Annotated in this window: 52 protein-coding genes and 1 riboswitch (1 of these 53 cut by a window edge); of the genes, 28 read left to right on the forward strand and 24 right to left on the reverse strand. The window is 67.1% G+C overall.

Annotation, left to right across the window (positions count from 1 at the left end):
* On the reverse strand, window positions 1-1,017 hold a 1,017-nt coding region (locus KBY86_RS08645), incomplete at its 3' end, for an MFS transporter (protein WP_255140854.1).
* A complete protein-coding gene (locus KBY86_RS08650) occupies window positions 1,014-1,832 on the reverse strand; it encodes a Coq4 family protein (protein ID WP_255140855.1) in 819 nt (272 codons plus the stop codon). The genes KBY86_RS08650 and KBY86_RS08645, both read right to left, overlap by 4 nt.
* A 133-nt stretch (window positions 1,833-1,965) precedes the next feature.
* Between KBY86_RS08650 and KBY86_RS08655 the strand changes: the two genes are divergently transcribed.
* Window positions 1,966-2,655 carry a TetR/AcrR family transcriptional regulator gene (locus KBY86_RS08655; protein ID WP_255140856.1) on the forward strand — a complete coding sequence of 230 codons (690 nt, stop codon included), beginning with the start codon at window positions 1,966-1,968 and terminating at the stop codon, window positions 2,653-2,655.
* Here the strand turns inward: KBY86_RS08655 and KBY86_RS08660 are convergent.
* Complete coding sequence (locus KBY86_RS08660; RefSeq protein WP_255140857.1) at window positions 2,647-3,090, reverse strand: PPC domain-containing DNA-binding protein; 444 nt, start codon at window positions 3,088-3,090, stop codon at window positions 2,647-2,649. The two genes, KBY86_RS08655 and KBY86_RS08660, sit on opposite strands and share 9 nt — an antisense overlap.
* Window positions 3,091-3,114: 24 nt before the next feature.
* Complete coding sequence (locus KBY86_RS08665) at window positions 3,115-3,864, reverse strand: GGDEF domain-containing protein (protein WP_255140858.1); 750 nt, start codon at window positions 3,862-3,864, stop codon at window positions 3,115-3,117.
* Between the two features lie 591 nt (window positions 3,865-4,455).
* Between KBY86_RS08665 and KBY86_RS08670 the strand changes: the two genes are divergently transcribed.
* The 5 genes from KBY86_RS08670 (at window position 4,456) to KBY86_RS08690 (ending at window position 7,589) form a co-directional block, all read left to right on the forward strand.
* A complete protein-coding gene (locus tag KBY86_RS08670; RefSeq protein ID WP_255140859.1) occupies window positions 4,456-4,884 on the forward strand; it encodes a hypothetical protein in 429 nt (142 codons plus the stop codon).
* Window positions 4,885-4,938: 54 nt separating this feature from the next.
* Window positions 4,939-5,448, forward strand: a complete 510-nt coding sequence (locus KBY86_RS08675) for a DUF1993 family protein (protein ID WP_255140860.1) — start codon at window positions 4,939-4,941, stop codon at window positions 5,446-5,448.
* 30 nt (window positions 5,449-5,478) lie between these two features.
* Entirely contained in the window at window positions 5,479-6,348 is an 870-nt protein-coding gene (locus KBY86_RS08680) for an SWIM zinc finger family protein (RefSeq protein WP_094511330.1), read from the forward strand.
* On the forward strand, window positions 6,326-6,877 hold the full coding sequence (locus KBY86_RS08685; protein WP_255140861.1) for an MEKHLA domain-containing protein: 552 nt from the start codon (window positions 6,326-6,328) through the stop codon (window positions 6,875-6,877). The genes KBY86_RS08680 and KBY86_RS08685 overlap by 23 nt, the downstream gene beginning before the upstream one ends.
* A gap of 229 nt (window positions 6,878-7,106) precedes the next feature.
* Window positions 7,107-7,589, forward strand: coding sequence for an Hsp20/alpha crystallin family protein (locus KBY86_RS08690; protein ID WP_255140862.1), 483 nt, complete (start codon window positions 7,107-7,109; stop codon window positions 7,587-7,589).
* Between the two features lie 95 nt (window positions 7,590-7,684).
* Here the strand turns inward: KBY86_RS08690 and KBY86_RS08695 are convergent, their stop codons facing one another.
* From KBY86_RS08695 to KBY86_RS08715, 5 genes are all read right to left on the reverse strand, one after another.
* Window positions 7,685-8,524: a nitrate ABC transporter ATP-binding protein gene (locus KBY86_RS08695; protein WP_255100374.1), complete on the reverse strand. Its 840-nt coding sequence runs from the start codon at window positions 8,522-8,524 to the stop codon at window positions 7,685-7,687.
* Window positions 8,525-8,684: 160 nt separating this feature from the next.
* The gene (locus KBY86_RS08700) at window positions 8,685-10,700 is read right to left on the reverse strand and encodes a nitrate ABC transporter ATP-binding protein (RefSeq protein WP_255140863.1); all 2,016 of its coding nucleotides are present in this window, start codon (window positions 10,698-10,700) and stop codon (window positions 8,685-8,687) included.
* 103 nt (window positions 10,701-10,803) lie between these two features.
* Window positions 10,804-11,637, reverse strand: coding sequence for a nitrate ABC transporter permease (gene ntrB, locus KBY86_RS08705; RefSeq protein WP_255140864.1), 834 nt, complete (start codon window positions 11,635-11,637; stop codon window positions 10,804-10,806).
* A gap of 260 nt (window positions 11,638-11,897) precedes the next feature.
* A complete protein-coding gene (locus KBY86_RS08710; protein WP_255140865.1) occupies window positions 11,898-13,229 on the reverse strand; it encodes a CmpA/NrtA family ABC transporter substrate-binding protein in 1,332 nt (443 codons plus the stop codon).
* Window positions 13,230-13,806: 577 nt separating this feature from the next.
* Window positions 13,807-14,145 (reverse strand): helix-turn-helix domain-containing protein, encoded by a 339-nt coding sequence (locus KBY86_RS08715; protein ID WP_255140866.1) that lies wholly within the window; start codon window positions 14,143-14,145, stop codon window positions 13,807-13,809.
* 871 nt (window positions 14,146-15,016) lie between these two features.
* Between KBY86_RS08715 and KBY86_RS08720 the strand changes: the two genes are divergently transcribed.
* From KBY86_RS08720 to KBY86_RS08730, 3 genes are all read left to right on the forward strand, one after another.
* The gene (locus tag KBY86_RS08720; protein ID WP_255140867.1) at window positions 15,017-15,904 is read left to right on the forward strand and encodes a DUF6671 family protein; all 888 of its coding nucleotides are present in this window, start codon (window positions 15,017-15,019) and stop codon (window positions 15,902-15,904) included.
* A gap of 135 nt (window positions 15,905-16,039) precedes the next feature.
* Entirely contained in the window at window positions 16,040-17,794 is a 1,755-nt protein-coding gene (locus KBY86_RS08725) for a diflavin flavoprotein (protein ID WP_094511346.1), read from the forward strand.
* Window positions 17,794-19,644: a diflavin flavoprotein gene (locus KBY86_RS08730; RefSeq protein ID WP_255140868.1), complete on the forward strand. Its 1,851-nt coding sequence runs from the start codon at window positions 17,794-17,796 to the stop codon at window positions 19,642-19,644. Before KBY86_RS08725 ends, KBY86_RS08730 begins: the two co-directional genes overlap by 1 nt.
* Here KBY86_RS08730 and KBY86_RS08735 read toward each other — a convergent pair.
* Window positions 19,638-20,231, reverse strand: a complete 594-nt coding sequence (locus KBY86_RS08735) for a histidine phosphatase family protein (protein ID WP_255140869.1) — start codon at window positions 20,229-20,231, stop codon at window positions 19,638-19,640. The genes KBY86_RS08730 and KBY86_RS08735 overlap by 7 nt on opposite strands.
* A gap of 307 nt (window positions 20,232-20,538) precedes the next feature.
* Between KBY86_RS08735 and KBY86_RS08740 the strand changes: the two genes are divergently transcribed.
* The gene (locus KBY86_RS08740) at window positions 20,539-21,249 is read left to right on the forward strand and encodes a rubrerythrin family protein (protein ID WP_094511352.1); all 711 of its coding nucleotides are present in this window, start codon (window positions 20,539-20,541) and stop codon (window positions 21,247-21,249) included.
* Window positions 21,250-21,284: 35 nt separating this feature from the next.
* On the opposite strand, the gene KBY86_RS08745 is transcribed toward KBY86_RS08740, so the two are convergent.
* Window positions 21,285-21,623: a helix-turn-helix domain-containing protein gene (locus KBY86_RS08745; RefSeq protein WP_255140870.1), complete on the reverse strand. Its 339-nt coding sequence runs from the start codon at window positions 21,621-21,623 to the stop codon at window positions 21,285-21,287.
* A gap of 242 nt (window positions 21,624-21,865) precedes the next feature.
* Between KBY86_RS08745 and KBY86_RS08750 the strand changes: the two genes are divergently transcribed.
* The 3 genes from KBY86_RS08750 (at window position 21,866) to KBY86_RS08760 (ending at window position 24,243) form a co-directional block, all read left to right on the forward strand.
* The gene (locus tag KBY86_RS08750; RefSeq protein ID WP_255140871.1) at window positions 21,866-22,939 is read left to right on the forward strand and encodes an alkene reductase; all 1,074 of its coding nucleotides are present in this window, start codon (window positions 21,866-21,868) and stop codon (window positions 22,937-22,939) included.
* A gap of 115 nt (window positions 22,940-23,054) precedes the next feature.
* The gene (locus tag KBY86_RS08755) at window positions 23,055-23,852 is read left to right on the forward strand and encodes a pirin-like bicupin family protein (RefSeq protein WP_255140872.1); all 798 of its coding nucleotides are present in this window, start codon (window positions 23,055-23,057) and stop codon (window positions 23,850-23,852) included.
* Between the two features lie 151 nt (window positions 23,853-24,003).
* The gene (locus KBY86_RS08760) at window positions 24,004-24,243 is read left to right on the forward strand and encodes a hypothetical protein (RefSeq protein ID WP_255100362.1); all 240 of its coding nucleotides are present in this window, start codon (window positions 24,004-24,006) and stop codon (window positions 24,241-24,243) included.
* A 9-nt stretch (window positions 24,244-24,252) separates the two neighbouring features.
* On the opposite strand, the gene KBY86_RS08765 is transcribed toward KBY86_RS08760, so the two are convergent.
* From KBY86_RS08765 to KBY86_RS08780, 4 genes are all read right to left on the reverse strand, one after another.
* Window positions 24,253-24,465 carry a hypothetical protein gene (locus KBY86_RS08765; RefSeq protein ID WP_233132877.1) on the reverse strand — a complete coding sequence of 71 codons (213 nt, stop codon included), beginning with the start codon at window positions 24,463-24,465 and terminating at the stop codon, window positions 24,253-24,255.
* 379 nt (window positions 24,466-24,844) lie between these two features.
* Window positions 24,845-27,790, reverse strand: a complete 2,946-nt coding sequence (gene gcvP, locus KBY86_RS08770; RefSeq protein WP_399221344.1) for an aminomethyl-transferring glycine dehydrogenase — start codon at window positions 27,788-27,790, stop codon at window positions 24,845-24,847.
* 222 nt (window positions 27,791-28,012) lie between these two features.
* Window positions 28,013-28,402: a glycine cleavage system protein GcvH gene (gene gcvH / locus KBY86_RS08775; RefSeq protein ID WP_094511364.1), complete on the reverse strand. Its 390-nt coding sequence runs from the start codon at window positions 28,400-28,402 to the stop codon at window positions 28,013-28,015.
* A 52-nt stretch (window positions 28,403-28,454) separates the two neighbouring features.
* Complete coding sequence (locus KBY86_RS08780; RefSeq protein WP_255140874.1) at window positions 28,455-29,726, reverse strand: methionine gamma-lyase family protein; 1,272 nt, start codon at window positions 29,724-29,726, stop codon at window positions 28,455-28,457.
* 313 nt (window positions 29,727-30,039) lie between these two features.
* Between KBY86_RS08780 and KBY86_RS08785 the strand changes: the two genes are divergently transcribed.
* Window positions 30,040-30,927: a fatty acid desaturase gene (locus KBY86_RS08785; RefSeq protein WP_233132887.1), complete on the forward strand. Its 888-nt coding sequence runs from the start codon at window positions 30,040-30,042 to the stop codon at window positions 30,925-30,927.
* Here KBY86_RS08785 and KBY86_RS08790 read toward each other — a convergent pair.
* A complete protein-coding gene (locus KBY86_RS08790; protein ID WP_255140875.1) occupies window positions 30,909-31,679 on the reverse strand; it encodes a hypothetical protein in 771 nt (256 codons plus the stop codon). The two genes, KBY86_RS08785 and KBY86_RS08790, sit on opposite strands and share 19 nt — an antisense overlap.
* Before the next feature lie 106 nt (window positions 31,680-31,785).
* On the opposite strand from KBY86_RS08790, the gene KBY86_RS08795 reads away from it, so the two are divergent.
* From KBY86_RS08795 to dnaB, 3 genes are all read left to right on the forward strand, one after another.
* A complete protein-coding gene (locus KBY86_RS08795) occupies window positions 31,786-32,727 on the forward strand; it encodes a fatty acid desaturase (RefSeq protein ID WP_255140934.1) in 942 nt (313 codons plus the stop codon).
* Window positions 32,728-32,841: 114 nt separating this feature from the next.
* Window positions 32,842-33,300, forward strand: coding sequence for a 50S ribosomal protein L9 (gene rplI / locus KBY86_RS08800; protein WP_094511377.1), 459 nt, complete (start codon window positions 32,842-32,844; stop codon window positions 33,298-33,300).
* 169 nt (window positions 33,301-33,469) lie between these two features.
* Window positions 33,470-34,930: a replicative DNA helicase gene (dnaB, locus tag KBY86_RS08805; RefSeq protein WP_255140876.1), complete on the forward strand. Its 1,461-nt coding sequence runs from the start codon at window positions 33,470-33,472 to the stop codon at window positions 34,928-34,930.
* On the opposite strand, the gene KBY86_RS08810 is transcribed toward dnaB, so the two are convergent.
* Complete coding sequence (locus KBY86_RS08810; RefSeq protein WP_255140877.1) at window positions 34,890-36,272, reverse strand: APC family permease; 1,383 nt, start codon at window positions 36,270-36,272, stop codon at window positions 34,890-34,892. The genes dnaB and KBY86_RS08810 overlap by 41 nt on opposite strands.
* Window positions 36,273-36,413: 141 nt before the next feature.
* A riboswitch (guanidine-I (ykkC/yxkD leader) is annotated at window positions 36,414-36,535 on the forward strand.
* Between the two features lie 26 nt (window positions 36,536-36,561).
* On the opposite strand from KBY86_RS08810, the gene speB reads away from it, so the two are divergent.
* The 7 genes from speB to KBY86_RS08845 all read left to right on the forward strand — a co-directional run bounded on the left by speB (window position 36,562) and on the right by KBY86_RS08845 (window position 42,971).
* Window positions 36,562-37,782 carry an agmatinase gene (speB, locus tag KBY86_RS08815; RefSeq protein ID WP_255140878.1) on the forward strand — a complete coding sequence of 407 codons (1,221 nt, stop codon included), beginning with the start codon at window positions 36,562-36,564 and terminating at the stop codon, window positions 37,780-37,782.
* A gap of 3 nt (window positions 37,783-37,785) precedes the next feature.
* Window positions 37,786-38,178, forward strand: coding sequence for a hydrogenase maturation nickel metallochaperone HypA (locus tag KBY86_RS08820; protein WP_094511388.1), 393 nt, complete (start codon window positions 37,786-37,788; stop codon window positions 38,176-38,178).
* A gap of 5 nt (window positions 38,179-38,183) precedes the next feature.
* The gene (gene hypB / locus KBY86_RS08825; protein WP_255140879.1) at window positions 38,184-38,891 is read left to right on the forward strand and encodes a hydrogenase nickel incorporation protein HypB; all 708 of its coding nucleotides are present in this window, start codon (window positions 38,184-38,186) and stop codon (window positions 38,889-38,891) included.
* A complete protein-coding gene (gene glnT, locus KBY86_RS08830) occupies window positions 38,891-40,297 on the forward strand; it encodes a type III glutamate--ammonia ligase (protein ID WP_255140880.1) in 1,407 nt (468 codons plus the stop codon). The genes hypB and glnT overlap by 1 nt, the downstream gene beginning before the upstream one ends.
* 85 nt (window positions 40,298-40,382) lie before the next feature.
* Window positions 40,383-41,411 (forward strand): ABC transporter substrate-binding protein, encoded by a 1,029-nt coding sequence (locus KBY86_RS08835; protein WP_255140881.1) that lies wholly within the window; start codon window positions 40,383-40,385, stop codon window positions 41,409-41,411.
* Window positions 41,408-42,184: an ABC transporter permease gene (locus tag KBY86_RS08840; RefSeq protein ID WP_094511399.1), complete on the forward strand. Its 777-nt coding sequence runs from the start codon at window positions 41,408-41,410 to the stop codon at window positions 42,182-42,184. The genes KBY86_RS08835 and KBY86_RS08840 overlap by 4 nt, the downstream gene beginning before the upstream one ends.
* A gap of 1 nt (window position 42,185) precedes the next feature.
* On the forward strand, window positions 42,186-42,971 hold the full coding sequence (locus tag KBY86_RS08845; protein WP_094511402.1) for an ABC transporter ATP-binding protein: 786 nt from the start codon (window positions 42,186-42,188) through the stop codon (window positions 42,969-42,971).
* On the opposite strand, the gene KBY86_RS08850 is transcribed toward KBY86_RS08845, so the two are convergent.
* Together KBY86_RS08850 and KBY86_RS08855 are read right to left on the reverse strand one after the other, a co-directional pair.
* Window positions 42,938-43,135, reverse strand: a complete 198-nt coding sequence (locus KBY86_RS08850; RefSeq protein ID WP_094511406.1) for a hypothetical protein — start codon at window positions 43,133-43,135, stop codon at window positions 42,938-42,940. The two genes, KBY86_RS08845 and KBY86_RS08850, sit on opposite strands and share 34 nt — an antisense overlap.
* An 82-nt stretch (window positions 43,136-43,217) precedes the next feature.
* Entirely contained in the window at window positions 43,218-45,323 is a 2,106-nt protein-coding gene (locus tag KBY86_RS08855) for a class I SAM-dependent methyltransferase (RefSeq protein WP_255140882.1), read from the reverse strand.
* A 91-nt stretch (window positions 45,324-45,414) separates the two neighbouring features.
* On the opposite strand from KBY86_RS08855, the gene KBY86_RS08860 reads away from it, so the two are divergent.
* Entirely contained in the window at window positions 45,415-46,389 is a 975-nt protein-coding gene (locus KBY86_RS08860) for an SDR family NAD(P)-dependent oxidoreductase (protein ID WP_255140883.1), read from the forward strand.
* Between the two features lie 111 nt (window positions 46,390-46,500).
* On the forward strand, window positions 46,501-47,322 hold the full coding sequence (locus tag KBY86_RS08865) for an HAD-IC family P-type ATPase (RefSeq protein ID WP_255140884.1): 822 nt from the start codon (window positions 46,501-46,503) through the stop codon (window positions 47,320-47,322).
* 747 nt (window positions 47,323-48,069) lie between these two features.
* Here the strand turns inward: KBY86_RS08865 and dsr1 are convergent.
* The 5 genes from dsr1 to KBY86_RS08890 form a co-directional block, all read right to left on the reverse strand.
* Complete coding sequence (dsr1, locus tag KBY86_RS08870; RefSeq protein WP_255140885.1) at window positions 48,070-51,900, reverse strand: anti-phage defense-associated sirtuin Dsr1; 3,831 nt, start codon at window positions 51,898-51,900, stop codon at window positions 48,070-48,072.
* Window positions 51,901-52,293: 393 nt separating this feature from the next.
* The gene (locus KBY86_RS08875; RefSeq protein WP_255140886.1) at window positions 52,294-52,872 is read right to left on the reverse strand and encodes a gamma-glutamylcyclotransferase; all 579 of its coding nucleotides are present in this window, start codon (window positions 52,870-52,872) and stop codon (window positions 52,294-52,296) included.
* A complete protein-coding gene (locus tag KBY86_RS08880) occupies window positions 52,869-53,810 on the reverse strand; it encodes an ion channel (RefSeq protein ID WP_255140887.1) in 942 nt (313 codons plus the stop codon). Before KBY86_RS08880 ends, KBY86_RS08875 begins: the two co-directional genes overlap by 4 nt.
* A 67-nt stretch (window positions 53,811-53,877) precedes the next feature.
* The gene (locus KBY86_RS08885; RefSeq protein ID WP_255140888.1) at window positions 53,878-54,354 is read right to left on the reverse strand and encodes a hypothetical protein; all 477 of its coding nucleotides are present in this window, start codon (window positions 54,352-54,354) and stop codon (window positions 53,878-53,880) included.
* Window positions 54,355-54,392: 38 nt separating this feature from the next.
* Complete coding sequence (locus tag KBY86_RS08890) at window positions 54,393-54,785, reverse strand: DCC1-like thiol-disulfide oxidoreductase family protein (protein ID WP_255100344.1); 393 nt, start codon at window positions 54,783-54,785, stop codon at window positions 54,393-54,395.
* A 129-nt stretch (window positions 54,786-54,914) separates the two neighbouring features.
* Between KBY86_RS08890 and KBY86_RS08895 the strand changes: the two genes are divergently transcribed.
* On the forward strand, window positions 54,915-55,283 hold the full coding sequence (locus KBY86_RS08895; protein WP_094511449.1) for an AbrB family transcriptional regulator: 369 nt from the start codon (window positions 54,915-54,917) through the stop codon (window positions 55,281-55,283).
* 285 nt (window positions 55,284-55,568) lie between these two features.
* Window positions 55,569-55,639, forward strand: the 5' portion of a protein-coding gene (locus KBY86_RS08900) for a peptidoglycan recognition family protein (protein WP_255140889.1). It continues 754 nt past the right edge of the window; only the first 71 of its 825 coding nucleotides appear in the window; its start codon is at window positions 55,569-55,571; its stop codon lies beyond the right edge, outside the window.

Below are 55,639 nucleotides of genomic sequence, written 5' to 3' on the forward strand. Positions count from 1 at the left end.
GGTTTCCCGCTGCAGCCACCCCGTGGCCATCACCCCCACCAGGCCCCCGCCCCCCCCCATCGCCGCCAGCACGGCAGCGGCCACCCAGGCGTCGCCGGCGGCGGCCAGCCCCAGCAGGCCCAGCCCCAGGGCGGCGGAGAGCCAGCCCAGCGCCGACGAGGGCTGATCCAGCCGGAAGCGGTCGAGCCGGCCGGCCAGCGCCACCCCCACCAGGGCACCCACGCCGTAGGCGGCCTGCAGCGCGCCGAAGGTGGCGGCTCCTCCCCCGTAACGCAGGCTCACCAGCTCCACCACGCCGATCACCACCGGGCCGAGCACGGCCAGGTTGATCATCGCGATCAGCCCCAGACCGGTGCGGATCGCCCCGTGGCGCCAGGCGAACACACAGCCTTCGCGCAGTCCCCGCAGCAGCCCGCCCGCGCCGTCCCGGTGCCAGGCGACCGGTCGGGGTCGCAGCTGGACGAAGCAGCAGGCGGCCAGCAGCAGCACGCCGGCATCGAGGGCGAGCGCGGCTGTGGCGCCGCCGATGGCCAGCGCCACCCCCGCCAGGGCCGGACCCACCACATTGCTGATCTGCTCGCTGCCCTGCAGCCAGGCGTGCGCCCGGTTTAGCAGCCGTGGCTGCACCAGCAGGGGCAGCAGGGCCATCGCGGCGGGGTAGACGCAGGCCTCGGCGGCGCCGAACAGGGCCGCCAGCGTCATCACCGGCCCCAGTGCCAGTGCCCCGTGGGCGGCCAGCAGGGTGAGCACGGCGGTACAGAGCACCAGCACCGCGCTGGCCCGCACCGCCAGGGCACGGGGCGGATGGTGATCGCTGAGGGCACCCCCCACCAGCATCAGCAGCCCCCGCGGCAGCGCTGCCGCCATCAGCACCAGCGCCACGGCGCTGCCCGAGCCGGTGCGCTGCAGCATCAGCCAGGTGATGGCCACGAACCAGAACTGCACGCCGCAGAACAGCACCGTCTGGCCCAGCCAGAGCCAGCCGAAACGCTGATGCCGCAGCAGGAGGGAGGTCATGGCTGCCCGGCCCCCAGCGGCAGGGGGGCGGTGGTGCTGCCGGCGCTGGGCGCCGCGGCGGCGGCCCACTCCTGCACGGGCGTGAGGTTCAGCTCCTGGCGCCACTGCTGCAGGGGCTTCGCCCAGCCCTCCTCCCAGCGCTGGGCGAACAGGGGCCGGGCCTGCTGGCCCATCTGCAGCCCGGTGTGGATGGCCAGCACCAGTGCCGGCAGCTGTTCGGGGTCGAACAGCGTGATCGACTGCAGCGCCTGGGCCGTGAGCATGGCGCCCAGGGGATAGGGGAACTGGCCGAGGTGAAAGGCCTGCAGGCCGATCTCGCCAAGCAGCGAGGTGTCGAAGCCGGTGAGCACATGCCAGAGGTCGTGGGTCTGGCTGAGCCGTACCTCAACGTAGGCCGCCTCGCTGCCGGCCTCCATGCCGGCGTGCAGGTCGGGGTCGTAGCCGAGCCGGCTGAGGCTGGCGGCGTAGGCATGGCCGAGTGAGCCCACCGGCAGGGCCGCCAGCCGATCGAGGTCATGCGGACCCGGCACCCAGCGGGCGTCGATGAGGGCGGCGCAGCCTGGATCGTGGCGCAGGTGCTGCGCCGCCAGTGCGTAGGAGGGGGTGTCGAGCAGCCCGTCGGTGAGCACGCCCACCAGCTCCAGGCTGGTGTCACCCCCGCTCATCGCGAGCATGGTGCCGAGGATGCGGAAGAGGGGGTCGGGGGCGACCGGGGCCGGGACGGCGGGGCCGTCCGCGAGTGTTGCGGCGCTGGTGGCGCCCGTGTCCGGGGCAGCAGCGGCGTGAGCGGTGGACTGCCAGAGGGTGGTGGCCATGGAAGGGCGAGCGGAGGGTCAGTGCGGGCAGTGAGCTCTGAACATGAGGAGTGCTCACATCAGTGAAAATATGAGTGTCCCTCGCCTTTGTCAAGGAGAATGCGAGGATTGCTCGTCTTGCCTGCCTGCGGCCATGACGCAGCGCTCCACCCCCGCGCCGGTCTCCACCACCGGCCTGCGCCGCCAGCCCCGCCAGGCCCGCAGCCAGGAGCGGGTGCGGCGGATCCTGGAGGCGGCCGAGGCCTTGTTCGTGGCCGAGGGCGTGGCCAGCACCACCACCAACGCGATCGCGGCGCATGCCGGCGTGCCGATCGGCTCCCTCTATCAGTTCTTCCCCGACAAGGCGGCGATCCTGCGCAGCCTGGCCCGCGGCTACGGCGAGCAGCTGCACAGGGAGCTGGCCGCCTTTGAGGAGAGCGAAGCCTCTGCGCTGCCGCTCGACGCCTACATCGAAGCGATGGTGTCGCTCACCGATCGCTTCTTCACCAGCCATCCCGGCTATCAGGCGATCTTCAATGAGGCGCAGAGCGCCACCGCCGATCTGCTGGCGATCGAGGAGGAGGCTGATGTGCGCCTGGTGGCGGATTGGTCGGCGGCCCTGATCGCCCGCGTGGGCGCTGAAGGCTGTGTGCTCAGCGAGGACGACGCACGCACGATGGCCTACGTGCTGGTGAAGACGGTGGGCAATCTGCTGTGGCTGTCACTGGCGAAGGCGCCGCCGTTCCGCGCGCAGTTGCTGCAGGAAACGGTGCAATTGGCGGTGGCTTACCTGCGCCGCCGCATGACCACCGGCCGCGGCCCAGGTGAGGCGGCCTCAGGCTGAACCCGCAGCGGCGGGTTGCGCGCCGGTGGGCCCCATGTCGCCAGGCAGCGCCTGCACCTGGAGTTCCAGGTAGCCGGTGGTGGCGTCGTGAAGGCGGCGCAGCTGCCAGCCTTCGGGGCGGACCGTCAGGATTTCGGCTGTGGTGCGCACGCGGCTGCCGTAGCAGAGGTGGCCGCCGATCACCTGCCCCTTGCCATCGGCCACGGCGATGTGCAGATGGGCGCCTTCTGCGGTGATCGACCCCGACAGCGTCAGGATTTCGAACGGCCCTTCGAGCTGGGTTTCCGCTTCAGCGGCGGCGAAGCGGAGCCTGGGATGCCAGAGGCTGCCGATGCCGGAAACAACGAATGAACCGCTGCCTGGTGCCGTGGCTGTGGCTTCCAGGGCATGGCGAAGATCCTCACCGGGAGGCAGCCGCAGCGGCAGGTAGGACACGGTTGATTGGGGGATGGGTCGGATTCAGCCTGGTTTTCCATCGTTGTAGGAAACGGTGCAATCTCTGCCTTGCCGTTTGGCCAGGTAAAGAAGATCATCGGCTCGCTTGAGAATCTCCTCAAGGCTGATCTCGGCAGAGGGCACCATGGAAACCAGGCCGATGCTCGCTGAATAGCGAATGGAGGATTGTTCATAGGCCACCAGAGACTCCCGGATCGCCTGATGCAGCCGCTCTGAGAGTGCGAGCGCAGCCTCCTCTGAGGTATTGGGAAGAAAGATGATGAATTCTTCGCCGCCGATGCGGCCGAGATAGTCGCTCTTGCGCAGAACCGCTTTCACCGTGATCGCAAAGCTCTTGAGCACTTCATCGCCGCCAGCATGGCCGTGGGTGTCGTTGATGTCCTTGAAACGATCGAGATCCAACGCAAGCAAGGAAACATGGCGCTGCTCGCGCTCGGCCAGGTGCATCACTTGCTGGATCTGATCAAAGATGGCCTGTCGCGTCAGCAATCCCGTCAGCTGGTCGAAGGTGGCCATCGCGCGCATTTCCTTCTCGAGGCTATCGATCTGCATCACCAGGTCCACCAGCGGCCAGCTAGCCAGCGGCGCGACCATCGCAGGAATGGCGATGGCAGTGGCAACGGCGATTCGCGGGGCCTCACATTGCTCGAAGAAGCAGAGAGTTGAGGTGAGCGCTACGGAGCAAACAACCGAAAAGGTGGTGACGATCAGCACCGTGGGAAAGGTGCCGAGGCTCTGGATCAGCTGCCTCATGGACACCTTCATGCCCCAACGCCCGTGGCGGAAGAAGGCCCAGCCTTTTGCTGTGTGGGGCCATGCCATTGCGTGCCCGGGAGGCCGCTCACGCAACGTGTGACTTGGAAAGGGCCAACGACGTTGGCGTGGACAGGGCCACTTGCGGGAAAATCAACGGCACGTATGGGTCTCCCCTTTTGCATCCGTTGAACAACGACGGGGGAAACGCAAGAGTCAGTGCGCTGCATTTTGTATTGGCTGTCACTGTTTTCGCGCTCGGAGGGCGGTGGCTCCATTCGCCACCTCCAGCTAGCTCGCCGCCATCGTAAGACTCTGCTCTCCATCATCGAGTGGATGAACCTGAGGCCACAGCCATGACAAGTCCGTATGGAAAGCAATACCTTCATTTAAGGATAGCAATTGCGGGCGTCAATCAACGGGAGCGCGTTTACATCTGTACAAGACAGCACCACTGCTGTTCCCTCTGGTGCTCGGTGGCCACCCGCAGGCGCACCGCTGCTCCCGGCCCAGGCCTCCGGCACGGGTTGACGCGTTTCTTCCCTGTGGTCATGGTGAAGGCATCGCCCCTGCTGCCATGACACTGCTGCCATGACATTGCTCTCATTCACGGCCCGCCGGGTGAAAACGGCCCTGCTGGCACCCTTGGCCGTGTCTGCCCTGATCGCCGCCAGCTCCTCCGCCTCCCTGGCCCAGTGGCGCGTGCCGGTTGAGGAGGTGCGGGCCATCAACTTCGCCCGCACCTATGCGGTGGCACTCAACGGCGGCCTGCAGGCCTACCGGCCGGCGCCGTGCATGTTCGTCACCGCCTCCACCGACAACCCCTGCCTGGTGAAGCGCAGCCCCGATGGCTTTCTGTTCCGCTTCCTCGGCGGCCCCCCCGCCTGGGTGGAACGCCAGCAGCCCGCCACCCTCGAAACCGAGGTGTTGATCTCGCCGGACGGCCGCAACCTGGTGAAGCTGATTTTTAATGGCGCGCCCCGCCGACCTGCGTCACAGGCGCCTGCTCCAGCCAGCTGAGGCGGCGCCTGCAGCCCATAGCCTTGGCGGGCAGCTGAGGCTTTCGGTGCATCCATGGACCTGACCCTTTACCAGGCGTCCGTGCCGCCGCTGCGGCGCGCCCTCACCAACCTGATCCACCTGCTGGAGAAGGCCCTGGCGCATGCCCAGGTGCAGGGGTTCGACTCCGCCGTGCTGCTCACCAGCCGTCTCTACCCCGACATGTTCCCCCTGGCGCGCCAGGTGCAGATCGCCAGCGACGTGGCCCGCCGCGGCGTGGCCCGGCTGGCCGGCCTGGAGGCGCCGCCGATGGCGGACAATGAGGAGAGCCTGGAGGCGCTGATCGAACGCCTGCGGGAATCGATCGCCTATCTCGACGGCTTCAGCGCCGAGCAGATCGATGGGGGCGAAGAGCGCCCGATCACCGTGCCGATCGGCAAGGGTGAAACGATCACGATGGCGGGCTGGCCGTTCCTTTCAGCCTTTGTTCTGCCCAACGTCTACTTCCACACCACCACCACGTACGCGATCCTGCGCCACAACGGCGTGGTGATCGGCAAGCGCGATTTCCTCGGGGCCCCCTGAGCGCCGGCCGCCCCCTTCCATCCTTCCGCCATGACGAGCACCTCGCCCACCATCGTCAGCACCCACTTCGGCCAGCAGCCCTGGTGGGTGGAGCAGTGGATGGAACTGATCAACTCCTACCGCTACAAGAAACGGCTGGAGCGTGCCTGGGCCTACGCCCGCTCCGGCAACGTGCTGTCGATCCTGTTTGAAGGGAAGCGGGTGAAAGCCCTGGTGCAGGGCACCGAAGCCGAGCCGTACAAGGTGAAGCTCTGGCTCGACACCCTCTCCGATGAAGACTGGGGCTATGTGCTGGAGGCGCTCGGTCAGAAGGCGCGCTGGTCGGCGCAGCTGCTGGCTGGGGTGATGCCGCAGGACATCGAGCGGGCCTTCGCCGCCAGCGGCAAACGGCTGTTCCCCTTCAAGCTGCAGGAGGTGCGCTGCGATTGCAGCTGCCCCGACAAGGCTGCCCCCTGCAAACACGTCAGCGCTGTCTATTACCTGATGGGGGATCGCTTCAGCGAAGACCCCTTCGTGCTGTTCCAGATGCGCGGCCGCAGCCGCAGCCAGCTGCTTGCTGATCTGGCCACCCAACGCCGCCGGCAGCTGGCGGCGTCTGCCACTGAAGCGGCGCCTGCCGCCGCACCCCACCCGGTCCATCCGGCCGTGATCGATCCCACCCGCTGGTGGAGCTACACCGCCGCCCTCGACCCCGATCTGGTGGTGATCACCCCGGCGATGGAGGGGGACATGGGCCTCGATGAGGCAGGTGAACTGCCGCTGGCCGCCGAGCCCCGCTTCCCCGACTCCAACCGCCTGTTCACCGAGCGGCTGCGCAGCCAGGGCATCGCCATCGGCCAGCAGGCCATGGCCCGCGCCATGAGTGCCGGGGCCGGCGATGGCGCCAGCAACGGTGCCTGAGGCCGAACGGCCCGCGGAGGCCCCCTGGCTGACGCCGGCGTGCCAGGCCCGCGCCGCCCTGCTGCTCGCCTCCCATCAGCTGGCCTTCGGTCGTCCGCTGCTGGCGCTGGAGGCCGGCCCCACCCAGCTGGCGGCGGCCGGTGATGCACGCCATCAGGCGCAGGAGCTGTTCGCTGCCCCCCTGGTGGTGCTCGCCCACGACGATGGCCTGGCCGGTGGCACCACGGCGCCGGCCGATCCCCGCCTGATCTACGCCAATGCCGCCGCGTTGCGGCTGTGGCGCCGGCCCTGGGCGGCGATGGTGGGTCTGCCGTCGCGGCTCACTGCCGAACCGTCCGAGCGTGAGGGGCGGGAGCGGTTGCTGGCGCTGGCGCGGCACCGCCAGGCGATCAGCGGCTACCGCGGCGTGCGCATCGACAGCCGCGGCCGCCGCTTCGTGATCGATGGCGCCCGCCTCTGGACCCTGCGGGATGCCGATGGCCGCGACCACGGCCAGGCGGCGGCCTTCAGCCACTGGTGGTGGCTCTGAGCAGCCCTGTTGGTGCCTTGATCGGTTCTCACCACCGCGCGGTGGGGCCCACCGAATCAGGGGAGGAGCGCCGTACCAAAAGGGCCGGTTCTTTCGTCTCACCGTTTCATTCGAGTTGGCGAAAGTAGCTGCACGGGCGAAGCGATTCCCCGTTCTTCACCATCACAGGTGCCTGCGAATCGCAGAACCTGAATGCCATCACCTCAGCCAACCTGTGGAGGACATCCCCATGCTGACCCTGCGCCAATCCCCCTTTGATCTGTTCGAGCGGCTGGAGCAGCAAGTGCTTCAGGCTGAGCGCGTGCCTGCCGCCGAAGTGCACGAGAACGATCAGGCTTACACCATCGTTCTTGAGCTGCCCGGTGTCGACAAAGGCTCGATCGATGTCAAAGCCACCGACCGCACCCTGCTGGTCAGCGCCGAACGCCGCAGCGATCGCCACGCCCCCGCGCGGGCTCAGGCCGATGCCAACAGCCCTGCCTCGGACACGGCGGCCGCCCCTGCAGCAGCCACGCCCCCAGCCGCCAAGGCGTCCGCCCGCCTGGCTCCGCTGCACAGCGAGTTCCGCTACGGCACCTGGAGCCGCAGCTTCACCTTCCCCGGCGGCCTCCAACGGGAAGGCCTCGAAGCCCACTACCGCGATGGTCTGCTCACGATCACCGCGCCGAAGGCCCAGACGGTCACCACGGTGAACGTCAAGGTGGAAGGCTGATCCCGCCCCTGCTGATGCCGCATTGTGTCCCTGCGCCCCGGCCTTGGCCGGGGCTTTTTCATGGCGGCGCCGTGACCAATCGGGCCCTGAGCTGTTCACTCCGTGTCGTCGTGGGCGAAGCGGCTGTAGAGGAAATCGAGCGCCTGATTGCGCAGGTCGTAATAGAGAGGATCCTCCATGATTTCCTCACGGTTGCGGGGCCTTGGAAAGTTGATCTCCATGATTTCGCCAATCTTGGCGGCCGGGCCGTTGGTCATCATCACGAGGCGATCGGCGAGGAACAGGGCTTCGTCGATGTCGTGGGTGATCATCAGCACCGTGCACTTCTGGGTGTTCCAGATCGTGAGCAGCTCCTCCTGCAACTCCTCTTTGGTGATGGCATCGAGAGCCCCGAACGGTTCATCGAGAATCAGCACTTCCGGCCGGATCGACAGGGCGCGCGCGATCGCCACCCGCTGCTTCATGCCGCCCGAGAGCTGGGTGATCTTCTTCTCGGCCGCCTCGCTGAGACCCACCATGGCCAGGTGCTCGCGGGTGATCTCGCGCTTCTCGCGCTCCGGCAGTTCCGGCTTCACCGACTCCACCGCCAGGTAGACATTGTCATAGGCCGTCATCCAGGGCAGCAAGGCATAACCCTGGAACACCACCATCCGATCCGGGCCGGGTCTGGTGATCGTGTTGCCGTGCAGCACCACGCGGCCATCACTGGGGGTGGCGAAGCCCGACACCATGTTGAGCAGGGTGGACTTGCCGCAACCGGAGTGGCCGATCACGCACATGAACTCGCCCTGATTGATGCTCAGGTCGATGCCATCGAGCACCGGGTAGGGCCCCTTGGCGGTGGGGTACACCTTGCTGACATTCTCGAAGCGCAGGAAGGCTTCAGCTGGTGGGCTGGCAACCCCCGGCAGGGGCGGCTGGATCAGGGTGGACATGAGGAATCTCGCGAAGGACGGTGTGACGAGTGATCAACGGGAGCCAAGGGGAACTGGCTTTGAATGAGAACCGGCAGTGAATGGGAACCGCAGCCAATGACCTGCGGAAGGCCTTACCTCAGCTCTGGAGATGGCGCCACAGCTGAGCTGGAGCCCGACCTCAGCTGCGCCGCGGCGGCGCGAGAGGGATTTCGGCGATGCTGAAATCGCGCTTGATCGTCTGGGCGTTGAGGTAGCTGATCGGGTCGTCGGCGTTGAAGGGCTGGCCGTCGAACAGCGCGATGTCATGCCGCTGGTAGCTGATCGCTTCGAGGCCCAGTTCGCGGGCGGCGGTGCTGAACACCCCCACCTGGCACACCCGCTCGAGGATCTCCACCCAGTTGCGCGGCAGCGGGATGTCACCCCAGCGGGCCATCTGGGTCATCATCCAGAGGTGCTCGGTGCGGCTCGGCCGGTTCACCCCTGCGCCTGAGAACAGGTGGTGCGGGGTGGCCTCCTGGCATTCAGGCCCTGAACGATCGACCCCCTCGCTGGCTTCGCTGAAGCGGATCAGTTCCGGTTTGATGCCCAGGTAGCGGCGATCGCTCAGCAGCTCGCTGAGCTCGCCCCAGTGGGCCGGCTCGGCGCAGTACTGGCAGGCCTCCAGCAGCGCTTTGACCAGCGCGATGTGGGTGTTCGGGTAGGCCGTGGCCCAGTCTTCGCGCACTCCCAGCACCTTGCCGGGATGGCCGGGCCAGATCGCCAGATCGCCGGCCACCTGGAAGCCGTGGCCGCCCTGGATCGCCCGGTCGAGCCAGGGAGCCCCCACGCAGTAGCCATCGAGGCTGCCGTCCTTGAGGTCGGCAAGCATCTGGGCCGGCGGCAGGGCCTGCAGGTGCACGTCCCTGTCGGGGTCGATGCCGTTGGCCGCCAGCCAGTAGCGCAGCAGCAGGTTGTGCATCGAGGCTTGGTGCACGATCCCCAGGGTGTGGGGTTCGCGTTCGTGGCTCTTGAGGTAGGCGTGGTAGTCCTCCACCGTCTGCACCCCCTGCTCAGCCAGACGGCTGGCCAGGGTGATGCCGTTGCCGTTGCGGCTGAGCGTGAGGGAGGTCACGATCGGAAGCGGTGATCCGCCATGGCCGCCGGCTGTCATCCAGGTGGGCATGCCGGCGGGCATCAGCGAGGCATCGAGCGTGCCGTCCACCAGGCCGTCGACGATGCCGCGCCAGCTGGTTTCACGGATCAGGCTCACCTCGTCGAGGCCGTGCTTGGTGAACAGGCCATGGGCCTCGGCCACCGCCAGCGGCGCGCTGGCCGCCAGGGGCAGAAAGCCCAGATCCAGATTCACCTTCTCGAGGCCGTGGCGGGCCACCACCTGGTGGGGGCGGGCACGCCACTGCTTCACCCGCTTCTGGCGGTTGAGGAAGTAGATGATCTCGGAGCGCAGGCTGTAGTAGCTGGGATGGTGCACCACTTCCAGCCGTGACCGTGGCCGGGGAATGTCCACCTCGAGGATGCCGCCGATGTTCGAGCCAGGGCCGTTGGTGAGCATCACGATGCGGTCGGAGAGCAGCACCGCCTCGTCCACGTCGTGGGTGACCATCACGGCCGTGAGCTCGTGCTCGTTGCAGATCTGCATCAGCTTCTCCTGCAGATTGCCCCGCGTGAGCGCATCGAGGGCGCCGAAGGGTTCATCCAGCAGCAGCAGCTTGGGGCGGATCGCCAGGGCGCGGGCAATCGAAACCCGCTGGCGCATGCCGCCGGAGAGTTGCTGGGGCAACTTGTCGACCGCAGGGCCCAGCCCCACCATCTCGATATGCTCCTGCACCACGGCGTCGCGTTCCGCCCTGGGCAGATCGCCCATCACCTCGTCAACCGCCAGAGCGATGTTCTGGCGCACCGTGAGCCAGGGGAGCAGCGAATAGTTCTGGAACACCACCATCTTGTCGGGGCCGGGGCGCTTGACCGCCTCCCCCTCCAGCAGCACCACGCCTTCGCTGGGCAGATCCAGGCCGGCGATCATGTTGAGCAGGGTGGATTTGCCGCAGCCGGAGTGGCCGATCAGCGAGATGAATTCCCCCTTGCGGATCTCCAGGTCGATGCCCTGCAGAGCCAGGTAGGTGCCGCCGCCCTTGAGGGCGAAGCTCTTGTCGATGGTGCGCACATCCACCAGGGAGGGCGCCGCTTGGGTGGTCATGGTTGGGGTCTCCTGAGGAAGGGCCTGAAGGGGTGGAGCCGGAAAGGGCTGAAGGAACGTTGGAGTGAATGATTGAGCAGAAGGGTGAAGGAACGATCCGCGCTCATTGACCAGCCGAAATACGGGTCTGCAGCCAGGCCATCAGTCGATCGAGCACCAGGCCGATCGCACCGATCCAGATCACACCGAGCACGATCTCGCCCACATAGTTCTGCTGGTAGGCATCCCAGATGAAGAAGCCGATGCCCACGGTGCCAGGCATCACGATCTCGGCAGCGATGATTGCCAGCCAGGCCAGGCCAATCGAGATGCGCAGGCCGGTGAAGATGTAGGGGAGAGCCGAAGGAATCAGCACCTTGGTGAAGAAGCGCCGGCTCGACATCTGCAGCACCAGGGCGACGTTGCGGTAGTCCTGCGGGATCTGACGAACCCCTTCCGCCGTGTTGATCAGGATCGGCCACACCGCCGTGATGAAGATCACGAAGATGGCGGCCGGTTGGTTCTTCTGAAACAGCACCAGGGCGATCGGCACCCAGGCCAGCGGTGCCACCATGCGCAGGAACTGGAACAGGGGATCGAAGGCGCGGTTGATGCCGGGCTTCAGGCCGATCGTGATGCCCACGCCGATGCCGACCAAGGCCGCCAGGGTGTAGCCCTGAGCCACACGGCCGAGGCTGGCCATGGTCTGCCAGAACAGGCCTTTATCGAGGCCGCCGCGGTCGTAGAAGGGATAGAGGATCAGGTTGCGGGTGCGCTCCTCGGTGAACAGGCTGGTGGGAGCCGGCAAAGCGATCAGGCCGGTCATCGAGAGGATCTGCCACACCAGCAGGAAACTGCCGACGCCCAGAAAGGGGGGCAGCCAGTTGCCCGTGTTGCGTAGCAGCTTGCTGAAGGGACTGGCGCCAGTGCGCTGTCGATTGGGAGTGATCGAAACCATGAATCTTCTCGGGAAATGAGGGGGTGAAACTGCGTCGTGCAGAGGGAGAGGTCAAGGGCAGCAGGGAGAGCTGTGCGCCAGCTGACCCAGGCGTTGGCCTGGGTCGGTCAAGGGAATCGGCACGTGGCGGCTGACGCTTGACGCACCACGTCCTCTTTTGCTTCTTGCCCATGGGCTGACGGGCCCTGTGCTGAGGGGTGGAGGTCGAAGAGCTGATCCCTCCGGCCTCCACCCCTGGTGGATCGATAGCGAAGGGTTGCCTACTTCTTGATCTTCAGGCTGTCGAGATAGGCCTGAGGATTTTCCGGGTCATAGGTGATCCCGTCGAAGAAGGTTTCCTTGCCGCGGCTGGAGCTGGTGGGAATCTCAGCGGCGGGGAGCCCCAGCTCCGTGGCGGCCTGGCGCCACAGGTCTTCGCGAACAACCTTGTCGTTGATCGCCTTGGCTTGCTCCACCGTATCGACCACGCCTGGATAGAACTTCCAGCGCATGGACTCCAACAGGAACCAGAGCGTGAGGCTCTTGTAGGGATAAGAGATCACGCCCCGATCGCTGGCCCAGTAGAGCGGCCCCATGGCCGGATCGGTTTCGGGCTTCATCTCGGCGCCGATCTTGTACTGGCCCTTCAGTGCCGCCTCCAGGATCGGCGCCGGGATGTTGTACCACTTGCGCGAACTCAGGATCGTGGCCACCTCGCTGCGGTTCTCGGCCTTGTCCATCCACTGCTGGGCTTCGATCAGTCCCTTGAGCAGGGCAACGGTGGCCTTGGGATGTTTGTCCACCCAGTCGGCACGAACAGCCAGGTATTCCTCAGGGTGGGATTTCCACATCTGGGCAGTGGTGGCGGCCAGATAGCCCTTGCCATCGGTCACGATCCGCGAGGGCCAGGGATCACCGGTGGAGAAGGCCTCCATGGTGCCGTTGGTCATGCCCTGCAGGGTTTCCGTGGCTGGCACGGTGAGCAACTCCACCTCGGTATCAGGGTTGACGCCACCGGCGGCCAGCCAATAACGGATCCAGAGCTCCTGGTTGGCCTTCGGGAAGGTGTAGGAGGCGCGGAATTTCCGTCCTTCCTGTTTGGCGTAGTCCTTGAAGAAGGAACCCGATGACCTCAGGTCGTAGGTGAGCTTGGCCTCCTTGACGCTGTTGGAGGCGGCGATGCCGTTCCCCTGGCTCATCAGCATCGCCAGGACATACATCGGCACCTTGCGGCCGTTGGTGATGGCACCCTCGCTGATCATCTGGGGCATCGGCATCTGCCACTGACCGCCGTCGATGCCACCGCCAGCCGAGCCGAGCACCACGTTGTCGCGGGCGGAGGGCCAGCTGGCCTGCTTGGTGAGCTTCACATCGAGGCCATGCTTGGCGAAGAAGCCCTTCTCCACGGCCACCACCAGCGGCGCGGCTTCCAGGATCGGGATGAAGCCGAGGCTGATCGTGTTGGTCTCGAGGTTGGCGTCGGCGATGGCAGTTGCCGGCGTGCTGGCGGTGCCGCCTCCAGGTTCCGGTGGGTTGCCCAGGCAGCCGGCGAGCAGGGCGCTGCCCAGCACGGCACTGCCCATCAGGGCGAGAAAACGGCGTCGTCTCGTCATGGGAATTTTGGTAGGGAGAATGGTGTTGTCGGCTGGACGTCAGGTCCAGGATTGCCAGGCTTCAACAAAGCCGGGCTCAGTAAAGATGCAGGCCATGGGTTGAAGGATGTATGGCCGAATGGGCGGCCCTAGGGATGGAGCATGGGTCACCGTTGCGGCGGTCGAGAGAAGTTAATGCCTGACAGAAACGGCTGGGTGCTTTGGTGCTGAAGGATTGCCAATCGCACCGATCAGCCTGGCCTATGCATCGAAATCCGGCCGCTGGAGCAATGGTTGCCTGGCCAAGTCTGTGGCTGGGACTTCACTCAACGTTACCCTTCCCAGGAGACCCGCCCCTTCCAGGCTGCATCAACGCAATGGCGCGATTCCAGTGGCCCCTACGCCTGGTCCAACGCGTGCCATGACCCGATGCAAAGTCACTCCGCCCCGCACGATCGCGATGCCCATCGCGGTGTGCCGGCATCAACGCGCCTTCCCCTGCTCTTTCCCCACGACCTGCCCACAACTCCCACGCCATTCGCTCACTGCTCCTCCGGGAGTACAGGCACACGCGCAGACGCGTCTGCAGCTGCCGCTCTCAATACAGCGTCCGATGGGGATGTGGCAGCAGCAGGTCAACCTCTCCTTGCGTCCCGATCATTCCTGCGGTCTTGTAGTGGCTCAGGGCTTTGGTGATGCTCACACGCGTCGTGCCGCAGATCTCGGCCAGCACGCGATGCGTCAGGTTCATCTCCTGCAGCGACAGCAGGGTTCCCCGGCTGGTGACGATGCCGAAACGCTCGCCGATCCAGCGCAGCAGATGCAGAAGCCGGGCGTCGACCGGACGCAACCGACCGATTCTCAGCAGGGTGGTCATCTGGGCGATCTGGCTGTGGAGCGAGGCTGTCAATTCCTCCGGCGAAGGTGTCACCTCCACCAGCAGGGCTCTTGTCAGGCAGGCCCTTTCGGTGGGCTGCCACTCGGGCCTCGGGGGTGGCAAAAGGTCGCCAGGGCCCGCTAATCCGATGGTGACCAGCTCTCCATCCGGCGACCAGGTGTTGGTGCGAACGTACCCATCATTCACTCTCCAGCAGTGCACCGAAGGCACCAGGCTCCTGGATTCCAGAGTGAGCTTGAGCGTCCGTATGGGTGGCTGGATCGTCATGGTGGGTGGCCGGCAGAGGCAAGGAGAGAGTGAAACCATTCGTGCAAGCCAGCTGCATCAGCTCGCTGTGCAAGCCCGCCGCATAGGCCCGACGTGTCAGTCCGACGTGTCAGTCCGACTGGCAGGGATGACGCACAAGCGGCACATGTTCACCTGGTTGATGGCAGCCCAGCTGTGGCCGTGCGTTACCCACACGGTTCCCCCCGTGGAGGACTCCGCCATCTGCTTCTCAGGCTGGCTGACTGCCAGAGAAGCTGAAACGTCCGGCCCGGCTTGCTGCTCTGAGACGATCAGCTCAGGGCCTTGGTGCGTGGGCGTGGACCGCAGGATCAGGAGAGAGCAACCATCGAAACAGGTCCAATCGTCTCCGTAGCTGTAGCGGCAGGGGCGGTTGAATCGAGGCTGGCTGGAGCAGGGTCAGCGCCCCGGTGTGCGTGATGAAGGGTGAGGCGATCTGCTGGAGACCGGGAAAGACTAGGGATCGTGTTCAGGTTTGGGCGGTGCCGAACCACAGGATTCAAAATGCAGGCGATCAGGGCCGTTGATGAAAGCCGCACGGGCCATCCCTTCTCCTTCGTTTGGCGAGCCCCTGGCCGCTTTCGCTGCAGCGGCGTAGTTTGCCCGTGCTGTTGGTTGCAGGAGCGTGAGAGCGGTCACGGGCGCCACTTCAGCCATTGCCGCCTGGAGTGCGTGCGGGCGCCGCGTCAGCCTGGCCACCTGCCATGGCAAGGAACGGGTGATGGCCCGGCCGCTGCGCCGGGCCCTCGGCGTGGAGCTGGTGCTCGCCGCCGGCTTTGACACCGACAGCCTCGGCACCTTCTGCGGCGAACGGCCCCGCCCGGCGGATGCCGCCACCACCTGTCGCCTCAAGGCGGAGGCGGGCATGGCGGCCACCGGCCTCGACCTCGGCCTGGCCAGCGAAGGCAGCTTCGGGCCCCATCCAGCGCTGCCTTTCCTGCCCCTGGCCACCGAATGGATGACCTGGGTGGACCGTCGCCACGATCTGGTGATCACCGAGCGGCTGAGCGGCTGCCGCACGAACTTCGACCATCGCACCGCGGCCCCTGGCACGCCGCTTGAGGCCTGGCTGACCCGCATCGGCTTCCCGCGCCATGCCGTGATCGTGCGTCCCCATCAGCCCGGCGCTGAGCCGTTCCTGTGCAAGGGGGTGTGCGGCGCCGCGGAGCTGACGCAGGCTATCGACCAGGCCAGCGCTGTGTCTGGTGATGGCCTGGCGCTGGTGGAAACGGACATGCGGGCCCACTGCAACCCCACCCGCATGGCCTCGATCCGCGCCCTCACCTTCCGGCTGGCGCGGCGCATCGCCACCCCCTGCCCCGCCTGCGGGGCACCCGGCTGGGGGCCGGTGGAGTCCCTGCCGGGACTGCCCTGCGGCTGGTGCGGCAGTCCCACCTCGCTGCTGCGGGCGGAGCGTTTCGGCTGTGTTCGCTGCGGGGCCAGCGAGGAGCATCCGCGCAGGGATGGGCTATTGCAGGCCGATCCGCAGCACTGCCCTTACTGCAACCCCTGAGGGCGGGGCCCGCCCGGCGTTGATCGTCCTGGCCTGTGGCGGGCATTAGGAGCTCCAATCGAACACACGACCTGCTTCCCCGCCGCTGTTCTTAGGTTGAGCGCCACCGACCCGTTCTCTCCCGAGGCACCAGGCATGACACCCGTCGCCACGGCCGCTGCGCCCCCCGCCCCGCCCCGCCTTTCGTTGCAGTGCGAGCCGATCGGGCCCGACACCACCACGCTCCGCTCGCTCGACTGGGACCGCAGCCGCTTCGACATCGAGTTCGGCCTTCGCAACGGCACCACCTACAACGCCTTTCTGGTGCGGGGGGAACGCACCGCCCTGATCGACACCAGCCACGCCAAGTTCGAGGACACCTGGCTGCCGCTGCTGGAGCAGCAGATCGATCCAGCCGCGATCGATTTCCTGATCGTGTCCCACACCGAACCCGACCACTCCGGCCTGATCGGCGCCCTGCTCGACCGCAACCCGGAGATCGAGATCGTGGCCTCCAAGGTGGCGATCGCCTACCTGGCCGACCAGGTGCACCGCCCCTTCCGCAGCCGTGCGGTGAAAAGTGGGGAGGAGCTCGATCTGGGCACGAACCCCGAGAGCGGTGTGGCGCACCGCTTCGAATTCCTCAGTGCCCCCAACCTGCACTGGCCCGACACGATCTTTTCGTTCGATCACGGCACCCGCATCCTCTACACCTGCGATGCCTTCGGCCTCCATTACTGCGGCAACGACGTCTTCGATAGCGATCCCGGCGCCATCGCTCCCGACTTCCGCTTCTATTACGACTGCCTGATGGGCCCCAACGCCCGCAGCGTGCTGCAGGCGCTCAAGCGCATGGACGCTCTGCCCGAGATCGCCATGATTGCCACCGGCCACGGGCCACTGCTGCGTGAGCACCTGCGCCTCTGGATCGGCGACTACCGCGACTGGAGCAGCCAGCGCAGCGCCGGCGAAACCTATGCGGCGGTCTGTTATGTGAGCCAGTACGGCTTCTGTGACCGGCTCAGCCAGGCGATCGCCCGCGGCATCGGCAAGGCGGAGGCCCAGGTGCAGCTGGTGGATCTGCGCGCCTCCGATCCTCAGGAATTGGCCGCCCTGGTGGGGGAGGCCAGTGCTGTGGTGGTGCCCACCTGGCCCGCCAACCCCGATGGGGACCTGCAGCAATCGATCGGCACGCTGCTGGCGGCGCTCAAGCCCAAGCAGTGGGTGGCCTGCTACGACGCCTTCGGCGGCAACGATCAACCGATCGACAGCGTGGCCAGCCAGCTGCGTGGCCTTGGTCAGAAGGAGGCCTTTGCGCCGCTGCGCATCCGCCAGGCCCCCGATGGCAACGATTACCAGCGGTGCGAAGAGGCCGGCACCGACCTGGGCCAGCTGCTCACCAAGGCGAAAACGATCGCTGCCATGAAGGCGATCGACGCCGATGTGGACAAGGCGCTGGGGCGGCTCAGCGGTGGGCTTTACATCGTGACCGCCCGCCAGGAGGAACGCAGCAGCGCCATGGTGGCCAGCTGGGTGAGCCAGGCCAGCTTCGATCCACCGGGCCTCTCGATCGCCGTGGCCAAAGATCGCGCCATCGAGGCGCTGATGCAGGTGGACGACCGCTTCGTGCTCAACATCCTGCGCGAAGACAACTACCAGTCCCTGCTGCGCCATTTCCTCAAGCGCTTCCCCCCCGGCGCCGACCGCTTCGCCGGGGTGCCCACCCTTGAGGGCGCTGCCGCCGGTGGTCCGGTGCTGAGCGATGCCCTCGCCTTCCTGGGCTGCCGGGTGGTGCAGCGTATGGAAACCCCCGACCACTGGATCATCTACGCCGCAGTGGAGGAGGGCACGGTGTCCGACACCGAAGCCGCCACGGCCGTGCATCACCGCAAGGTGGGGAACCATTACTGATGGCTGATCTCGTTCTTGATCCCACCATTCCGGCCGCGGAGGTGATCGACCGCAGCGTCATCGCCATTCCGCTGGAAGACGGCCTGACCTGCCTGCGCTGCCTCAGCCCCAAGCGGCTGCGTTTCGAGGTGGAGTACGGCCTGGAGCGCGGCACCAGCGCCAATGCCTTCCTGTTCGCCGGTGGTGTCAACAATGCCCAGCGGGAGATCCCGCCGGTGCTTGTGCATCCCCCGGGCGCTTCCTTCACGGCGCCGTTCCTGGCCCAGCTGGCCGCCATGGTGCCGGCGGAAGCGCCGCTCAAGGTGGTGGTCGGTCACGTCAACCCCAACCGGGTGGCGCTGCTGCGCGAGCTGGCTGCCGCCTGGCCCGCCCTGATGCTGGTGGCCTCCAACACCGGCGCCCGGCTGGTGGAGGAGCTGTGGCAGCAACGCCGGCCCCCGGCTCCGGGCAGCGAGGCGGAGGAGCCGCCACTGCCTGCCCTGCCGCCGATCGATGTGGTGAAGCAGGAGGTCAGCCGCGAGCTGGCCAACAGCTTCCGCCTCACCCTGCTGCCCGCCCCCACGCCCCGCTGGCCCGGCGCCCTGATCGCCTTCGAGGAGCGCACCGGCCTGCTGATGAGCGGCAAGTTCTTCGCCGCCCACCTCTGCAGCGAGGCCTATGCCGAGGCCAACCGCGACAGCACCGAGGAAGACCGGCGTCACTTCTACGACTGCCTGATGGCGCCGATGGCCCGCCAGGTGGAAACGGTGGTCGACCGACTCGATGAGCTGGAGATCCGCACCATCGCGCCCGGCCATGGCCCGGCGATCACCGAGAGCTGGCGCAGCCTGCTGGCCGATTACCGGCGCTGGGGCGAGAACCTCGAGAAAACCCGCCTGTCGGTGGCGCTGCTCTACGCCAGTGCCTACGGCAACACCGCCGCCCTCGCCGATGCCATCGCCCAGGGCGTGGCGCGCACGGGCGTGCGGGTGGAGAGCATCAACTGCGAGTTCGCTCCCCCCGACCAGCTGCTCGAAGCGATCCGCAGCTGCGATGCGGTGCTGATCGGCTCCCCCACCCTGGGCGGCCACGCCCCCACGCCGATCGTTTCGGCGCTCGGCACCCTGCTGGCCGAAGGCGACCGCGCCCGGCCTGTGGGGGTGTTCGGCAGCTTCGGCTGGAGCGGAGAAGCCATCGATCTTCTGGAAACCAAGCTGCGGGATGGCGGCTTCCGCTTCGCCTTCGAGCCGATCCGGGTGAAGTTCAGCCCCGATCCGCCCACGCTCAAGCGCATGGAGGAAACGGGCACGGCCCTGGGGCGGCAGCTGCTCAACCAGCAGAAGCGTCAACGGCGCGTGGTGGCCGGTGGCCTCAGCGAAAGCCGCAGCAACCCGGCGGTGCTGGCCCTCGGGCGCGTGGTGGGCTCGCTCTGCGTGCTCACCTGCGTGAAGGGAGAAGGGGCGGCCGCCCTGAGCGGCGGCATGGTGGCCAGCTGGGTGAGCCAGGCCAGCTTCACCCCGCCCGGCTTCACGGTGGCGGTGGCCCGGGATCGCGCCGTGGAGAGCCTGCTGCACGTGGGCGACCGCTTCGTGCTCAACGTGCTGGCCGAGGGACGCGAGAGCGGCCCGATGAAGCGCTTCCTGCAGCCCTACCCCCCCGGCGCCGACCGGCTGGCGGGCCTGGAGCTGGAGCAGAGCCCGGCGGGCCAGCCGGTGCTGCCCGAAGCACTGGCCTGGCTGGAGGCCAGCGTGAGCCAGCGGATGGAATGCGGCGACCACTGGCTGGTGTATGCCCAGGTGAGCCATGGCGGCCTGCTGGACGGCACCGGCGTCACCGCTGTGCACCAGCGCCGCAGCGGTGCCAGCTACTGAGCCACTGACTGAGGCAGTGGCACGTTCGGCAGGGGCGAACGGGCTTCGCGGAAACAGGGTGCCTCGAACAGCCGGCGCTGGCTCAGGCTTTGCACCCGAGGGGGAACGCCCGGCTGGGTGTAACGCAGCACGAAGATCTGGTCGAACTCCATCGCACCGATGGCGGGCATCGTCGCCCAGCCCAGCCCCCGGGCCAGTTCCGGCATGTGGCGGTGCTCCCAGAACAGCACCACGTTGCCGCCCTTGTAGGCCGGCTGGCTGAGGATCTCCTGCCCATCCATGAAGGAATCCTCCAGTGACGACTGGGCAATCGAAATGTTGATGCCGGTGGCCACCCCCAGCGGCACGGCGCTCTGGTAGCTGCGGGCGTTCTTGCTGGATTCGGGGTTGAGGAAGAAGGTGCGGATGTGGGTCGGAGCCCCGAAGCAGGCGGGAAGGAGCCGGCCCAGGTTGATCGAGCGCAGGAAGCCGCGGGCCGAGAGGTTGTAGTTGCCATCGCCGGAGGCCACCTTGTCGCCGTGGCGCAGCAGGATCACCTGCCGGGGCAGCGCCCCCACAGGCGCGGCACCAAGGACGACGGCGGCCACAGCAACAGCGGCGGCCGCAGTGGCGCGGAGCCGCGGTCCGATGGTGGCCGCAGCACGGCGGCGGTGTGAACCCGGGAAGGCCATGGGCGGTGGGCTGTGAGCTGTGGGCGGTGGGTCCGGCCGGAACAGACGCCTGCGGGCGCAGGGTCCCATGGTGGCAGTGCAGCAGGCTCGACCCGCGAGGGTGGCCGTTCCACCACAGCCTCCGAAGCGGCCTCATCCCAGCCTCCCCACAGGCCCGGGGCACCGCGCTGCGCCACCGTCGCCTTGCAACGGCCCACCTCCCATCCCACCGCACGCCGTCTCCATGGACATCGCCAAACCCGGCACCCTCGCCAACCTCGAAGCGGCCTTCGGCGGCGAGAGCATGGCCAACCGCAAGTACCTTTTCTTCGCTGATGTGGCCAAGCAGCTCGGCAACAGCGAGCTGGCCCGCCTCTTCCGCGACACCGCCGCCCAGGAAACCGAGCACGCCTTCGCGCACTTCCGCCTGCTCCACCCCGAGCTGGTGGTGGCCGATCCCGCCGCGCTCTCAGAAGAAGCCAGACAACAGGTGCTGAGCCGCTGCCTGGAGCTGGCGATCGAGGGTGAAACCTACGAGTACACCACCATGTATCCGGAGTTCGCCGCCCAGGCCCGCGCCGATCGCGATGACGGTGCCGTGGCCGAATTCACCGAGCAGATCGCCGAATCCGAGCAGCATGCCGGCCTCTTCCGTCAGGCGGCCAGCAACTTCGGCCGGCTCACCCCGATCGAGCACCACCACGCCGACCGCTACAGCGTGGCCCTCGAAGCCCTTCAGGGCCAGGGCGCGGCCGGAGAAAGCGAGCCCGTGGCCGGCCTGTGGATCTGCAAGGTGTGTTCGGTGATCTACGACCCGGCCCTGGGCGATCCGGACTCAGGCATCGTCGCCGGCACGCCGTTCGAGGCCATCCCCGACAGCTGGGTCTGCCCGCTCTGCGGCACCCGCAAGGCCAATTTCATCCCCTACCGGGAGCCGGTGCTGCTGCCGGCCTGAGCCGCCGCAACCGCTGGAGCGCGCCGCCGCGTCCATCACGACTCCGGTGGCGCCGCCCCCCAGGCGTGCAGGCTCTCCAGCACGGGAATCAGCGACCGGCCGCGCGGGGTGAGGCGGTATTCCACCCGCGGCGGCACCTCGGCAAACACCTCGCGCTCCACCACCCCTGCGGTCTCCAGCTCCCGCAGCTGGCTGGTGAGCACCTTGTGGCTCACGCCCACCAGGGCCCGCTGCAAGCCGGAAAACCGCTGCGTGCCCTCTGCCAGCTCCCGCAGCACGGGCACCTTCCAGCGCCCCCGCATGACGCTCAGCGCCAGCTCGGCAGGGCATTGGGTGTGGTCGTGGGCGTCCAGGAATCCATCCGCTTGCTCCATGCGCTTGCACCATCCACTGGCACCAGGGTTACTCACAGGTGAGTGACGCACATGGCGGTGCGTTCTTGTCAGGCAGGCCCCAAGCGATCCACTCTGATCCAAGGGGGAGAGCTGCCGCCCGCTTGATGGGCTGATCCCCATCGCTTCCGCCTGGCCGACCGGTGACGTTGCACACCTGCCAAGCCAGTGGAGCGGGGCCATCCTGTGGCGGCAGCCCGTCCCGGTCATCCGTCGTTTCCGCCATGACCATCGACCTGTTCACGCCCCTGGCCGTAGGGCCCCTGGAGCTGCCCAACCGGGTGCTGATGGCCCCGCTCACCCGATCCCGCGCTGAAGAGGGTCACATCCCCGGCCCGCTGATGGCGGAGTACTACGGCCAGCGGGCCTCCGCCGGGTTGATCATTGCCGAGGCCACCATGGCGATGGAGGGCCACTCCGCCTTCATCCGCGAACCCGGCATCCATTCGGCGGCCCAGGTGGAGGGCTGGACACGCACCACCGAGGCGGTGCACGCCCGCGGCGGCCGGATCGTGCTGCAGATCTGGCACGGCGGCCGGGCCTGCCATCCCCTGCTCAACAACGGCCTTCAGCCGGTGGCCCCCAGCGCCATCGCCATCAGCGGCGACCAGATCCACACCCCCCAGGGCAAGGTGGATTACGTGGTGCCGCGCGCCCTGGCCGACGACGAGCTGCCGGCGATCGTGGCGGGCTTCCGGCTGGCGGCCCGCCACGCCATCGCTGCCGGTTTCGATGGCGTGGAGGTGCACGGCGCCAATGGCTATCTCCTCGATGAATTCCTGCGCGATGGCAGCAACCAGCGCGGCGGCCCCTATGGCGGCCCGATCGAGAACCGGGCGCGGCTGCTGCTGGAGGTGATCGAGGCGGTACGCGCCGAAACGGAGCTGGTGGGTCTGCGCCTCTCGCCGCTCAACAGCTACAACGCCATGCGCGACAGCGATCCCGTGGCGCTCGCCAGCTGGCTGGCCGATCACCTCAACGGCACCGGCCTCGCCTACCTGCACCTGATGCGCGGCGACTTCCTCCAGCAGCAGCTGGGCGATGTGCTCACGCCGGTGCGCGAGCGCTTCCAGGGGGTGCTGATTGCCAACATGGGCTACACCGCCGCCGAAGCCAACGCCGCCATCGCCGCCGGCGCCATCGATGCGGTGGCCTTCGGCACGGCCTTCCTGGCCAACCCGGATCTGCCGGAGCGGCTGCGCAGCGGCGCACCGCTCAACACGCCGGACCCTGCCACCTTCTACAGCCCCGGCCCCGCCGGCTACACCGACTACCCCTTCCTGAGCGCCGCTGCCTGATCAACGCTGGCGCAGGCCCCCAGCCTGTGCTGCTCGAGACCCAGTGCCACCCGTTGCCTGCGCCAGGCCCGACCCATCCCCTGCTCACCCACCATCCACTCCCGGGAGCCTCGCCATGACCACCACCAACGCCCAGCGTTCTGCCGCTATCCCGGTGTTCCGCCCCGGCACGGAGCGCTTCCACAGCCAGCTCGACTGGCTGGACAGCTGGCACAGCTTTTCCTTCTCCAGCCACTTCGATCCGGCCTGGATGGGATTCGGTCCGCTGCGGGTGATCAACGACGACACGATCGCCGCCGGCCGCGGCTTCGGCATGCATCCCCACAACGACATGGAGATCGTCACGGTGATGGTGGAAGGGGAACTCACCCACCGCGATTCGATGGGCAACGGTGAGGTGTTGCGCGCTGGTGAAGTGCAGCGCATGAGCGCCGGCACCGGTGTGGTGCACAGCGAAATCAACAAAGGGGCGACCCCCTGCCGGTTGCTGCAGATCTGGATCGAACCTTCCAGCACCGGCATCCTGCCCGCCTATGAGCAGAAGCCCTTCGCCGTCGGGGAGGGCTGGACCCTGCTGCTGGACCCCGAGCGGCGGGACGGCGCCATGGCGGTGCACCGACCGGTGCGGCTCTGGCGCGCCCGGCCGGCGGCCGGCACCCGCCTGGAGCTGCCGGCGGCGGCCGGCCACCGGCTCTGGATGCAGCTGATCGACGGCAGCCTCACGCTGGAAGGCGGCCGCCGGCTGGAGCGCGGCGATGGCCTGGGCTTCGAGGTCCCAGGCTCAGCCAGTGGCACTGGCACTCCGCCGGCCAGCACCCCCACCAGCGCCCTCCCCGCCGCCGCCCATGCGGTGCCGCGAGAGCTGGTGACCGGTGAAGCCGGCGCCGACCTGCTGCTGTTTGAGTTGGCCTGAGTTGGGGCGGGTTGGTGCTGGCTGGTCTGGATCCAGGTCGACCTGGGTGTGTCCTAGGCGTCGTTAATTCCTTGCCGAAAGGAAGCGAAAGATGCTGCCGAATGCGAATGGGTTCGCTCAAATGGGGGTGTTCCCGTTACCGCGTTCGGTGATGGCCACAGCCCGCTCTCGCTCTGACGCCAGCCTGCCCACCATTCTTCCGTCTGCCGATGGCAACGGCCGGAGTTGGGTGGTGCGCTACCGCGGTTTCGTGCTCATGCCTCAGCCTGATCTCACCTGGCTGGTTCGCCCAGAGCGCAGCCCCATGGATGTGCTGCCCTTCCGGGCTCCCGCCAGTTCACTGGCGGATGTGAAGGCCTTGGTGGATTGGCGCCTCGGCAAGGCCGCCTGAGACCTTGGCTCAGGCCGCCTGCGGCGGTGTGGGCCCCCCGGCCTGGAAGGGAAGCACCAGGGTGACCCAGGTGTCCGGACGTGCCGGACGGTGCCGGCGGGGTTGACGCACGCCGAAGGGAACACGCACCACGTTGGTGCCCTCCACACGGATTGTTTCGCCGCGGGCGGAGGAATGGGCCAGGGATCCGGGAATCGGCGGCAGTTCGGGGGCGCGCGTCAACGGAGCGGGTTTCTCAGCACGGATCGACAGCTCAGAGAGCGTCGGAGGATTGAAGGGAGGGCCGTCGTTGCCGTTCATTGGGTGGGTCGAGACGTTTGCCGTGGCCTTGGGGGCTGCTGATCCTGTGACTTGTCGCCCGAGCTTGCCTCGTGGGGTGGGATCCAGCAACCGGGAATTCATTAAACAATCAGTTGATTGTAGCAGTGGCACACATGCCCGTCTGAAACTCCAGTCACTGCCTGATCAGCTCCCTATCGTGATGGCGTTGATCGTGGGCGGCGTCTGAACGGCTAGGCGTGCCGGCTCAGCGCCGATAGAGAGGCGAGGCCCCAGGCCTGCTTGGAGCCGCCCGGCCTGATCGGCACGGCATGGCGGGCGCTCAGATCGCCAGCGCCACCCGCTGCGGCGTGACGGCCACGCTGCTGCTGGCCAGCTCCTCCACCGAGGGGCAGGTGCACACCAGGTTGCGATCGCCATAGGCGTTGTCGATGCGGGCCACCGCCGGCCAGAACTTGTTCTGCCGCTGGCTGTCGCCAGCCGGGAAGGCCGCCTCGCTGCGGCTGTAAGGGCGATCCCAGAGGTCGGCGGTGACGGCCGCCAGGGTGTGCGGCGCCCGCTTCAAGGGGTTGTTCTGCGCATCGGCCTGCCCCGCCTCGATCGCAGCCGCCTCGGCGCGGATTGCCACCATGGCGTCGCAGAAGCGGTCGATCTCCGCCAGGGATTCGCTTTCGGTGGGCTCCACCATCACCGTGCCCGCTACCGGCCAGCTCACCGTGGGGGCATGGAAGCCGTAATCCATCAGCCGCTTGGCCAGGTCGTCGACCTCGAGGCCGGCGCTGCGTTTCAGCGGCCGCAGATCCAGGATGCATTCGTGGGCCACACGGCCGCCGCTGCCGCGGAACAGCACCGGGTAGTGGGGCTGGAGCCGCTCGGCGATCACGTTGGCGGAGAGCAGCGCCACCGCGCTGGCCTGCCGCAGGCCGGCGCCACCCATCATGCGGATGTACATCCAGCTGATCGGCAGGATGCCGGCGCTGCCCCAGGGGGCGGCTGACACTGGCCCGATCGCCGCCTGGCCGCCCACGGCCCCCAGCGGGTGGCCCGGCAGGAACGGCACCAGATGGCTGGCGACGGCAATCGGCCCGACCCCCGGCCCGCCACCGCCGTGGGGGATGCAGAAGGTTTTGTGCAGGTTCAGGTGGCACACGTCGGCGCCGTAGTGGCCGGGTTTGGCCAGGCCCACCTGGGCGTTGAGGTTGGCGCCATCGAGGTACACCTGGCCGCCGTGGCGGTGGATCACCTCGCAGAGCCGGCGGATGCCGGTTTCGAACACTCCGTGGGTGGAGGGATAGGTGACCATCACGGCCGCGAGAGCATCGGCGTGCTGGGCGGCTTTCGCCTCCAGGTCATCGAGATCGATGTTGCCGTTGGCATCGCAGGCCACCGGCACCACCTGCAACCCGGCCATCACGGCGCTGGCCGGGTTGGTGCCGTGGGCACTGGTGGGAATCAGGCAGACGTTGCGGTGCGCCTCGCCGCGGCTGTGGTGCCAGGCCCGGATCACCAGCAGCCCCGCATACTCCCCCTGGGAGCCGGCGTTGGGTTGCAGCGACACCCCGGCAAAGCCGGTGATCACCGCCAGCCAGGCCTCCAGATCGGCCACCAGCCGCTGGTAGCCGGCCTGCTGGGCGGCGGGGGCGAAGGGATGCAGTTCGGCGAAGGCGGGCCAGCTCACCGGCGCCAGTTCGGCGGCGGCATTGAGCTTCATCGTGCAGCTGCCGAGCGGGATCATGCCGTGCACCAGCGAGAGATCTTTCGCCACCAGGCGTTGGATGTAGCGGAGCAGTTCCGACTCGCTGTGGTGCCGCTGGAACACCTCCTGCTGCAGCCAGGGCTCATGGCGCAGGGGCAGCCCCGCCAGCAGGGTGGCGTCGTCGGGCAGGGCGGCGAGCAGGGCGGCGGCGGTGGGCAGGGGGCCAGCGTTGTGCTCCGCCCTGTCAGGGCCTTCTGGGCGGCCTGTGCCATCCGGGCCGACAGCGGCGGCGAAGAGGGCGAGCAGGCGGTCGAGCTCGACGCTGTCGGTGCGCTCATCCAGGCTGATCGCCACACCGGTGAGCGCCCCGCCCGGTGCGGTGAGCGGCCGCAGGTTGAAGCCGGCGGCTTCCGCCCGCTCCAGCAGCTCGCCGGCCCCGGGCAGGGTGAGGCTGAGCGTGTCGAAGGCGGCGCCGGGCTGCACCGCCAGCCCGAGGCCAGCGAGGCCCGCAGCCAGTGCGGCCCGCTGACGCAGCACCCGCCGGGCCATCGCCGTGAGCCCGCCGGGACCGTGATGCACCGCATAGAAGCTGGCCATCACCGCCAGCAACACCTGGGCGGTGCAGATGTTGCTGGTGGCCTTGTCGCGGCGGATGTGCTGCTCGCGGGTCTGCAGGGCCAGGCGCAGGGCTGGGCGGCCTTCCGCATCCAGCGAGCGACCCACCAGCCGGCCGGGAATCTGGCGCTTGTGCGCGTCGGTGGTGGCGAAGAAGGCGGCATGGGGCCCGCCGCCGCCGAGCGGCACGCCGAAGCGCTGGGTGCTGCCCACGGCGATGTCGGCGCCGAGGGCACCCACCGGCTCCAGCAGCACCTGGGCCAGCGGATCCACCGCCGCCGTCACCATCGCCCCGACCGCATGGGCGGCGGCGATCGCCGCGCGCGGATCCCAGAGGCGGCCGCTGGCGCCGGGCAGTTGCAGCAGCAGCCCGAACGCCGTGGGGTCGAGGGGAGAGGCCGCATTGCCAGCGGCGAGCGTGGCGGGATCCACCAGCTCCACCACGAGGCCGAGCGGTTCGGCCCGGGTCTGCAGCACGGCCAGGGTCTGGGGGAACACGTCCTGATCCACCAGGAAGCGGCGGGCTTCAGGCCGCCGACAGGCGCCGAAGCTGAGCGCCATCGCCTCGGCCGCGGCGGTGCCTTCATCCAGCAGCGAGGCGTTGGCGATCGGCAGGCCGGTGAGTTCGCTGATCAGGGTCTGGAAGTTGAGCAGCGCCTCCAGGCGGCCCTGGGCGATCTCAGCCTGGTAAGGGGTGTAGGCCGTGTACCAGCAGGGGTTTTCCAGCACGTGGCGCTGGATCAGTGCCGGCGTCACGGTGCCGTAGTAGCCGAGGCCGATCAGGCTGCGGCGCACCTGGTTGGTGGCAGCGATGGCGCGCAGCTCGCCCAGCGCCTGGGCTTCGTCCACCCCCAGCGGCAGGTCGGCCGCCGCGGCGCTCGCGTCGATCAGGATGTCGGCCGGCACCACCTCGGCCACGAACGTATCCAGATCACTGGCGCCCAGCCGGTCGAGCATCGCCTGCAGCTCCTGCGGCGATGGCCCGAGATGCCGCTCCAGGAAAGGAGAGGAGCTGTCGGGGTCAGCGAAGGGTGCGGTCACGGCGCGACGCCCGGCAATAGGGGCGGATCTTAGGGAAATCTGTCGAGACGACGCTCCAACACGCCGCCCAGCCCTTTCGCGAGGCCCGTGGGCTGCAGCTCCGCTCCGGGGCCGACGGACCCGCTTCGCTGGTGTCGCTCAGCTGCCTTCCACCTTCAGGCGGTAAGTGGCGGCATCCATGAGATCAGCGAATTCGGCGGCGTCGCTGGGGCGCACCAGCAGCAGCCAGCCTTCGCCGTGGGGATCGTTCTGCAGTTCCTCCGGGCTGGTCAGCACCGCTTCGTTGCGCAGCTCCACCGTGCCGCTGATCGGCGCGTACATCTCCTCCACCGCCTTCACCGATTCCACCGAGCCGAAACTGGAGCCTCGCTCCAGCTGGCTGCCCACCTCCGGCAGCTCCACGAACACGATGTCGCCCAGCTGATCGACGGCGAAGGCGCTCACGCCGATGCGCATCAGCTCCCCATCCGGCCGGGCGTATTCATGGCTGTCCGCATAGCGGCAGTCGTCGGGGAACTGGAGCGCCATCGAAGGCGGAAGCAAAGACGAGGCCAGTCTGACCGGCCTTGGCGCTGCGGGCTCAGCTCAGCCGCTGCGGATTCAGGGCCGTGAGCGCCCGCTCCAGGGCCAGCTCCACGTGGGCGCGGTGAGTGCCTCCCTGGGCGAACAGCACGTAGGGCTCGCGCAGGGGGGCGTCGGCGGAGAACTCACTGGTGCTGCCGTCGATGAAGCTGCCGCCGGCCATCACCAGCTCACTGGCGTATCCCGGCATGGGCGCCGGCACCGGGTCGAGGTAAGCGCCCACCGGCGAACAGGCCTGAAAGGCGCGGCACACCTGGATCAACGGCTCCGGCGCCCCGAAGCGCACTGCCTGGATCACGTCACTGCGGGGGCCCCCCACCAGCGGCTGCACGGCATAGCCGAGTGCGCTGAACACGGAGGCCACCAGTTCGGCGCCGATCAGGGCCTCTGCCACCATCTGAGGCGCCAGGAACAACCCCTGGAACAGCAGCCGATAGAGATCGAAGCCGGTGCCCCCCTCGCTGCCGATGCCCGGCGCCGTGAGGCGGCAGCAGGCCCGCTCCACCCATTCGGCGCCGCCGGCCACGTAGCCGCCGGTGGGGGCAATCGTGCCGCCGGCGTTCTTGATCAGCGAGCCGGCGATCAGGTCGGCGCCCACGGCCGGGGGCTCCAGCCCTTCCACGAATTCGCCATAGCAGTTGTCGACGAAGCAGAGGCAACCGGGCTGCAGCTGCTTCACGCGCTCCACCAGGCGGCCGATCGTGGCCACCTGCAGCGAGGGCCGCCAGCTGTAGCCGCAACTGCGCTGGATCAGCACCAGCCGGGTGGGGGGTGTGAGGGCGGCGGCGAGGCCGTCCTCCTCCACCGTGCCATCGGCCCGCAGGGCGAGCTCGTCGTAGTGGATGCCGAACTCGGCCAGCGACCCCTGGCCGCTGCCGCGCAGGCCGATCACCTCTTCCAATGTGTCGTAGGGGCGGCCGGTGATCGAGAGCAGGCGGTCGCCCGGCCGCAGCACGCCGAACAGGGCTGCGGCGATGGCGTGGGTGCCGCTGACGAACTGCAGCCGCACCGCCGCCGCCTCCGCCCCCAGCACCCGGGCGAACACCCGGTCCAGCACCTCCCGGCCCAGGTCGCCGTGGCCGTAGCCGCTCACTGAGGCGAAGTGATGGGGGCCGAGACGTTCGGCGGCGAAGGCGGCCAGCACCCTCTCCAGTCCGGGCTTCACCGCGGCGGTGTGCCGGGCCGCCAGCGGCGCGATCCGCGCAGCGGCTGCTGCCACCTGCTCGCAGGCCCAGGCCGAGGCGGTTCCTTTCTCGTCCTGCCCGTCCATCCCCGCCACCCAAGCCGGTGGCCATGCTGCCTGCCGGCCTCACCCTCGCCGCTAGATTTCCTGCTGATGTGTTGGCTACAAACGGCCTTCATCACCAGGTTCTGGTGAGCCACTCTCTCCTTCGGGAGCTTCCAGCAGCGGGTTCTGCCCGCTGAGGGCGAACGGGTGAACTCCAGCCTGCGTCACTTTCGCGAGAGTTCATTTGGTCGCCGCTTCAGATGCCCCTTCGACCGCTACCCCGGCGGATCCGCGGGCCCCGTTCAAGCCCCTGCGCAGCCATGGGGGCCACGCTTCCGATCGCCAGGAAGCCCTCATCCGCGCCGGTGTGACGGCCCGACGCCCGCCTCTGCCAAAGGGCCAGCGGACGTACAAGTTCGGCACCACGGCGTTCATGCTCGCCATCCACGTCGGGGCGGTGTTCGCCCTGCTGCCCCGCTTCTGGAGCTGGCAGAGCGTGGTGGCGCTGGCGGTTCTCTACTGGGTCACGGTGCTGGGGGTCACGCTCGGCCTGCACCGCCTGCTGGCCCACCGCAGCTTCGTCGCCCCCCGCTGGGTGGAGCGCACCCTGGTGCTGATGGGCACTCTGGCCTGCCAGAGCGGCCCGATCGAATGGGTGGGGCTGCACCGCCACCACCACAAGTTCTCTGACCAGGCCAACGACCACCACGACGCCGGCCGCGGCCTCTGGTGGAGTCACAGTGACTGGATGCTGCATGAGATCCCTGCCGTGCAGCACGTGGAGAGGTTCACGGGCGACCTGCAGCGCGACCCCTTCTACCGCTGGCTGGATCGCTGGTTCCTGCTGCTGCAGATCCCCCTGGGCGCGGCCCTGTGGTGGTACGGCGAGCGGGCCAATGTGCACGGCGGCGGCCTGGGCATGGTGCTCTGGGCCATCCCCCTGCGGCTGGTGATCGTGTATCACGTCACCTGGCTGGTGAACAGCGCCACCCACGCCTTCGGCTACCGCAACTTCGACAGCCCTGATCTGTCGCGCAACTGCTGGTGGGTGGCGATCCTCTCCTTCGGCGAGGGCTGGCACAACAACCACCATGCCCACCCGGCCAGCGCCCGCCACGGCCTGCGCTGGTTCGAGTTCGACATCACCTGGCAGCACATCAAGCTGCTGCGTTCCCTGGGCCTGGCCAAGCGAATCCGTGAGGCCCGCTACGTGCCCGGTGCGGCCTACGCCCCCAACTCCTGACGGATGGCGGCCCCCAGTTCGCTGCTGGTCGCACCGGCCACAGTGCTGTCAGCCAGCTGAGCAGCCTTGCGTCGCAGCACGGTCAGGAACTGAGCCGTGCTCAGTTCCTGGTCGCCGGCAGCACCCAGGCCCGCCAGGGTGCTTTTCAGGTCCAGCAGCTCGCTTTCCAGCTCTGCGGCTTCAAAATCCCGCTGACCGGCCATCACCGCCGCGAAGCGCTCGCGCCGCTGCGCCTTCTCCGGCGGGTATGCCTCCAGGACGGCCTCGCGGCACAGGCGCCAGGGCCTGCCGGCGGTGAGCAGCTCCGCCAAGGCGAAGCTGAGGGCCGGGGCTTCGGCCGAGGCGATGCGCAGGTCGAAAGCGGCCGGCGGCTGACGCTGGCCCACGAAAATCTCCAGAAATCCCCCGGGCCCGAGGGGCCGTCCGTCGTCGTCGTTGAGCAGCGGCACACTGCCGGTCCCCAGCGCTTCGAGCAGTTCCGGGTGGCCGGTCAGGGCGCTGCGGCTGTCGGCGCTGCCGGACGCGGCGATCCATTGGTTGATGCGCCCCAAGGCGAGAAACACCTCCGGTCCCGGGGAGGCCAGCTTGCGGTTGCGCAGCATCGACACCTGGGAACTGTGGAGGCGGCCGAGATCAAGCACCTCGGCTAAACCGGGAAGGACGCGGTGGGACCAGCCGTTGCGCTCATGCCAGGCCCTGATCAGATGCGCAAAGGCTTCACGGCCTGATCCGATTTCTTCCTGATATCCCACTCAATCCGAATCCGAACTGCTACTATTCTAAAAGACCGATCAGGAACCAGCCCCTATGACCGTCACGCCCCAGCGCCGTGCCCCATGGGCGGCCGTCTCAGAACGGATGGCCAAGGCCGTAGCCGCCAAGCCCGCCGGCGTTGCCAGCCTTGTGCCGGCAGCCCTCTCCCTGCCCCGGGCTCAGGCGTTGCATCGCCCCCGCCGCGGTGAACCCATCCCCTCCTCGCCACCGGGTCGCCGCTGGGGCACGATCGGCTTCATGATCGTGATCCACCTGTTGGCCGTGCTGGCCCTGCTGCCCCAGTTCTGGAGCGTGCCGGCCGTCACCTCCATGCTGGTGCTCTATTGGGTCACCGGCTGCCTGGGCGTCACGCTCGGCTACCACCGCCTGCTGGCCCACCGGGCCCTGCGGGTGCCCCAGTGGCTGGAGCGCTTCTTCGCCACCTGCGGCGCGCTCAGCTGCCAGCACGGTCCGATCGACTGGGCCGGCCTGCACCGCCACCACCACAAGTTCTCGGACACCGACGCCGACCACCACAACAGCCACAAGGGCTTCTGGTGGAGCCACATGGGCTGGATGATGGAAGAGATCCCGGCGATGGCCGCCGTGCCCCGGCTCACCGGTGATCTGGCCCGCGACCCCTACTACCGCTGGCTGAACACCAACTTCCTGCTGCTGCAGGTGCCCCTGGGCCTGCTGCTGTTCTGGATCGGCACGGTCACCGGTGCCGGCGGCTGGGCCCTGGTTCTGTGGGGCATCCCGCTGCGCCTGGTGGTGCTCTACCACTGCACCTGGCTGGTGAACAGCGCCACCCACTGCTGGGGCAGCATCGCCCACGTCAGCGGCGACAAGTCACGCAACAACCCCTGGGTGGCGGCCCTCACCTTCGGTGAGGGCTGGCACAACAACCACCACGCCTTCCCCCACTCGGCCCGCCACGGCTTCGGTCCCCGTCAGTTCGACCTCACCTGGCAGCACATCCGGCTGCTGAAGGCCCTGGGCCTGGCCACCCAGGTGCGCCTGCCGAAGGCCGCGGCAGCCTTCTGAGGCGGCAACCCTCTGACTTAAGCTGTCGGATTGCCTGAGCGGCACGCCACCCCGGCGGTGGCCCCCGCTCATCGATCCGCCCAGCGGCACTCCCTGTTTCCCTAACCCGATCCCATGGCCAAGCGTGTATCCGTTGTCCTCAGCGAGGACATTCTCAGCCTCGGCAAGGACGGTGAGCTGGTGGAAGTGGCGCCCGGCTACGCCCGCAACTTCCTGCTCCCCCAGGGCAAAGCCGTGCCCGTCACCCCGGCGGTGCTGCGCCAGGTGGAGCACCGCCGCGCCAAGGAGGCCGAGCGCCAGGCCGTGCTGCTGCAGGAGGCGGAAGCCTTCCGCACGGCCCTGAACACCATCGGCCGCTTCACGGTCAAGAAGCAGACCGGCGGTGACGACGTCCTCTTCGGCACGGTCACCAACGGCGATGTGGCCGAGGCCATCGAAGCGGCCACCAAGAAAGAGGTCGACCGCCGCCATATCGAGGTGCCCGAGATCCACCGCACCGGCTCCTACAAGGTGCAGATCAAGCTCCACCACGACGTGGTGGCCGAGATCAACCTGGAAGTGGTCAGCCACTGAGCGCCAGGCGGCCTCGCCGCCCGCTCCTTTCCCTGCCCAGCCGCCAGGCCCCTGAGGGTTCTGGCGGTTTTTTTTGTGTGCTCGCGCGGTGCTGCATCGGCCCCGCCGCCGCCCGCACGGGGCACCAACGCACACCGGAGCGTCGGCCGGGAACCCTTAGCCTGCCGCCATGGTGAGCGTCCCTTTTCCAGCTGCGGACGGCCCCGGTGCCGTGCCCACGCCCGCGCAAGGCGGGGCGGCGGGCGGTGCCGGGCCGTTCCGGCGGCGCGGGCGCGAGCAGGACGAAGCCCGCTTCGAGGCCCTGCCCGACCAGCTGCCTCCCCAGAACCTGGAGGCGGAGGAGGCGGTGCTGGGCGGCATCCTGCTCGACCCCGACGCCATGGGCCGCATCGCCGACGTGCTGCGTCCGGAGGCGTTCTATCTCACAGCCCACCGGGAGGTGTACCGCACCGCCCTGATGCTGCACAGCCAGGGCAAGCCCACCGACCTCACCGCCATGGCCGCCTGGTTGGCCGATACGGGCCAGCTGGAGAAGGTGGGCGGCACCAACCGGCTGGTGGAGCTGGTGGAGCGCACGCTCAGCACCGCCTCGATCGACCAGGTCGCCCGCCTGGTGATGGACAAATACCTGCGCCGTCAGCTGATCCGCTCCGGCAACGAGGTGATCCGGCTGGGTTTCGACCAGTCGAAGCCGATGGAGCAGGTGCTCGATGAGGCGGAGCAGCAGATCTTCGCGATCAGCCAGGAGAAGCCGTCGGTGGGGCTCACCCCCACCGCCGAAATCCTCACCAGCACCTTCAACGAGATCGAAAGCCGCTCCGTCGGCACGTCGATGGCTGGCATCGCGGTCAACTTCTACGACCTCGACGCCATCACCCAGGGCCTGCAGCGCAGCGATCTGATCATCGTGGCGGGCCGGCCGGCGATGGGCAAAACCTCGATCGTGCTCAACATCGCCAAGAACGTGGCCCAGCTCCACCAGCTGCCGGTGTGCGTGTTTTCGCTGGAGATGAGCAAGGAGCAGCTCACCTACCGGCTGCTTTCGATGGAGGTGGGGATCGAGAGCGGCCGGCTGCGCACCGGGCGCCTGCAGCAGGAGGAATGGCCGCTGCTGGGCCAGGGCATCAACACTCTGGGCCAGCTGCCCCTGTTCATCGACGACAAGCCCAATGCGGGCGTGCTGGAGATGCGCTCGCTCTGCCGGCGGCTGATGGCCGAGCAGGGCAAGGAGCTGGGCCTGATCGTGATCGATTATCTGCAGCTGATGGAGGGCTCCACCCCCGACAACCGCGTGCAGGAGCTGTCTCGCATCACCCGGGGCCTCAAGGGCATGGCCCGCGAGCTGAACGTGCCGGTGATCGCCCTTTCCCAGCTCAGCCGCGGCGTGGAGAGCCGCACCAACAAGCGGCCGATGCTGAGCGATCTGCGTGAATCGGGCTCGATCGAGCAGGACGCCGACCTGGTGCTGATGATCTACCGCGACGAGTACTACAACCCGGACACGGCCGATCGCGGCATCACCGAAGTGATCGTCACCAAGCACCGCAACGGCCCGGTGGGCACGGTGAAGCTGCTGTTCGAGCCGCAGTTCACCCGCTTCCGCAATCTGGCGAGCCCATCCGGCGGCTGAGCAGCTGCGCCGGCAGGCTCAGGGCGATCAACCCGGCGGCGATCAGGCTGTTGGTGCTGTCGCCGATGGCGGCGCTGATCAGAAAGGCCAGCGAGCCCAGCCACACCACCGCCGCGCTGAGCGGGTAGCCCCAGGCCCGCACCGGGCGCTCCAGTTCCGGTTCACGCCAGCGCAGCAGAAACAGCGACGTGATGCCGGTGAAATAGAGCAGCACATAGAAAAAGACGGACACACCCAGCAGCAGCTGGAAATCGCCGCAGAGGATCAGGGTCGCCGTCACGGCGGTGGTGAGCAGCAGGGCCGCATCGGGGGTGCCGCCCGCATTCACCCGCGCGAAGACGGGCAGGAACAGGCCATCGCGGCTGAGGCCGAACAGGATGCGCGGCGCACACATGATCACCGTGTTCACCAGCCCGATCGAGGACAGCAGCGCCAGGGCGGTGATCAGCTGGGCGCTGAACGGCCCGAACAGGCGGGCGGCAGCGTCGGCCAGCGGCAGGGTGGAGGCGGCCATCGCTTCCAGCGGCAGCACCTTGAGCAGGGCCACGTTCACCAGCAGGTAAACCCCCGTGACGGCGACCACGCCGCCGATCAGGGAGCGGGGCAGGTCGGTGGCCGGCGCGGTGAACTCCTCGGCGAAGTAGATCGGGCTCTGCCAGCCGTCGTAGGTGGTGATCACAGCCTGAAGCGCGAAAACGCCGGCGGCGGCCAGGGCCAGCGGGGTGTCGCTCGGGGCCAGCAGCGGCGCGCTTGTGCTGGCGGCGGGCGGTGCCACCAGCAGGCAGGCGCCGATCAAGGCCAGAAAAGCGACGGCCTTGAGCAGGCTGAGGATCTGCTGGCTGAGGCTGCCCGCCCGCAGGCCCAGCCGTTGCAGCAGGGCGAAGCCCACCAGGGTGAACAGGGCCACCGCCTTGCCGCCGGGGGGCAGCGCCGGCACCAGGCCGCGGGCGAACTCCCCGATCGTGATCGCCACCCAGGCCAGGCCGGCGCAATGGCCGAGCCAGTCGATCCAGCCCACGGCAAAGCCGGCGCGATCGCCGAGGGCGCGGCGGGCGTAGATCGTCCAGCCACCGGCACGGGGCAGGGCCGCTCCCAGTTCCGCCACGGCGAAGGCACCGCAGAGGGCATAGAGCCCACCCACCAGCCAGGCCAGCAGGATCAGCAGAGCGCTGCCCAGCTGGGCCGCCACCAGCCCCGGGGTGCGCAGGATGCCGGCACCCATCGAGCCGCCCACCGCCCCAGCCAGCCCGAAGCCCAGCCCGAGGATGTGCAGCAAGCCGCCGGCGGCGGCGGGTGGTGGTGGTTCCGGTTCCGGCGTTCTGGCCGTCGGGTTGGGTTCCATCGCAGGCCCCACGGCGGCTCCGAAGCGTAAGGCTGGTGCAGCGGCGCGCGGTTGCAAGCACCCCGGCGCGGCCGGCCAGCCGACCATTCCGTAGTTGTGGCCACAGTCTTTCCTGGGGCTTCGGTGGACTCTGGGCGCAGCGGAAGAAGCTTCTAGGGTTCCGGTCTGCGTCTGTTCGCATCAGCGAGCCGGCATGGGCGTCTGGTCCGAGAGAGGCTCACCGGGGTCACCCGGTTGCACGGAGGGATAAAAGCCCGGGAGACCGCACCCCCCACCTCCGTGTTCCGCCATGACAGCAACCCCAGGGCCTGAAGAGGCCTTTGACCGCCGCAGTTCCAGCACAGGCGCCGGCCAGCAGGGCGTCGGCCAGGAGGGCGCCGAGGCGCTCGAGAAGGAAGCCCGCCTGCCGCTCACCGGTTGGCAGCAGGAGGTCGACCAGGGGCTGCGCTATGGCCTCGAAGCGGCCGAAAGCATCGTTGACCGGCGCATCTCCACCTTTTCGCGCGGTGAGCTGCCCCACTACGCGGGCATCAACACCTTCATGAAGGCGCCTTACATCGAAGACGTGAACCGCGTCGGTGACTTCGATGTGGCGATCGTGGGCATCCCGCACGATTGCGGCACCACCTACCGCCCCGGCACCCGCTTCGGCCCCCAGGGCATCCGCCGCATCTCGGCGCTTTACACCCCCTACAACTACGAAATGGGGGTGGATCTGCGCGAATCGATCAGCCTCTGCGATGTGGGCGACATCTTCACGATTCCCGCCAACAACGAGAAGAGCTTCGATCAGATCTCCAAAGGCGTGGCGCATGTGTTCGCCAGCGGCGCCTTCCCGATTCTGCTCGGCGGTGATCACTCGATCGGCTTCCCCACGGTGCGGGGCGTCTGCCGCCACCTCGGCGACAAGAAGGTGGGCATCATCCACTTCGACCGCCATGTGGACACCCAGGAGATCGACCTGGATGAACGCATGCACACCTGCCCCTGGTTCCATGCCACCAACATGGCCAACGCGCCGGCCGAGAACCTGGTGCAGCTCGGCATCGGCGGCTGGCAGGTGCCGCGCGAAGGGGTGAAGGTGTGCCGCGAGCGGGGCACCAACGTGCTCACCGTCACCGACATCTGCGACATGGGCCTGGAGGCCGCCGCGAAGTATGCGATCGAGCGCGCCACCGATGGCACCGACTGCGTCTACATCTCCTTCGACATCGACTGCATCGACGCCGGCTTCGTGCCCGGCACCGGCTGGCCGGAACCGGGCGGCCTGCTGCCACGGGAAGCCCTCAAGCTGCTTGAGCTGATCGTGCGCAATGTGCCGGTGTGTGGCCTTGAGGTGGTGGAAGTTTCCCCCCCTTACGACATCAGCGACATGACGTCCCTGATGGCCACGCGCGTGATCTGCGATGTGATGGCCCACCTGGTGGTGAGCGGTCAGCTGCCGCGCAAGCAGAAGCCAGCCTGGCTGCATGAGGCCTGCAACATGAACGTCGACCAGAAATGGAGGTGAGCCATGCATGAAGTGGACATGACCCGCTGCCTGCTGCTTTCGCTCGAAGAGTGGAAGCAGGAGCACCATCCCCACGTTCCCTGCGTGCAGGTCGTGCATCTGCAGGTGGGCACCTTCACCTGCGTGGAACCCGCAGCGCTGGTGTTCACCTACGGGGCTGCGGTGCAGGGCAGTTGGCTGGATGGTTCGGAGCTGCGGATCGAATCGGTGCCGCTGCGGGCGCGCTGTGTGGCCTGCGGCAGCGACTACAGCCCCGACCCTGCCCAGGCCTATCAATCCCCCTGCTGCCACCACCCGATGGAGGAGATCCTCTCGGGCCGTGAGCTGAGGATTCGCAGCATCGATTACACCTCCCCCGCTGTACCCGCAGACCGGGCTTCCATCCTTTCCGCCTGAACGCCATGCACATGCCCCTGGAAGACACACTCGGACGCAACCTGTTGGCGGCCAATCAACACCGTGCCGACCACAACCGCAAGCATTTCGATGCCTGGAAGCTGCTCTGCCTGAATGTGATGAGCAGCCCCGGCGCCGGCAAGACCTCCCTGCTGGAGCGCACGATCACGTCCCTTTCGCCCGAGCTGGCGATGGCGGTGCTGGAGGGCGACATGACCACCCAGCTGGATGCCGACCGGCTGGCAGCGGTGGGGGTGCCGGTGGTGCCGATCACCACCGGCCGGGCCTGCCATCTCGATGCGGCGATGGTGAGCGGCGGCCTCACCCTGCTGCAGCAGCGGCTCGATCCTGCGGCGCTGGATCTGCTGTGGGTGGAGAACGTGGGCAATCTGGTGTGCCCGGCGGAATTCGAGGTGGGTGAACACCTCAAGGTGGCGCTGCTGAGTGTCACCGAAGGCGATGACAAGCCGCTCAAGTATCCGGTGATGTTCCGCGAGGCCGATTGTGTGTTGATCACCAAGATTGATCTGCTGCCGTATGTGCCGGTGGATGTGAGCCGCATCGAGGAGCATGTGCGGGCGGTGAATCCCCGCGCCCAGGTGTTCCGCGTGTCGGCAGGCACGGGCCAGGGCATGGGCGAGTGGCACCGCTGGCTGCTGGCCACGGTGCGTGAGCACGCCGCCAGCCAGCCGCCGGCCCTGGTGAACGCCTGATGGAGCTGGCCAGCCCATTGGCACCGCTGCCAGCGACGCCATCGGCGCCTCAGCCGACGACCGCAGGCGTGGGGGAAGACGTGCAGGTGGATCTGCTCAGCCGCGGCGTGAAGTATGCGCTGGCCAGCTTCGTGGACATCCACGGCAACGGCAAGGCGAAGGCGGTGCCGCTCGATCACTTCGCCTCGATGCTGTCGGGTTCGGAGCTGTTCACCGGCGCGGCGCTTGATGGCGTGCCGCAGGACGTCAGCGACGACGAAGTGGCGGCCATCCCCGATCTGGCCAGCGCCACGGTGTTGCCCTGGCGCCGTGATGTGGTGTGGCTGGCCAGCAGCCTGCAGCTCAACGGCGCCCCGTTCGAGGCCTGCAGCCGCCAGATCCTGACGCGGGTGCGGCAGCAGGCGGCGGCGCTGGGCTACCGCTTCAACCTCGGCATCGAAACCGAATTCTTCGTGCTGCGGCGCCAGGACGATGGAGCCCTGGTGCCGGCCAGCGGCCGCGACACGCTCGATAAACCCTGCTACGACCTGGGCGGCCTGCTCGACAACCTCGACTGGCTCGATGAGCTGGTGCAGAGCATGAATGGCCTGGGCTGGGGCGTGTATTCCTTCGATCACGAAGACGGCAACGGCCAGTTCGAGATCGATTTCGCCTATGCCGAGGCGCTCACCATGGCCGACCGGCTCACCTTCTTCAAGCTGATGGCGAAGGAGATCTGCCGCCGCCATGGGCTGATCGCCAGCTTCATGCCCAAGCCGTTCGCGCACCGCACCGGCAGCGGCGCCCACTTCAACATGTCGTTGGCGGATGTGCAGAGCGGCGCCAATCTGTTCGATCCCGGCAGTGGCGAACCCGGTGCGATCACCCCGCTGGCGGAGCAGTTCATCGCCGGGGTGCTGCGCCATGCCGCCGCGATCTGCGCCGTGATCGCCCCCACGGTGAACAGCTACAAGCGTCTGGTGGCACAGGGAAGCATGAGCGGCTTCACCTGGGCACCGGTGTTCATCTGCCACGGCAACAACAACCGCACCAACATGCTGCGCATTCCTTCCGCTGGTGGGCGGGTGGAATGCCGCGCCGCCGACAGCTCCTGCAACCCCTACCTGGGTGCGGCGCTGATCCTGGCGGCAGGCCTGGAAGGCATCCGGGAGCAACTGGTGCCGCCCCCCGCCAACCGGGTGAATGCCTACCGGCTGAGCGCGGCGGAGCGGGCCGAGCGCGGGCTGCACACACTGCCGCGCCACCTGGGCGAAGCGGTCGAGGCGTTTGCCGCTGATCCGCTCTGCCGAGAGGTGTTCGGGCCCGTAATGTTCGACGCGTTTGTGTCACTGAAGCGGGCGGAATGGGAGGCCTATCACGGCGCGATTTCGGCCTGGGAGCTGGAGCACTACTTGGAGTTCTTCTGACATGCCCGCCCGCGCCAGCCCCAGCACCTGCCGCCTCCTCTAGCCCGCCCCGGCTCCGGCCCCATTCCCCCACACCCGTTTCTTCATGACCGCACCTTCCCGCTTCCGCTTCCCGCGCCTCAGGCTGCGGCGCACCACCAGCCTGCTGCTTACGGCCCTGCTGGGCGGTGGCCTGCTGGTGGGCTGCCAGCAGCCGCCGGCGGAAACCTCGGCATCGCCGGTGCGCATCGGTTACAGCGCCTGGCCGGGCTGGATCCCCTGGAAGGTGACCGAAGAAAAGGGCTTGTTCGAGGCGGCGGGCGTGCCGGTGACCCTGCAGTGGTTCGACGGCTACCTCGATTCGATCAACGCCCTCAACGCCGGCCAGCTCGATTGCAACAGCCAGACCTTGGGTGACACGATCAGCTCGATCGCCGGCGGCGCCGCCCTCACGGTGGTGCTCACCAACGACAACTCCACCGGCAACGACCAGATCATCGCCGCCGAAGGCATCAAGAGCGTGGCCGATCTGAAAGGCAAGAAGGTGGCGGCGGAAGAAGGCACCGTCGATCACTACCTGTTGCTGCTGGGCCTGAAGAAGGCGGGCCTGAGTGCCTCCGACATCACCTTCGTGCCGCTGGAAACCGGCGCCGCCGCCGCTGCGTTCGTGGCCGGCCAGGTGGATGCAGTGGGTGTGTTCGCGCCCTTCACCACCCAGGCGCTGAAGCGTCCGGGCAGCACCACCTTGTTCTCGTCGAAGGATTTCCCCGGCTCGATCAGCGACCACCTGGTGTGCCGCACCGAATTCGTGGAGAAGAACCCTGAGCAGCTGCAGAAGGTGGTGAACGCCTGGTTCGCCACCCTGGCGGAGATCAAGGCCAACCCGGCCCCGAGCCTGGCGATCCTGGCCGCCCGCGCTGGCGTGAGCGAAGCGGAGTACACCGAGTACGACGCCGGCACCACGATCTTCACGCTGGAGCAGAACCGCCAGGCGATGAAGCCGGGCGAGTCGATGGATTCGCTGCCGTTCGCCGCCGCCCAGATCAGCACCTTCCTGCAGAAGGTGGGTCTGGCCAAGACCCCGCCGGATCTCAGCAAGCTGTTTGATCCGCGCTTCGTGGACGCGGCGCAGTGAAGCTGAGCGCGGGCCTGCGGCGACGCCTCGACCATCCGTGGGTGCTGGGTGTGCTCGGCATCCTCACGGTGCTGGTGGTGTGGCAGCTGATTGCGGCGAGTGGCAGCGTCGACAAGCTGTTTCTGCCCAGCCCGGCGGCGGTGCTGGCGGCGGGCTCCGCCCAGGCGGAGGCGGGCATCCTGCTGGCCGATGCGATCGCCAGCATCGGCCGGGTGCTGGGCGGCTATGCGCTCTCGATGCTGGTGTCGTTGCCGCTGGGGATCGCGATGGGCAGCAACCGGATCATCTGCCGGCTGCTGGAGCCGTTGATCGGCCTGATCCGCTACATGCCCGCGCCGGCCTTCATCCCGCTGCTGATCATCTATTTCGGCTTGGGGGAGCTGCCCAAGGTGCTGCTGATCTTCATCGGCACCTTGTTCTTCAACACCTTGATGATCATGGATGCGGTGAAGTTCGTGCCGGCCGAACTGCTGGAATCGGCCCTCACCATGGGTGGGCGCCGCTTCCAGATCCTCACCCGCGTGGTGACCCCCTTCATCGCTCCCCAGGTGCTGGATGCGTACCGCATCAACATGGCGGCCGCCTGGAACCTGGTGATCGTGGCGGAGCTGGTGGCCGCCAACGAGGGGCTGGGCAAGCGCATCAGCCTGGCCCAGCGCTTCCTGCGCACCGATGAGATCTTCGCGTACCTGATCGTGATCGGGTTGATCGGTCTGGTGATCGATCTGCTGTTCCGACTCGTGTTGCGCCGCACCTGCCGCTGGGCCATCTGACATGCATCTTTCGCTCACATCGGTGTGCAAATCCTTCGGGCAGGGCCGTGCTGCCAAGCAGGTGCTCGACACGATCAGCTTCGACATCAAGTCGGGGGAATTCGTGGCGCTGGTGGGCAGCTCCGGATCGGGCAAGAGCACGGTGATGCGCCTGATCGCCGGGCTCGATCGGCCCACCAGCGGCACGATCCTGATGGACGGCCGTCCGATCACCGGCCCCGGCCACGACCGCGGCATGGTGTTCCAGAAATACAGTCTCTATCCGTGGATGACGGCGGCCGACAACGTGGCCTTCGGCATGAAGCTGCAGGGGCGGCCGGCGCGGGAGGTGCGTGAGCGCACCGGCTATTTCCTGGAAGTGGTGGGCCTGCAGGATGCGGCAGGGCGTCTGCCACGGGAGCTGTCCGGCGGGATGCAGCAACGGGTGGCGATCGCCCGCGCCCTGGCGGCCGATCCGAAGGTGATGCTCCTGGATGAACCGTTCGGCGCCCTCGACCTGCAGATCCGTGAATCGATGCAGGAGTTTCTCTATCAGCTGTGGAACCGCACCGGGCTCACCGCCCTGCTGATCACCCACGACCTGGAGGAGGCGCTGCTGATGGCCCAGCGGGTGCACATCATGGCGCCGCATCCGGGCCGGATCGTGCGCACGGTGGAAGCCGAGCTCGACCGCAGCGATCTGGGCGCGTTGCGGGTGGACCGCCGGTTTCTGGAGGTGCGCGAAGACCTGGCCCGCTGCCTGCGGGGGTTGAGTCAGGAGGCGGTGACGCCGCTGCCGCCGGTGTGATCGCTGCCTCCATGCAGCAGGGCGGGCTGGATGCCGAGATACACGGCCTCGCGGTAGAGCGCCTGCTTGGCGCTCACGTTGCCGGTGTGCATGGCGGCCCTGTAGCGGCGCTGCAGCGACACGAGCATGGCGTGGTGGTGAGGATCGCGAAGGGTGCGGGGCATGGCCTCTGCTGAGCGGATTCGACGCTCAGTGTCTGTTCATTGTGAACAGATTCTATGGCTGTGACGGGCGTTCTGGTGGGGGTCAGCCGCGTTTGCGGGCCACGTGAAAGGCGGAAAAGCCGGTGAGCTCGAGGCTGCCGCCGGCCTCGGTGTCGATGAGGCGGCGCAGCTCGGCGAAGAGGGCCTCACGGGGGCCGGGCTCCAGGCGCAGGTAGGGGGAGTAGGTGCTCAGCAGGGCCAGGTAGTGCTCCGCCGTGTAGCGCAGCTGCACCCGCACGCGCCCGCCCTGCGGGGTGGTGAACAGGGCGGGATCCACCAGCTGCCGCACCAGCGCCTCCAGGACCGCCTGCTGCTCAGCGTCGCTCTCGCGGCGGTGCAGGTGGGGGGCGAAGCGGGCATAGCTGGCGGCGAAGCGTTCGTGCAGGGCGAGCGAGGGTTGCAGCTCCTTGTTCCAGAGCAGGATCAGGGCGCCTGCGGGCTTGAGCGCCCGGGCGGCGGTCCGCGAGCCGAGCCCGGCGGGGATCCAGTGAAAGGAGCTGGCGGCGAGCACGGCGTCGAAGGCCTGCTCCTGCACCGGCCACTGCTCGCAGGCCAGCGGCTCAATGCGCACGCGCCCGAAGCCGGCGCAACGCTCGCGCGCCAGCGCCACGAAGGCTGGGTTGGGCTCCAGAGCGGTGATGGCGCAGCCGAGCCGCGCGAAAGCCACGGTGGCGGTGCCCGGCCCGCAGCCCAGCTCCAGCAGCGCTGAACCGTCGCCCACCCCAGCCAGGGCCGCCACCTGCTCGATCACCGCCGCCGGATAGCCGGGTCGCACAGCGTCGTAGGCGGCTGCAGCCGGCACATACCAGTCGGCCCGCTGCTGCAGCGGCAGGGCAGCGGTGCTGCTCACGATCCGCTGCTGCTCGTTGCCGGCGGGGGCCTCAGGCACCGGCTCCTCGCTTGCGGGGGCTTCAGGCTCTGCACGCGGAATTGCTTCCGCCGCCGGCTTCCAGCGCTCCAGCGCCGCCTGCAGCGCGCCGGCCAGTGCGGCGGCTTCGCGGGCATCGGCGAGGCCCTGCAGCTGGACGGGTGGACGGCGCTCGCTCCAGAGCAGCACCTGGGGCTCGGGCTGGTGCAGCGGCAAAGCGGCCACCACCACGCGGGTGGGCAGGTGAACGGCGGCATGGCCGGTGCGCCACACGCCCACGTGTTCGGCATCGATGCGCAGCTCCTGCCGGCTCCAGTGGCGGTAGCTGCCGAAGCCGGCGGCACCGAGCGCCGCCACCACCAGCAGCGCCTGGATCACGCTCCCGTCGGGCAGGGCGAGCGAGAGCAGGCCGGGCAGGGAGAGATCGAGCACGAGCGTGGTGGGGGCGGTGAGGCCCAGCCGCGGACCCAGCATCCACACCAGAAAGCCGCCGTACTTCACCATCACGGTGTTGAGCACGGCGAGAAACAGCAGGTAGCCGCCCTGGTGCACAAACGCCCGCCACCACTGCGAGGCGCTCACGGTGCTGCGGTCGCGGAAGATCCGGGTGGCGCCTTCTTCCACCACCACCGCCCACACGCTCGCCGGCGGCCCCGCTTCCTCCAGGCTGTCCTCCTCCTCCTCCGCCAACCGCAGCGGCAACGCCAGCTTGCGGGCGAGGGCAAAGGCGCGCTGCCAGGCGAGCGCGAGCGTGGGCTGACGGTCGAGCAGCAGCTCGCGGGCGGGATCCTGCACCGTCAGCAGCACATCCCAGCCCTGCGGACGGGCTTCACCGAGCGGCAGGGCGAGCGGGGCGGCGCGGATCAGCACGGCGGACAGGGCGTGGTGCTGCAGCTCCAGCTGCTCGTGGCTGCCGGTGGAATCACACCGCCAGGAGAGCCGATCCCCCCAGCGCTCCAGCAGGATCCGGCACTCCGGCCGCCAGGAATGGCCGAGCTGGTTGGCGAGCAGCTCCAGGGGCAGCAGGAACAGCAGCAGGCCGATCACATACGGAACGACCCCTTCCAGGGTGGCCCAGAGGCAGAAGGCGGAGAAGAGCAGAAAGGCGAGCAAGTTGCCGAGCTGGCTGTCGAGCGGCTGGTTGGCGATCAGCTCCTGCCACAGCAGGCCTTCGAGCGTGCGGCCGAGCAGCTGCACGGTGCGGCGCAGCACCAGCAGGGGAAACAGCAGCAGGCCGAGGCCGTTGCGTTCGAGGCGGCGAATCGTGGCGCGCCACTGCATGAACGAACCGGCCGGCGGAAGGGCTGCGCGCTCCATTGTGAAGCCGGCGGTTTCTAGGGTTGGCGCCCTTTGCACCTGGTGGGGTCTGCCCATGGCTGCCACGCGCCGCCTGCTGCTCACCGGCGGCAACTCCGGCATCGGCTTCGAGGCGGCGGTGCGGCTGTGCCAGGCCGGCCATGCGCTCACGCTCCTGTGCCGCGATGCGGCCACGGCCGAAACAGCCCAGCGGCAGCTGGCTGAACGCGCCGGTGGAGGCACGGCGCCGGCGGTGGCCGTGTGCGACCTGGGCGATCTGGAGAGCGTGCGCGCCTGCGGGCAGGCGCTGCTGGCGCAGGGGCAGCCGATCGACACGTTGGTGCTGAATGCGGGCCTGCAATACGCCGGTGCCAAGACACCACGGCTGACGCCCCAGGGCCATGAACTCACCATTGCGGTGAACCACCTGGGCCATTTCCTGCTGGCCCAGCAACTCACGCCGTTGCTGCTGGCGGGGCAGGCGCCGCGCCTGGTGGTCACGGCGTCGGAAGTGCACGACCCGCTCACCGCCGGCGGAAAGGTGGGCTCACCGGCGGGGCTGGGCGATCTGGCCGGCCTGCAGGCGGGCCAACCGGTGCTGATGGTGGATGGCAGCAGCTTCGATGCCGACAAGGCCTACAAGGACAGCAAGCTCTGCAACGTGCTGTTCGCCCGCGAGTTCGCGCGCCGCATGGAGGAGGCCGGCACGCCGCTTCCGGTGCTCAGCTGGAGCCCGGGCCTGGTGATCCCGCCCACCAGCGAGGGCGGCTTCTGGCGCTACAGCCGCCAGAGCAACGAACTGGGCCAACGCCTGTTCGCCTTCGCGGCCCGCTCCGTGCTGCGCCTCACCGAAAGCGTGGAAACCGCCGGCGCCCTGCTGGCCGCCCTCTGCTGCGACCCCGCCTACGCCGCCAACGGCTTCAGCTTCCACCGCAACCGCGTGGTTGGCCCAGGCCGGCGGGTGTTTGAGGCCAGCGCCACCAGCGTTGAGGGGCAAGACACAGAGTTGGCGCGGCGGCTATGGGTGGCGAGTGAGGGGGTGGTGGGGTGAAGGGTGACGATGGCCGCTGCCCGGATTGGCGATGACTGCTCCCATGGTCACCCGCTGAACAGGCAGGCATTGAATTGATCTGATCGGGTTCCTGCACGGCGAACGGCACGCATGCAAGACCCTTGGCTCGTCCATGCCCTGCGCCGCGCCGGTCACGTGGTGGGCTACCTGGGCGATGGCATCAACGACGCCCCGGCTCTGCATGCCCCCGATGTGGGCCTGTCGGTGCAGGGGGCGGTGGATGTGGCCAAGGAAGCCGCCGACATCGTGCTGCTCGCTCCCGACCTGGCGGTGCTGCTGGCGGGCATCCGCGAAGGCCGCCGCACCTTCGCCAACACGCTCAAGTACGTGTTCATGGCCACCAGCGCCAACTTCGGAAACATGTTTTCGATGGCGGCCGCGTCGCTGCTGTTGCCCTTCCTGCCGCTGCTGCCCAAGCAGATCCTGCTCACCAACCTGCTCACCGATCTGCCGGAGATGACCATCGCCACCGACCGGGTGGACCCCGAGTGGATTGCGCAGCCGCACCGCTGGAGCCTTCCCTTCATCCAGCGGTTCATGGTCGTGTTCGGGCTGGTGAGTTCCGTCTTCGACGTCATCACTTTCGCGGTGCTGCTGCTGCTCCTCCACGCCGACGCCGCCCAGTTCCGCAGCGGCTGGTTCCTTGAATCGGTGATCTCCGCCGCCTCAATCGTGCTGGTGATCCGCACCCACGGCCCCTTGCTGCACAGCCGCCCCTCCCGGCCGCTGCTGGGCGCCACCCTCGCCGTGGTGCTCCTCACCCTGCCCCTGCCCTGGACACCACTGGGGCGCCTCTTCGGCTTCGTGCCCCTGCCGCTGGAGTTCCTGCCGCCGCGACTGCTGATTCTCCTGACCTACGTGGCCAGCGCCGAATTCGCCAAGCGCTGGTTCTACCGGCATCTGGAGGCTTGAGGCCGGGGGGTTGGGGGTTGGGTGTTTGAGTGCTTGCTGAGCTCAGGTGTGGAGCCCCAGTTGCCGAAGGGCACCTTATTCGGCCCACGTATCTACTTGCTTCCAGAGCTAAAGCTCTGAATCGAAGCCCAACGCGCCGCTTCTGGCGCGTGCCTGCAACCGGGGGTTAGGCCCGCCGTTCAATTGCTGTGCGGCGGTTCTAGCGGTTTAAGTCTTAGACTCTTCCCAGTGAGCTGGGCGATCCTGTAAGAGGTCGATTTTTCATTCGCGCTGATCTGAAGGATCAATTTGTCGGCACTAGCACTAATTGTCCAGGTGCATGGCTTGAAATGATGGGCATCATCAGGAGACAGATAGTAGAACTCACAAGCTCCGTTCGGAGCGAACTTGTAGGCCATCCTGAATCGGCTCGGCGGAAAGTTCATCGACCCGGCGGGGCGGAAGATCTGAACCGTGCCGCCCGGTTGTTCCTCCTCACTGGAGCGAACCCAGTGCTGGAACAAGTTTTTGATATTGATTTGGCGATGTGTCCCGGTTGTCTGCTTACCAGCCGCCTGTGCCGTGTCCGGTGCGGCGAATAGCGCTTGCGTGGACAGACACGAACAGAGACTCAGGATCGCAAATGAGCGCAACACGGTTCTGTTCATAATGTGACGGCCTAACGCCCCGGTTCAGCGGCGGCGAAACGCCGTCCGCTGCAACCGGTTGTTAGACCCGATTGATTGCAGCGGAGAGTTCGCTTCCCCATCACCCGCGCCTCCGCGCGTATTCGCGGAGCCGCAGGTAACGGGCATCTTGTGCAAGGTGTGGCGCGGCCTGAACGATTTGATCCAGGCATTGCCCCAACTCCCGGGGTGCCCACTGCTGGTCGGCAATCACTGCATTCAGCAAGCTCAATGCATCCGCTGGGTATCTGCTGCACAAACCTGAATCGTGAAGCAGATGAACAACGTAGTTGGGATGCTCAATCGGTTGCAGCCAGTCTTGCACCGCAGCCAAAGCGGCTGGTAATTCACCTCGGGCGGCAATCACCAGACGAGTCAGAGACTCGGCGATTCGTCGGGTGGCTAGATCACGGGATTTTGGCCAGATGTGTTGCCAGAACGGTTGGACACGGTTTTTCCAATAGTCCTCACGCTGATCAGCTGCTCCTTCAACCGCTTGGGAGAGCGCCTGCGCTGATTCTTCGAGGCCTTCTTGTGGAAGCGAACCAACCGCAGACCGAAACTCCTCCACGGTGTAACCATCGGTCGGGCCCAAAGCAGCGTAGGTCAGAAATGTCGCAAATTGATGGCGGTGCTCACCTAGATTGGCATAGTGATTTGCACTGTCCAAAAACTGCGGCTTGAAGGCTGTCAGCAATGGCTGGTACAAGCGCGGCGACCATAGGAAGCCTTCCCACACGGCCTTGGCTTCAACGGGATTGCTCCAGTCGAACAACGGCAGCAGATACTGTTCGGTCCAAGCGCGATCTACACGGAAAAATGCGATCAACCGTGAACCCATTAGCACCCGGCCGTGGCGGAATCGATCTATCTGCGCGTCGCACAGTGTGGTGAAAATGGGCTTCAAGTCAGCAGGAAGCAGATCATTGTCATTCGGGTTCTGCTTGAACCAAACGTTGATCAGCGCTTGCGTGACATGTCCAATTGGGTGGTTGATTGCAGAGCCAACGGGGTCGTAGGTTTCGACGCCATTGCGGATGATGCGAGAACCTGAGCCTGCTTCTAGCGGCAAGGCCAGCACGCGGCAGCAAAGGATCAGCAGGATGTCCTCATGGCAGTTGATCGACTTGGATGCGGCCTCTACCCACCAAGTAACTTCGTGATCAATTTCCTGAAGAACGGCATCGGGCATGGTCTGCACCAGCGGTGCAGCGTATCGCCAGGAGCGCAACACCATGCCTTCTTCAGCCCAAGCCTGCAGAGCTTCACGCCATCGGCCAGCGGGCCACACATCATCCTTTGCCAGATCGCACAGCGCGGACCAACTGTGAAAGAAGCGTGTTCGGCAAACCTCACGCCAAGTGTCTTCATAGAACGGTCGCCGCTCTGGCATCGGCTTTGTGAGCCATTGCACCAGTTCCTGCCGCTTGCGGGGGGCAATGTCGACATCCCGACTGTCCTCATAGTCCGGATCACCGGTGCCACTCATCCAGTGCGAGAACTCGTCACGCTCGTTCGTCGCCAGTTGCCATTGTGGGTAGGTATTGGAAATTTCCGCCAATCGTGCCGCTGCAGACGCTCCCAGTAAGATGCCCGATGTGTTCAGTTTAGCCAGATGCAGCCAGACCGAGCGGGCAACCAAGTCTTGCCACCGATCCTCCTCCAGATCGTCCCGGTAAATCTCACGTGGCGGGCCTGCCATAATGGCTGTCTCTAGGCGTTGCTGCTCGGCTCCTGCCAAATGCCGCCCCTGCAGGACGAGCAGCCTGAATACCTCCCGTCCCGCATCTGTGGACCACAACAACCACGCGTGATCGGCCAACAACCAATTCACCCACTGCTCGGTTGGGATGCAACCATCCTGACTGGCAGCAAACAGAGCAAGACGTTTAAAGGTGGGGTACGGCAGTTCAAACCAGTTCTGCGCGATGCGTGTCGCACGCGCGCTGTCAATGGCACGAACCGCAAGCCATGCATCGCGCAGCAATTCAATAAGGCTCACCCAGTCGCGGAACCCACGGTTCTGCCAGTGGGGCGTGATGGAGGGTAGATCCCAGTGTGATCGGTCGTTGCGGTCGTCGGCTTCGCCCAACTCACGCAGCAGGTCCAGTGCATCACGCAATAGCTGTTGAAAATCATCCAGGAGTAGCGGTAGGGCCGACGTCCAATGCTCGTCTCCCAAATCGCGCAGGGCGGAAGGCACTTGATCAGCGGGTAGCGCGAGCTCCCAGTCCACTAATTGCTTGACCCGTGTGGGCTCGTCAGTGCTGCTCGAATCGTCGTCACCCCAGCGAAACGGCTTCTTCAAGACAACCTTGGGTGCGAGCAACTCACGCAATTCCAAGCGCAATGTAGCGGTCAGTCCTTCCCGATTCAGTCGACCTTTCCAGCGATACAGATCGGGATCGTGCCACGGCGTTTTCACCCGACCGCTGAGCAGCAGGCGCCACAAGGTGCGCATCAAGGGGCCCGCAATGGCCATCGGGGCGTGCAAGCGGATTTCATCAAGTTCGGAGGCTTTTCCCTCACGCTCCAGTGAGGCAAAGCGATCCAGCTCATGTTCGATCAGCCATGGCCAACGGTCGTGCAACTGCCCGCCGCGCTCTGCAATCCAGATGACCAGCCTTGGGTCATCTAGGTGGCGCACAAGCCATCGGGCCAGATGAAACATCACGTCATCCCACTGGCTACCAGTGATGCCGCCGGAGGCAAGCAGCATTGGCGGTGCACGGTCATAGGGCGCAGGCCGCCGAATCAAGCTGAAACGCAGCTTGGTGTCCACTTCGTCACGGGGCTGCACGCCAAAGCGAGACAGATCACTGTGCCCAAAATGCTCGTGCGCGAAGGGCTCCAGTAGCCAGTCCAGTGAAGGAACGGGATTGAAGTCAGCGAAGCGTTTCGCTGGCAGGCCTGATTTGTCCGACAAAGCCCAAAGCATCCGCCCGACGAAATCGTCCTGCTGCGTGCTCTCCTGTGGGCGTGTCAGGGCGTGTTTAACGACGATGGCTTCTTTGCCCTGCACGCCGTCACGGTAGGTTTCTGCCCAAGCGTGCAGGGTCAGGTGCAGCGCGGAATGGTCATAAGTGCCAGCGGACACGGTGTAGAGAATGGGGGTGACACCCTTGGCTTCCCATTCGATGGTTTTCCGGTGCTCTTGCCCCGGTTCGCAATCACCCAGTGCCCAGGCCTGAGGTGTGATTTCGCCCAGCATCCGGTCAGCCGCCAGCGCATCCATCATGTAGCGCAGCACCGGGTCGTTGATGCTGTAGCCCACAAAGCAGACCACGTAATTACGGAACAGCTCGCTCACAAAGCGTGCCGCCCAGCGTTCAGTCAGATACGCCAAGCCGAAATCACCGCTGGTGACCACCAGCCGGTTCAGTGCTGTATCGTCCGTTTTTTCCGGTAACAGTCCGTGCAGGTAGACCAGTCCGTTCCAGCGGCTGTTCTTTGGAATCGGGAGCATCGGGGCTGCGTATGCCTGGAACGCTTGGTCCGTGCGTTTGGCTGCCACATGAAAGATGCGGTCGAAGTTGGTGGTGACTAGCCGAAGCGCACCCTCGCGGCTGCGCGCCAGACGCAACAGCGCTGCCTGCGTATCGACAGCACCCTTGCGGCGGAGCTTCGGATTCAGGGCCTGAGCCAGCGCGCGACGGGTGGCCAGACGCTGGCCCGGCAACCGCCGCTCCAGCAGATCAAGCGTGGCGTCGAACTGCCCCCGATCAAAGGCCTCGCGCTCGATCTCAGAAAGCGCCGTTCCGTTCAGCCGATAGATCTGTTCCACTAGACCCTTGAAATCCGGCAGGCCAGCGGGATAGGAAATTCCAGCCCCGCAGAAAAACACCACGTGGCCTTCCTCGTGCGCTTGCAAGAGCGCATCCGGAATATCAGGGCCGTCGGTGATGATCTGCATTTGGGGTCATTCCTACCCAGAAACGTTTGTGCATGTGAGATCCTCACTTTCCAGCGGGTCTAACGCTGATTGGACGGTTCCTGTAACCACCCTGATGGCAGGAGTCTTGACCGTATAAGCACCCCGATCATCTGCGCCTGTATCGCCAAAGCCCTGTGATGGCAAGAGGCTTGCGAAATGCCCGCCTGGCGCTTGCCATCTTATGCGGATCCGCTAACCACATGTGCGCTTCACTACTCTATGGCCATCACACAACTTTTTCCCGTGCCCTGAATGCAATGGCGATAGGCGCATTCAGATTCACTTCCTAGCCCCACACAGGCCACGCCCGCGAATCGCAACTCCGCCCCAGCCTGCACGCGAGAACCGCGCGCAACCTTTGATACACCATCCTCAATCCCCCTCTCCACCCACCACCCAAAACCTCTCACCAAACACCCCCGTCACCACCAACTCTTCCCCAACTCCCTCCAACTCCTCCGGCCCCAGGTGCATCACCACCCCCCACTGCCCGTCATCGCGCTGAGCGGGCACCGCCTCAGGGTTGGCGCCCTCGACCTCACGCGGAAAAAACACCGGCGTGGTGCCCCAATCGCCGAAGGGCACCGGCGGTAGGTGGGCGGCCTGCTCGGGTTCGCCGGCGTACACCCACACCTCCTGGCCGTTCACCAGCGGGCGGCGCAGCCGTTGGTATTCGTTCGGCACGTCTTCCAGTAAATCGAGCCGCGCCAGGCCGGCAGCGTCCACGCGGTAGAGCTCGCCGTGCAGCAGGGGCGGGGGTGTGGTGGGTGAGTCGGTTGCAGGCGCGGGCACCGGCACGGCCATCGGGTAGGGGCCCAGGTTGTGCATCGCCATGCCCTGCAGCCGGGTGCGGCCCAGGGCTTCGGCGCCCACCAGCCAGTGGTGGTTGGCCTGGCCGCGCTTGAGCGTGCCGTATACGAACACCAGATGGGTGGGGTCGGCGCTGCTCATGGGGCTGGAGCGGCGGGCGGGCACTGGCGGGTGAGGTTGAAGCGGCTGAAGTCGAGAAAGCGGTCGCCGTCGCCCTGGTCGAGCACGATGTCTTCGAAGGTCTCGTCGGGCCGCAGCTGCGACGCGGGGTAAGACATGCGCGCGAACACCGGGCTGCGCACCGTTTCGTCGATGCCGTGGAACGACACCAGGATTTCGCCGTGGCGGGCCTTCAGCTGCTCGACCTCCAGCCCCGCCAGCGGGCTGTGCTCATCGATCAGGTGCATCACCGTCCACATCAGCCGGAAGTGAAACGCATGGTTGCGCACCAGCTTGAGCGTATGCACCCGCCGCATGCGCTGCCCCTCCGTGCTGTACTCGTCCATGCCCAGGAACACGTTCAGGTGACCCTCCACCAGGCTGTTGTGGTGCACGTTCGCCATGCGGAAGGTGAGGCACGGCACCCCGTTCCACGGCTGCACCGTGGCGATCTCGCTGAACAGGATCTCCGCCTTGCTGCGTGAAAAGCGGGCGAACACCAGCCCGGTGGTCACCGCCGTGAAGATCAGGCTCACCAGCGCCTGCAACGTCACCAGCAGATGTACCGTCAGCGAGCGGGGGTGCAGCACCCCATACCCGATCGTTCCGAGCGTCTGCACGCTGAAGAAAAAGGCCTCGCTGAAGCCCGCCACCGACCCTTCCGGCACGCCGCCGATGCCGGCCGGATCCAGCAGATACAGGCCGGCGAACAGCAGATTGATCGCCAGATACCCGGCCGCGATCAGCAGCAGGAAGCCCCACCATGGGCACGACAGCATCAGCCGGTAGGGCTCGCGCCATAACGAGAAGATCTGATCGATCTCGTCGGTGCGGTACACCCCCTCTTCCCGCTGCAGGTGGATCGGCTTCAGCCGCCGGGGCCTGGCTTGGGGGCGGGAGCGTGGGCGAGAGCGGGCCATGGTGCGGTGCGATGGCGTGCGGCAGGAGGGCGCATGCTGTAGCCCGCCAGCGGGCAACTTTCAGGCCTCAGCTGTGGGGTTCGATCCCCCAGGCCTCCCGTATCACAGGATGACTGAGTTCCCAGGCATGCTCCATCGGTTCGATCGGCGCCGTGCGGTTGCTGGGCTCCAGATCACGCGCCTGCATCACCTCGCGCAGCGCCTGGCGAAAGGCGTTGGTTTCCTGCAGCAACTGATCCACCGCTGTGCTGCCGCCCAACGCCTGGCGCATCGGTTCATGCCCAGACGACAGCCGCAGGCTGGAGAGATGGTCGTCGATCCAGGCCCATTCATACAGCAGCATGGCGTCGCTGCAGGCGTTCAGATGCTGGCGGTAGCTGGCGATGTGTTGCTCGACGGCCCCACTCAGCGCCGGCACCTTGCCGCCTGTGGAACCAGCCGCCAGGGGCTCAGCCGGTGCCGCCTGGCTGCGGCGATCAGCCTCGGCCCGTTCTTTGAGCCGCCCCATGATCTCGCGCAGATAGCTCAAGAGCGTTCCGGCCACTTGCCCTGCAGCGTAAGCCATCTGCCGCTTTCGGCCCTTCAGCCGGGATCCACCGGCAGCCCCTTTGCAGCTAGCGCCAGGCGGCGAGCGAGCAGCAGCGCGGGATAGAGCAGACGGGTGCGATCCGGGTTGCCGAAGATCACCTGCAACAGCCTTAACAAGCCGTCACTGGGCTCCAGTTCACTGCACAGTTTTGCCACCGCGTCAGCGCCGTGCCAGATCCGCTCTCCCTCCATCAACACGGCACCGGTTGCCAGGTTGAATCCCTGTTGCTGGAGTGCATGTCGGAGCTCCGCATCGGCGCGGCCGTCAATGATCGTGAGGCGGGGCACTCCTCCGCGCAGCTCACTTGTGCTGGCGAAATGGCGGCAGAAAGGGCAGCCGCCGTCATACACCAACTGCAACGCTGGAGTGTGGGGATCGGCGCTCACTGGGCAACTTCCAACAGGTCCGATCTTAGGAAGCAGGGGAGAGCGGTCGGATTGGGCTGGCTGAAAGGAACCCTCTGGCAAGCGATTGCCTCGTGTGGCTATATTGACCTTGTCTTACACAACAACCCCATGCTCACCGGATCTGATCTCCTGGCGAAAGTCAAGGAGCTTGGTGATGTCGGTAAATCCGAGCTTGTGCGTGCCGCTGGGTACGTCAGCACCAAAAAGGACGGCAGCGAGCGTCTCAACTTCACGGCCTTCTACGAAGCCCTGCTGGAAGCCAAGGGAGTCAGCCTCGGTTCCGCCAGCAGCAATGGCGTTGGTCAGGGCGGGCGCAAGCTCAGCTACGTCACCAAGGTCCAGTTCAATGGCAACCTGCTGATCGGCAAGGCCTACACCGCCATCCTCGGTCTGCAGCCCGGCGATGAGTTCGAAATCAAGCTCGGCAAGAAGCAGATCCGCCTCGTGCCCGTGGGTGGCGAAGAAGCCGACGAATGAGCTCCAAGGGGGTGGCACAACTCCCCTGATTCCGTCGCCGCCCCTGTCGCTCCTTGCGGATCTGGTTCTAGCGCTGGCCCATGCGTTGCTTCTAGCCGCGCGGTTCTCCTTCGTCTAGATCTGCACCGGTTTGCTGCCACCCCTGCCGTTCGATCCATTTCTGGCGTTCATGCCTGAAATGTCTCGGGCGGCATTTCCTTTGTTCGGGTCTGATTTCAGCTTTTGGTGCTGCAGCATCGACACGTTGGTGTGATCGCTGGCCGGCGAGCTCTGAGGATGGCCGCCATGGAACATCCACGCGTTCGTTTCTGGTTCAACCGCGCACCCTGGCTGGCGGCTCTGGCCGCAGCGGCCCT

The sequence above is a fragment of the Synechococcus sp. Lug-A genome, assembly GCF_024345655.1.
In the GTDB taxonomy this organism is placed as follows: Bacteria; Cyanobacteriota; Cyanobacteriia; order PCC-6307; family Cyanobiaceae; genus MW101C3.

Bases quoted from the DNA above. Each gene is read 5' to 3' on its own strand.
- KBY86_RS08650 (WP_255140855.1), bottom strand. From the start codon at position 1,832: ATGGCCACCACCCTCTGGCAGTCCACCGCTCACGCCGCTGCTGCCCCG.
- KBY86_RS08655 (WP_255140856.1), top strand. From the start codon at position 1,966: ATGACGCAGCGCTCCACCCCCGCGCCGGTCTCCACCACCGGCCTGCGC.
- KBY86_RS08665 (WP_255140858.1), bottom strand. From the start codon at position 3,864: ATGAGGCAGCTGATCCAGAGCCTCGGCACCTTTCCCACGGTGCTGATC.
- KBY86_RS08670 (WP_255140859.1), top strand. From the start codon at position 4,456: ATGACATTGCTCTCATTCACGGCCCGCCGGGTGAAAACGGCCCTGCTG.
- KBY86_RS08675 (WP_255140860.1), top strand. From the start codon at position 4,939: ATGGACCTGACCCTTTACCAGGCGTCCGTGCCGCCGCTGCGGCGCGCC.
- KBY86_RS08680 (WP_094511330.1), top strand. From the start codon at position 5,479: ATGACGAGCACCTCGCCCACCATCGTCAGCACCCACTTCGGCCAGCAG.
- KBY86_RS08685 (WP_255140861.1), top strand. From the start codon at position 6,326: ATGGCGCCAGCAACGGTGCCTGAGGCCGAACGGCCCGCGGAGGCCCCC.
- KBY86_RS08690 (WP_255140862.1), top strand. From the start codon at position 7,107: ATGCTGACCCTGCGCCAATCCCCCTTTGATCTGTTCGAGCGGCTGGAG.
- KBY86_RS08695 (WP_255100374.1), bottom strand. From the start codon at position 8,524: ATGTCCACCCTGATCCAGCCGCCCCTGCCGGGGGTTGCCAGCCCACCA.
- KBY86_RS08700 (WP_255140863.1), bottom strand. From the start codon at position 10,700: ATGACCACCCAAGCGGCGCCCTCCCTGGTGGATGTGCGCACCATCGAC.
- ntrB (WP_255140864.1), bottom strand. From the start codon at position 11,637: ATGGTTTCGATCACTCCCAATCGACAGCGCACTGGCGCCAGTCCCTTC.
- KBY86_RS08710 (WP_255140865.1), bottom strand. From the start codon at position 13,229: ATGACGAGACGACGCCGTTTTCTCGCCCTGATGGGCAGTGCCGTGCTG.
- KBY86_RS08725 (WP_094511346.1), top strand. From the start codon at position 16,040: ATGACACCCGTCGCCACGGCCGCTGCGCCCCCCGCCCCGCCCCGCCTT.
- KBY86_RS08730 (WP_255140868.1), top strand. From the start codon at position 17,794: ATGGCTGATCTCGTTCTTGATCCCACCATTCCGGCCGCGGAGGTGATC.
- KBY86_RS08740 (WP_094511352.1), top strand. From the start codon at position 20,539: ATGGACATCGCCAAACCCGGCACCCTCGCCAACCTCGAAGCGGCCTTC.
- KBY86_RS08745 (WP_255140870.1), bottom strand. From the start codon at position 21,623: ATGGAGCAAGCGGATGGATTCCTGGACGCCCACGACCACACCCAATGC.
- KBY86_RS08750 (WP_255140871.1), top strand. From the start codon at position 21,866: ATGACCATCGACCTGTTCACGCCCCTGGCCGTAGGGCCCCTGGAGCTG.
- KBY86_RS08755 (WP_255140872.1), top strand. From the start codon at position 23,055: ATGACCACCACCAACGCCCAGCGTTCTGCCGCTATCCCGGTGTTCCGC.
- KBY86_RS08760 (WP_255100362.1), top strand. From the start codon at position 24,004: ATGGCCACAGCCCGCTCTCGCTCTGACGCCAGCCTGCCCACCATTCTT.
- gcvP (WP_399221344.1), bottom strand. From the start codon at position 27,790: ATGCTCGACCGGCTGGGCGCCAGTGATCTGGATACGTTCGTGGCCGAG.
- gcvH (WP_094511364.1), bottom strand. From the start codon at position 28,402: ATGGCGCTCCAGTTCCCCGACGACTGCCGCTATGCGGACAGCCATGAA.
- KBY86_RS08780 (WP_255140874.1), bottom strand. From the start codon at position 29,726: ATGGACGGGCAGGACGAGAAAGGAACCGCCTCGGCCTGGGCCTGCGAG.
- KBY86_RS08795 (WP_255140934.1), top strand. From the start codon at position 31,786: ATGGCCAAGGCCGTAGCCGCCAAGCCCGCCGGCGTTGCCAGCCTTGTG.
- rplI (WP_094511377.1), top strand. From the start codon at position 32,842: ATGGCCAAGCGTGTATCCGTTGTCCTCAGCGAGGACATTCTCAGCCTC.
- dnaB (WP_255140876.1), top strand. From the start codon at position 33,470: ATGGTGAGCGTCCCTTTTCCAGCTGCGGACGGCCCCGGTGCCGTGCCC.
- KBY86_RS08810 (WP_255140877.1), bottom strand. From the start codon at position 36,272: ATGGAACCCAACCCGACGGCCAGAACGCCGGAACCGGAACCACCACCA.
- speB (WP_255140878.1), top strand. From the start codon at position 36,562: ATGACAGCAACCCCAGGGCCTGAAGAGGCCTTTGACCGCCGCAGTTCC.
- KBY86_RS08820 (WP_094511388.1), top strand. From the start codon at position 37,786: ATGCATGAAGTGGACATGACCCGCTGCCTGCTGCTTTCGCTCGAAGAG.
- hypB (WP_255140879.1), top strand. From the start codon at position 38,184: ATGCACATGCCCCTGGAAGACACACTCGGACGCAACCTGTTGGCGGCC.
- glnT (WP_255140880.1), top strand. From the start codon at position 38,891: ATGGAGCTGGCCAGCCCATTGGCACCGCTGCCAGCGACGCCATCGGCG.
- KBY86_RS08835 (WP_255140881.1), top strand. From the start codon at position 40,383: ATGACCGCACCTTCCCGCTTCCGCTTCCCGCGCCTCAGGCTGCGGCGC.
- KBY86_RS08845 (WP_094511402.1), top strand. From the start codon at position 42,186: ATGCATCTTTCGCTCACATCGGTGTGCAAATCCTTCGGGCAGGGCCGT.
- KBY86_RS08850 (WP_094511406.1), bottom strand. From the start codon at position 43,135: ATGCCCCGCACCCTTCGCGATCCTCACCACCACGCCATGCTCGTGTCG.
- KBY86_RS08855 (WP_255140882.1), bottom strand. From the start codon at position 45,323: ATGCAGTGGCGCGCCACGATTCGCCGCCTCGAACGCAACGGCCTCGGC.
- KBY86_RS08860 (WP_255140883.1), top strand. From the start codon at position 45,415: ATGGCTGCCACGCGCCGCCTGCTGCTCACCGGCGGCAACTCCGGCATC.
- KBY86_RS08865 (WP_255140884.1), top strand. From the start codon at position 46,501: ATGCAAGACCCTTGGCTCGTCCATGCCCTGCGCCGCGCCGGTCACGTG.
- dsr1 (WP_255140885.1), bottom strand. From the start codon at position 51,900: ATGCAGATCATCACCGACGGCCCTGATATTCCGGATGCGCTCTTGCAA.
- KBY86_RS08875 (WP_255140886.1), bottom strand. From the start codon at position 52,872: ATGAGCAGCGCCGACCCCACCCATCTGGTGTTCGTATACGGCACGCTC.
- KBY86_RS08880 (WP_255140887.1), bottom strand. From the start codon at position 53,810: ATGGCCCGCTCTCGCCCACGCTCCCGCCCCCAAGCCAGGCCCCGGCGG.
- KBY86_RS08895 (WP_094511449.1), top strand. From the start codon at position 54,915: ATGCTCACCGGATCTGATCTCCTGGCGAAAGTCAAGGAGCTTGGTGAT.